Annotated in this window: 51 protein-coding genes, 2 tRNA genes and 1 pseudogene (1 of these 54 cut by a window edge); 24 read left to right on the top strand and 30 right to left on the bottom strand. The window is 71.5% G+C overall.

Annotated elements, in window-relative coordinates; genetic code table 11:
* Positions 1-757 carry the start of a nitrite/sulfite reductase gene (locus F4558_RS00270; RefSeq protein ID WP_053660594.1) on the bottom strand. It extends 956 nt beyond the left edge of the window, so only the first 757 of its 1,713 coding nucleotides appear in the window; it begins with the start codon at positions 755-757; the stop codon falls past the left edge of the window.
* Positions 758-1,219: 462 nt separating this feature from the next.
* Here F4558_RS00270 and F4558_RS00265 point away from each other — a divergent pair, with 462 nt between their 5' ends.
* The gene (locus F4558_RS00265) at positions 1,220-2,791 is read left to right on the top strand and encodes a glycosyltransferase family 39 protein (RefSeq protein ID WP_167947138.1); all 1,572 of its coding nucleotides are present in this window, start codon (positions 1,220-1,222) and stop codon (positions 2,789-2,791) included.
* A 39-nt stretch (positions 2,792-2,830) separates the two neighbouring features.
* Here the strand turns inward: F4558_RS00265 and F4558_RS00260 are convergent, their stop codons facing one another.
* A complete protein-coding gene (locus F4558_RS00260; RefSeq protein WP_053660288.1) occupies positions 2,831-4,408 on the bottom strand; it encodes a PAS domain-containing sensor histidine kinase in 1,578 nt (525 codons plus the stop codon).
* A gap of 25 nt (positions 4,409-4,433) precedes the next feature.
* A complete protein-coding gene (locus F4558_RS00255; protein ID WP_053660290.1) occupies positions 4,434-5,465 on the bottom strand; it encodes an SIS domain-containing protein in 1,032 nt (343 codons plus the stop codon).
* A gap of 181 nt (positions 5,466-5,646) precedes the next feature.
* On the opposite strand from F4558_RS00255, the gene F4558_RS00250 reads away from it, so the two are divergent.
* Complete coding sequence (locus F4558_RS00250; RefSeq protein WP_053660291.1) at positions 5,647-7,485, top strand: tetratricopeptide repeat protein; 1,839 nt, start codon at positions 5,647-5,649, stop codon at positions 7,483-7,485.
* 112 nt (positions 7,486-7,597) lie between these two features.
* Here F4558_RS00250 and F4558_RS00245 read toward each other — a convergent pair whose 3' ends face one another.
* The gene (locus tag F4558_RS00245; RefSeq protein ID WP_167942872.1) at positions 7,598-9,175 is read right to left on the bottom strand and encodes an MDR family MFS transporter; all 1,578 of its coding nucleotides are present in this window, start codon (positions 9,173-9,175) and stop codon (positions 7,598-7,600) included.
* 109 nt (positions 9,176-9,284) lie between these two features.
* Here F4558_RS00245 and F4558_RS00240 point away from each other — a divergent pair, with 109 nt between their 5' ends.
* Entirely contained in the window at positions 9,285-9,905 is a 621-nt protein-coding gene (locus tag F4558_RS00240; protein WP_197281650.1) for a TetR/AcrR family transcriptional regulator, read from the top strand.
* A 10-nt stretch (positions 9,906-9,915) separates the two neighbouring features.
* Here F4558_RS00240 and F4558_RS00235 read toward each other — a convergent pair whose 3' ends face one another.
* Positions 9,916-10,425: a GNAT family N-acetyltransferase gene (locus F4558_RS00235; protein ID WP_053660293.1), complete on the bottom strand. Its 510-nt coding sequence runs from the start codon at positions 10,423-10,425 to the stop codon at positions 9,916-9,918.
* Entirely contained in the window at positions 10,422-10,643 is a 222-nt protein-coding gene (locus F4558_RS00230; protein ID WP_197281651.1) for a biotin/lipoyl-binding carrier protein, read from the bottom strand. Before F4558_RS00230 ends, F4558_RS00235 begins: the two co-directional genes overlap by 4 nt.
* A gap of 221 nt (positions 10,644-10,864) precedes the next feature.
* Here F4558_RS00230 and F4558_RS32290 point away from each other — a divergent pair, with 221 nt between their 5' ends.
* Positions 10,865-10,939, top strand: a complete 75-nt coding sequence (locus tag F4558_RS32290) for a 50S ribosomal protein bL37 (protein ID WP_369814844.1) — start codon at positions 10,865-10,867, stop codon at positions 10,937-10,939.
* Positions 10,940-11,091: 152 nt separating this feature from the next.
* On the opposite strand, the gene rsrA is transcribed toward F4558_RS32290, so the two are convergent.
* From rsrA to F4558_RS00205, 5 genes are all read right to left on the bottom strand, one after another.
* On the bottom strand, positions 11,092-11,379 hold the full coding sequence (rsrA, locus tag F4558_RS00225; protein WP_053660297.1) for a mycothiol system anti-sigma-R factor: 288 nt from the start codon (positions 11,377-11,379) through the stop codon (positions 11,092-11,094).
* 1 nt (position 11,380) lies between these two features.
* A complete protein-coding gene (locus tag F4558_RS00220; RefSeq protein WP_167942871.1) occupies positions 11,381-12,238 on the bottom strand; it encodes a sigma-70 family RNA polymerase sigma factor in 858 nt (285 codons plus the stop codon).
* Positions 12,239-12,465: 227 nt separating this feature from the next.
* Positions 12,466-13,083: an alpha/beta hydrolase family protein gene (locus F4558_RS00215; protein WP_167942870.1), complete on the bottom strand. Its 618-nt coding sequence runs from the start codon at positions 13,081-13,083 to the stop codon at positions 12,466-12,468.
* Positions 13,084-13,136: 53 nt separating this feature from the next.
* The gene (locus F4558_RS00210; RefSeq protein ID WP_053660304.1) at positions 13,137-13,529 is read right to left on the bottom strand and encodes a WhiB family transcriptional regulator; all 393 of its coding nucleotides are present in this window, start codon (positions 13,527-13,529) and stop codon (positions 13,137-13,139) included.
* Between the two features lie 198 nt (positions 13,530-13,727).
* The gene (locus tag F4558_RS00205) at positions 13,728-14,438 is read right to left on the bottom strand and encodes an SOS response-associated peptidase (RefSeq protein WP_053660306.1); all 711 of its coding nucleotides are present in this window, start codon (positions 14,436-14,438) and stop codon (positions 13,728-13,730) included.
* A 101-nt stretch (positions 14,439-14,539) separates the two neighbouring features.
* On the opposite strand from F4558_RS00205, the gene aroA reads away from it, so the two are divergent.
* The 4 genes and pseudogenes from aroA to F4558_RS00185 all read left to right on the top strand — a co-directional run bounded on the left by aroA (position 14,540) and on the right by F4558_RS00185 (position 18,805).
* A complete protein-coding gene (aroA, locus tag F4558_RS00200; protein ID WP_053660308.1) occupies positions 14,540-15,841 on the top strand; it encodes a 3-phosphoshikimate 1-carboxyvinyltransferase in 1,302 nt (433 codons plus the stop codon).
* Between the two features lie 121 nt (positions 15,842-15,962).
* Positions 15,963-16,973 (top strand): ribosome small subunit-dependent GTPase A, encoded by a 1,011-nt coding sequence (gene rsgA / locus F4558_RS00195; RefSeq protein WP_053660310.1) that lies wholly within the window; start codon positions 15,963-15,965, stop codon positions 16,971-16,973.
* A gap of 28 nt (positions 16,974-17,001) precedes the next feature.
* Complete coding sequence (hisN, locus tag F4558_RS00190; protein WP_053660312.1) at positions 17,002-17,820, top strand: histidinol-phosphatase; 819 nt, start codon at positions 17,002-17,004, stop codon at positions 17,818-17,820.
* A gap of 59 nt (positions 17,821-17,879) precedes the next feature.
* Positions 17,880-18,805 (top strand): annotated as a pseudogene (locus F4558_RS00185) (DMT family transporter).
* Here F4558_RS00185 and F4558_RS00180 read toward each other — a convergent pair.
* Positions 18,763-19,962, bottom strand: a complete 1,200-nt coding sequence (locus tag F4558_RS00180) for a glycosyltransferase (protein WP_053660316.1) — start codon at positions 19,960-19,962, stop codon at positions 18,763-18,765. The pseudogene F4558_RS00185 and the gene F4558_RS00180 overlap by 43 nt on opposite strands.
* Positions 19,963-20,189: 227 nt before the next feature.
* On the opposite strand from F4558_RS00180, the gene F4558_RS00175 reads away from it, so the two are divergent.
* The 3 genes from F4558_RS00175 (at position 20,190) to F4558_RS00165 (ending at position 22,658) form a co-directional block, all read left to right on the top strand.
* Positions 20,190-21,188: an SDR family oxidoreductase gene (locus F4558_RS00175; protein WP_053660318.1), complete on the top strand. Its 999-nt coding sequence runs from the start codon at positions 20,190-20,192 to the stop codon at positions 21,186-21,188.
* Entirely contained in the window at positions 21,188-21,997 is an 810-nt protein-coding gene (locus F4558_RS00170; protein ID WP_053660321.1) for an ATP-binding protein, read from the top strand. The genes F4558_RS00175 and F4558_RS00170 overlap by 1 nt, the downstream gene beginning before the upstream one ends.
* 88 nt (positions 21,998-22,085) lie before the next feature.
* On the top strand, positions 22,086-22,658 hold the full coding sequence (locus F4558_RS00165) for a DUF5709 domain-containing protein (RefSeq protein ID WP_053660323.1): 573 nt from the start codon (positions 22,086-22,088) through the stop codon (positions 22,656-22,658).
* 6 nt (positions 22,659-22,664) lie between these two features.
* Here F4558_RS00165 and F4558_RS00160 read toward each other — a convergent pair whose 3' ends face one another.
* Entirely contained in the window at positions 22,665-23,318 is a 654-nt protein-coding gene (locus F4558_RS00160; RefSeq protein ID WP_053660600.1) for a response regulator, read from the bottom strand.
* Positions 23,319-23,332: 14 nt separating this feature from the next.
* The gene (gene macS / locus F4558_RS00155; protein WP_053660325.1) at positions 23,333-24,472 is read right to left on the bottom strand and encodes a MacS family sensor histidine kinase; all 1,140 of its coding nucleotides are present in this window, start codon (positions 24,470-24,472) and stop codon (positions 23,333-23,335) included.
* Positions 24,473-24,592: 120 nt separating this feature from the next.
* On the opposite strand from macS, the gene F4558_RS00150 reads away from it, so the two are divergent.
* Positions 24,593-25,048: an ATP-binding protein gene (locus tag F4558_RS00150; RefSeq protein ID WP_053660327.1), complete on the top strand. Its 456-nt coding sequence runs from the start codon at positions 24,593-24,595 to the stop codon at positions 25,046-25,048.
* A 53-nt stretch (positions 25,049-25,101) separates the two neighbouring features.
* On the opposite strand, the gene F4558_RS00145 is transcribed toward F4558_RS00150, so the two are convergent.
* The gene (locus F4558_RS00145; protein WP_167942868.1) at positions 25,102-26,040 is read right to left on the bottom strand and encodes a ribose-phosphate diphosphokinase; all 939 of its coding nucleotides are present in this window, start codon (positions 26,038-26,040) and stop codon (positions 25,102-25,104) included.
* 77 nt (positions 26,041-26,117) lie between these two features.
* Between F4558_RS00145 and glpK the strand changes: the two genes are divergently transcribed.
* Positions 26,118-27,602: a glycerol kinase GlpK gene (gene glpK / locus F4558_RS00140; RefSeq protein WP_167942867.1), complete on the top strand. Its 1,485-nt coding sequence runs from the start codon at positions 26,118-26,120 to the stop codon at positions 27,600-27,602.
* Positions 27,603-27,736: 134 nt separating this feature from the next.
* Here the strand turns inward: glpK and F4558_RS00135 are convergent, their stop codons facing one another.
* Positions 27,737-28,570 carry a phosphoribosylaminoimidazolesuccinocarboxamide synthase gene (locus tag F4558_RS00135; RefSeq protein ID WP_053660331.1) on the bottom strand — a complete coding sequence of 278 codons (834 nt, stop codon included), beginning with the start codon at positions 28,568-28,570 and terminating at the stop codon, positions 27,737-27,739.
* 148 nt (positions 28,571-28,718) lie between these two features.
* Here F4558_RS00135 and F4558_RS00130 point away from each other — a divergent pair, with 148 nt between their 5' ends.
* Positions 28,719-30,050: an ABC transporter substrate-binding protein gene (locus tag F4558_RS00130; RefSeq protein ID WP_306273486.1), complete on the top strand. Its 1,332-nt coding sequence runs from the start codon at positions 28,719-28,721 to the stop codon at positions 30,048-30,050.
* Positions 30,051-30,180: 130 nt separating this feature from the next.
* On the opposite strand, the gene F4558_RS00125 is transcribed toward F4558_RS00130, so the two are convergent.
* Positions 30,181-30,429, bottom strand: coding sequence for a hypothetical protein (locus F4558_RS00125; RefSeq protein ID WP_053660335.1), 249 nt, complete (start codon positions 30,427-30,429; stop codon positions 30,181-30,183).
* Positions 30,430-30,592: 163 nt separating this feature from the next.
* On the opposite strand from F4558_RS00125, the gene F4558_RS00120 reads away from it, so the two are divergent.
* Positions 30,593-34,363, top strand: a complete 3,771-nt coding sequence (locus F4558_RS00120; RefSeq protein ID WP_209273137.1) for a S8 family serine peptidase — start codon at positions 30,593-30,595, stop codon at positions 34,361-34,363.
* A 108-nt stretch (positions 34,364-34,471) separates the two neighbouring features.
* Here F4558_RS00120 and F4558_RS00115 read toward each other — a convergent pair.
* The 4 genes from F4558_RS00115 to F4558_RS00100 all read right to left on the bottom strand — a co-directional run bounded on the left by F4558_RS00115 (position 34,472) and on the right by F4558_RS00100 (position 39,040).
* A tRNA-Met gene (locus F4558_RS00115) sits at positions 34,472-34,545 on the bottom strand.
* A gap of 123 nt (positions 34,546-34,668) precedes the next feature.
* Positions 34,669-34,742, bottom strand: a tRNA-Met gene (locus F4558_RS00110).
* A gap of 188 nt (positions 34,743-34,930) precedes the next feature.
* A complete protein-coding gene (locus tag F4558_RS00105) occupies positions 34,931-37,930 on the bottom strand; it encodes a UPF0182 family membrane protein (RefSeq protein ID WP_082377697.1) in 3,000 nt (999 codons plus the stop codon).
* A gap of 96 nt (positions 37,931-38,026) precedes the next feature.
* Positions 38,027-39,040 carry a YlbL family protein gene (locus F4558_RS00100; protein ID WP_197281654.1) on the bottom strand — a complete coding sequence of 338 codons (1,014 nt, stop codon included), beginning with the start codon at positions 39,038-39,040 and terminating at the stop codon, positions 38,027-38,029.
* Between the two features lie 183 nt (positions 39,041-39,223).
* On the opposite strand from F4558_RS00100, the gene F4558_RS00095 reads away from it, so the two are divergent.
* Positions 39,224-40,453 carry a zinc-dependent metalloprotease gene (locus F4558_RS00095; RefSeq protein ID WP_167947134.1) on the top strand — a complete coding sequence of 410 codons (1,230 nt, stop codon included), beginning with the start codon at positions 39,224-39,226 and terminating at the stop codon, positions 40,451-40,453.
* 268 nt (positions 40,454-40,721) lie between these two features.
* Here the strand turns inward: F4558_RS00095 and F4558_RS00090 are convergent, their stop codons facing one another.
* Complete coding sequence (locus tag F4558_RS00090) at positions 40,722-41,330, bottom strand: glycosyltransferase family protein (RefSeq protein ID WP_167942865.1); 609 nt, start codon at positions 41,328-41,330, stop codon at positions 40,722-40,724.
* 423 nt (positions 41,331-41,753) lie between these two features.
* The gene (locus tag F4558_RS00080; protein WP_053660343.1) at positions 41,754-42,284 is read right to left on the bottom strand and encodes a M48 metallopeptidase family protein; all 531 of its coding nucleotides are present in this window, start codon (positions 42,282-42,284) and stop codon (positions 41,754-41,756) included.
* A gap of 494 nt (positions 42,285-42,778) precedes the next feature.
* On the opposite strand from F4558_RS00080, the gene F4558_RS00075 reads away from it, so the two are divergent.
* From F4558_RS00075 to F4558_RS00065, 3 genes are all read left to right on the top strand, one after another.
* Complete coding sequence (locus F4558_RS00075) at positions 42,779-42,946, top strand: DUF5679 domain-containing protein (RefSeq protein ID WP_167942864.1); 168 nt, start codon at positions 42,779-42,781, stop codon at positions 42,944-42,946.
* Between the two features lie 206 nt (positions 42,947-43,152).
* Positions 43,153-44,265 carry a TOMM precursor leader peptide-binding protein gene (locus F4558_RS00070; RefSeq protein ID WP_167942863.1) on the top strand — a complete coding sequence of 371 codons (1,113 nt, stop codon included), beginning with the start codon at positions 43,153-43,155 and terminating at the stop codon, positions 44,263-44,265.
* Positions 44,262-45,608, top strand: a complete 1,347-nt coding sequence (locus tag F4558_RS00065; protein WP_053660608.1) for an ABC1 kinase family protein — start codon at positions 44,262-44,264, stop codon at positions 45,606-45,608. Before F4558_RS00070 ends, F4558_RS00065 begins: the two co-directional genes overlap by 4 nt.
* Positions 45,609-45,900: 292 nt before the next feature.
* Here the strand turns inward: F4558_RS00065 and F4558_RS00060 are convergent, their stop codons facing one another.
* The 3 genes from F4558_RS00060 to F4558_RS00050 all read right to left on the bottom strand — a co-directional run bounded on the left by F4558_RS00060 (position 45,901) and on the right by F4558_RS00050 (position 48,934).
* A complete protein-coding gene (locus F4558_RS00060) occupies positions 45,901-46,266 on the bottom strand; it encodes a WhiB family transcriptional regulator (RefSeq protein ID WP_053660347.1) in 366 nt (121 codons plus the stop codon).
* Positions 46,267-46,395: 129 nt separating this feature from the next.
* Positions 46,396-46,647: a hypothetical protein gene (locus F4558_RS00055; RefSeq protein WP_053660610.1), complete on the bottom strand. Its 252-nt coding sequence runs from the start codon at positions 46,645-46,647 to the stop codon at positions 46,396-46,398.
* A gap of 121 nt (positions 46,648-46,768) precedes the next feature.
* Positions 46,769-48,934, bottom strand: a complete 2,166-nt coding sequence (locus F4558_RS00050; RefSeq protein ID WP_053660349.1) for an ATP-dependent DNA helicase UvrD2 — start codon at positions 48,932-48,934, stop codon at positions 46,769-46,771.
* Positions 48,935-49,026: 92 nt separating this feature from the next.
* Between F4558_RS00050 and F4558_RS00045 the strand changes: the two genes are divergently transcribed.
* Positions 49,027-49,269, top strand: a complete 243-nt coding sequence (locus F4558_RS00045) for a mycoredoxin (RefSeq protein ID WP_053660612.1) — start codon at positions 49,027-49,029, stop codon at positions 49,267-49,269.
* 67 nt (positions 49,270-49,336) lie between these two features.
* Here F4558_RS00045 and F4558_RS00040 read toward each other — a convergent pair whose 3' ends face one another.
* Entirely contained in the window at positions 49,337-50,644 is a 1,308-nt protein-coding gene (locus F4558_RS00040; protein WP_167942862.1) for an MFS transporter, read from the bottom strand.
* Positions 50,645-50,865: 221 nt separating this feature from the next.
* Between F4558_RS00040 and F4558_RS00035 the strand changes: the two genes are divergently transcribed.
* The 3 genes from F4558_RS00035 to F4558_RS00025 all read left to right on the top strand — a co-directional run bounded on the left by F4558_RS00035 (position 50,866) and on the right by F4558_RS00025 (position 52,639).
* Positions 50,866-51,846: a helix-turn-helix domain-containing protein gene (locus tag F4558_RS00035; protein WP_053660353.1), complete on the top strand. Its 981-nt coding sequence runs from the start codon at positions 50,866-50,868 to the stop codon at positions 51,844-51,846.
* A gap of 70 nt (positions 51,847-51,916) precedes the next feature.
* A complete protein-coding gene (locus tag F4558_RS00030) occupies positions 51,917-52,156 on the top strand; it encodes a DUF397 domain-containing protein (protein ID WP_053660355.1) in 240 nt (79 codons plus the stop codon).
* A 207-nt stretch (positions 52,157-52,363) separates the two neighbouring features.
* Positions 52,364-52,639 carry a hypothetical protein gene (locus F4558_RS00025; protein WP_167942861.1) on the top strand — a complete coding sequence of 92 codons (276 nt, stop codon included), beginning with the start codon at positions 52,364-52,366 and terminating at the stop codon, positions 52,637-52,639.
* Positions 52,640-52,762: 123 nt separating this feature from the next.
* Here F4558_RS00025 and nudC read toward each other — a convergent pair whose 3' ends face one another.
* The 3 genes from nudC to F4558_RS00010 are packed head-to-tail and all read right to left on the bottom strand — an operon-like array spanning position 52,763 to position 56,401.
* Positions 52,763-53,707, bottom strand: a complete 945-nt coding sequence (nudC, locus tag F4558_RS00020) for an NAD(+) diphosphatase (RefSeq protein ID WP_167947132.1) — start codon at positions 53,705-53,707, stop codon at positions 52,763-52,765.
* Positions 53,708-53,753: 46 nt separating this feature from the next.
* Entirely contained in the window at positions 53,754-55,097 is a 1,344-nt protein-coding gene (locus F4558_RS00015; protein ID WP_167942860.1) for a M16 family metallopeptidase, read from the bottom strand.
* The gene (locus F4558_RS00010; protein ID WP_082377700.1) at positions 55,094-56,401 is read right to left on the bottom strand and encodes a M16 family metallopeptidase; all 1,308 of its coding nucleotides are present in this window, start codon (positions 56,399-56,401) and stop codon (positions 55,094-55,096) included. Before F4558_RS00010 ends, F4558_RS00015 begins: the two co-directional genes overlap by 4 nt.
* Before the next feature lie 241 nt (positions 56,402-56,642).
* Here F4558_RS00010 and F4558_RS00005 point away from each other — a divergent pair.
* A partial coding sequence (locus F4558_RS00005) for an ABC transporter substrate-binding protein (protein WP_167942859.1) occupies positions 56,643-57,298 on the top strand: 656 nt, incomplete at its 3' end.

The raw sequence follows: 57,298 nt of genomic DNA, 5'->3' as shown, positions 1-57,298 counted from the left end.
CCGGGCCGTGCTCGGGGTGGTCGACGCCGAGGAAGGCGATGTCGTTCGACTCGTACGGGGTGTCGACAAGCCAGGAGATCGACGTCTTGAACTTGCGGGGCAGGTTGGAGAACTGCTTGTCACCGACGTACCGGGAGACGATCTCGTCGATCGCCGGGGTCGGGTCGAGCACCTCCTCGCGGGCCACACCGGCGACCGGGCTGCCCAGCACGATCCGGGGGCAGTCGCCGCACGCCTCGGTGGTCTGGAGACCGACCGACTCCAGCCGACGCCAGATCTCCGGCATGTCCTCGACCCGGATCCAGTGGTACTGGATGTTCTGCCTGTCGGTGATGTCGGCGGTGTCCCGGGCGAACTCCCGCGAGATGTCCGCGATCACCCGCAGTTGCGCCAGGCTGAGCTGCCCGCCGTCGATGCGGACCCGGAGCATGAAGAACTCGTCCTCCAGCTCGTGCGGCTCCAGCACTGCGGTGCGCCCACCGTCGATGCCGGCCTTGCGCTGCGTGTAGAGGCCCCACCAGCGGAACCGGCCACGCAGGTCCTGCGGGTCGATGGAGGCGAAGCCGCGGTGCGCGTAGATGGTCTCGATGCGGGCCCGGACGTTGAGCGGGTCGTCGTCCTTCTTGATGCGCTCGTTGGGGTTGAGCGGCTCGCGGTGGCCGAGCGCCCACTGACCCTCACCCCGGGGCTTGCGCGGCGCCCGGGCCGGGCGTGCCGTCGAATCTCCGGAACGGGCCGGGATGCTGCTGACCGCCATCGCGGCGTCCTCCGTTGTCTGCTGTGCCTCGGGGTACGCGGGCGCGACGGCCGGCCCGGCGAGCGGGCGGGACAACGGTGTCTGAGACAGCCGGCGCGGAGCGCGCCCGAGACAGATGGGTCGGGCGTCGTCAGTAGGCCGGACAGATCGCGCTGCGCACGCGGCCGTAATCGACGTGGCGGCGAGCCACGAAGCGGCGGACGACAGCGGCGGTCATGGGCTCATGCTGCCACACCCGATGGGGGCCGGCCAATGTCCGCGTGTGGGATCCCACATCACGGACCGAGACGCCTCCACTACCCCGCGATCTTGCACTTACTGACGCGACATAAGAGGCGCTCCACTCATATCGGCGACCGAAAGTGCAAGATCGACGCGGGTTGGTGGGGCGACATCGGCGTGGCTGTTGCGGGCTGAGCTCGTGGGGCGGTTGCGCGTGGCAGGCTCGAGGCTGTGGGCGGATTGTCCGAGGAGTCGACCAAGGGCCTACCGGTCTGGCTTCCTCCGGCGCTGCTGACCCTGGCGGTGACAGTGACGGGGCTGGGGTCGGCGCAGCTCTGGCGCGACGAGCTGGCCACCTGGAGCGCCGCCACCCGGTCCCCCGGCGAGCTGGCTCGGCTGGCGGGCACCATCGACGCCGCCACCGGCCCGTACTACCTGCTGATGCACGGCTGGGTCGCTGTCTTCGGTGACTCCACGGTCGCCCTGCGCGTGCCAGCCGTCCTGGCGATGACTGTCGCCGCCGGGCTGCTCGCCGTACTCGGGGAGCGGTTGGTCGACAGGCGCACAGGTCTCTTCGCCGGGCTGCTGTTCGCTGTGCTTCCCGGCACCTCCCGCTACGGTCAGGAAGCCCGCCCGTACGCCCTGGCCACCGCGCTCGCGGTGCTCGCGACCCTGCTGCTTGTGACAGCGCTGCGACGGCCGGGCTGGGCACGGTGGGCCGGGTACGCCGCAGCCGTGGCCGCCCTCGGGCTCACCCACCTGATAGCGCTCACCCTGCTGGCCGCGCACGCGTTGGTCGTGCTGATCACCTGGTGGAGAGGCCCCGCCGCAGCCGGCATCGCCGCACCGGTCGCCGGGCCCGCGCCGGACTGCAGGCCGGCACCGGTCGCCGCGCCCGCGCCGGGCGGCGAGCCGGTACCGGTCGGCAGGCCGCCCGGGGTGATCGGAGGACCCGGCGGTCGGGACCGACGGCTGTGGCGGTGGGTGGTGGCCCTGGTGCCGGCCGCGCTGGTGGTGACTCCCCTGCTGCTGCGCGCCCGCACGCAACGCTCCCGGCAGTTGAGCTGGGTCGCCCCGGCCCGGCTGGACGACCTGAGCGCGCTGCCCGGTGGTGTGGCCCAGAGCAGCGTGGTGGGTGGCCTGGTGGTCGGGGTCGCCGCGCTCGGGGCGGCCCGGCTCGGGCGGCGCGCCCTGCTGCCGGTGAGCGCGCTGCTCCTGCCCGTCGCGCTGCTCTTCGCCGCCGGTGCGGTCGTACCGCTGTGGGTGCCTCGGTACCTGGTCTTCGTGGTGCCCTTCGCCTGCCTGCTGGCCGGCGCGGCGCTGGCCGGCGTGTCCGCGCCGGCCGCGCTGGCCGTGGTGGTCGTGGCCGGCCTGCTCGGCCTGCCCGATCAGACCGCGCTGCGGCGCACCCACGAGTGGCCCCGCAGCGTCCCGGTGGACTACGCGGGGGCGGCACGGGTGATCGCCGACGGCCAGCGGCCTGGCGACGCGGTGGTCTACTCACCCCGGGACAGTTGGCTGTTCCTCGATCTGGGCATCGGGTACCACCTCGACGACCCACCACGGGACGTCCTGGTCACCGAGGACGAGGTCCGTCGCGGCGACCTCTGGGCGGCCGAGTGCGCGCAGCCGGCGCAGTGCCTCGACGGCACGTCACGGGTCTGGCTGGTCGTCGCCGGGCGGCGTGCCGAGCCCCTGGCCGGCATACAGGGCCCCAAGGGCGACGCGCTGCGCGCGGACTTCACAGTCGCGCAGGTCTGGCAACGCCCCGGCCTGACCGTCGCCCTCCTGACCCGCCGCACAGCCTCCTGACCCGCCGCACAGCCTCCTGACCGATGACGCCGCTCGGCGTCAGACCTGTGAGCGCCCGTCGGGGGCGCTGCGGGCCAGCGGGACGACAAGCAACGCCTCGGTGCCTCCGTTGGCGCCGGCCCGGAGCTCGATGGTGCCGCGCAGTTCCCCGGTGACCAGGGCCCGGACGATCTGGAGGCCGAGCCGGCTGGCGCGCTCCGCGTCGAAGTCCGGCGGCAGCCCGCGCCCGTTGTCGGTCACCGACACGTGCAGCATCTTGCGGAACCGGTGCGCCGAAACCACCACCTCCGGCCGCCCGGACACGTCGGCGGTCGACACCCCGGCGGGACCGGCGTCGGTCTCGTCGGCGGTCTCGTCGGCCGGCGGGAAGCCGTGCTCGACAGCGTTGAGCAGCAGTTCGTTGAGGACCATCACCAGTGAGGTGGCGATCTCCGCCGGCAGCACGCCGAAGCTGCCCTGGCGGCGCATGCCGACGCTCACCTCGGTGGCGGCGACCTCGGTGGCGGCGCTGGCCACGCGGTCGACGATGCCGTCGAACTCGACCGCCTCGTCGCTGGACATGGACAGCGTCTCGTGCACCAGAGCGATCGAGGCGACCCGGCGGACCGACTCCTCCAGGGCGACACGCGCCTCGGGCATGGCTACCCGGCGAGCCTGCAACCGCAACAGCGCGGCGACAGTCTGGAGGTTGTTCTTCACCCGGTGGTGGATCTCCCGGATGGTGGCGTCCTTGGTGATCAGCGCCCGGTCCCGGCGGCGTACCTCGGTGATGTCCCGGACCAGCACGAGCGCCCCGATCGGCACCCCGGCGGGCATCAGCGGCAGCGCGCGGGTCAGCATCGTGGCCCCACGGGCGTCGATCTCCCGCCGGGGCGGTGCCTCGCCGCGTAGTGCGGCCAGGATGCCGTTCGCGGCTTCGGTGCCGTCGAGCGGGTCGCCGGCCAGTCGCCGGTGCAGCACGGCCAGGTCCTCGCCCACCAGGTGGGAGGCGTAGCCCAACCGCCGGTACGCGGACTGGGCGTTCGGGCTGGCGTAGGTCACCTTCCCGCCGGCGTCCAGCCGGACGAGACCGTCACCGACGCGCGGCGCGGAGGTGGTCTCCCCCGGGTGCCGGGGCGGCGGGAAGGTGCCGTCCGCGATCATCTGGGCCAGGTCGTCGGCCGTTGTCAGGTAGTTGAGTTCCAACTGGCTGGGCGTACGCGCGGTGGAAAGGTTGGTGTCCCGGCCCACCACGGCGATCACGTCGCCGGCCTCACCCTCGGCGGTACGCAGCCGGACCGGGATCGCCTCGTGCCGAGCCGGTACGTCGCCGTACCAGACCGGGTCACCCTCCCGCCAGATCCGCCCCTGGGAGTACGCGACCCCCAGATGCGCCACCTCGGGCCCGCCGATGATCCGCCCCACCTGGTCGTCCTGGTACGCGGTGGGAGCGGTCGTCGGACGGACCTGGGCGACGCAGAGGAACGTGCCGTCGGCGTCGACCGGCACCCAGAGCAGCAGGTCAGCGAAGGACAGGTCGGACAGCAGCTGCCAGTCGCCGGCGATCCGGTGCAGGTGGTCGATGTCGGCCGGTCGGAGATGGGTGTGCTCCTCGGCGAGGTCGCGCAACGTGGACACGGTGACCAGCCTGCCACGCCGCGCCTCACATCGTCGCGGTGACCTTCTTCAACCCGCGCGGCGCGTCCGGATCCTCGCCCCGGGCCAGCGCCAACGACAACGCCAACCGCTGCAACGGCAGGATGTCCAGCAGCGGCGCGTACCGCTCGTCGACCTCGGGGACGGCGAGCCGGGTGGCGCCCGGCACGTCGGCGGAGCCGACCACCACGACATCCGCGCGGCGCTCACCGAGGCGGGGCAGCACCTCACCCATCGACCGGCCGCCAGGGCCGGACCCGACCACGGCGAGCACCGGGACCTCCGGGTCGGTCATCGCGAGCGGGCCGTGCAGCAGGTCGGCGCCGGAGAACGCGAGCGCCGGCAGGTACGAGGTCTCCATCAGCTTCAGCGCGGCCTCGCGGGCGGTCGGGTACGCGTACCCGCGGCCGGTGGTGACCAGTTGCTGCGCGAACCGGTAGCGCGGTGCGAGCTGGGCCGGGGTGTCGTCGGCGAGGGTCCGGGCGGCCAGTTCGGGCAGCGCGGCGAGCGCCTCCCGTTCGGCGGCCGGGAGCACGCCGTCGCCGGCCCGGATGCCCTCCACAAGCATGAGCAGGGCGAGCAGCTCGGCGGTGTACGTCTTGGTGGCGGCGACCGCCCGCTCGTGCCCGGCGGCGATGTCGATACTCAGCTCGGCCGTCTCGGTCAGCGGCGAACCGGGGGCGTTCGTCACAGCGAGGGTGAGCGCACCGGAGGCGCGTGCGGCGCGCAGCACCTCGCTCAGGTCGGGTGAGCCGCCGCTCTGGCTGACGCCGACGACGAGCGCGTCGGACAGGTCGGGGCGGGCGCCGAACAAGGTGACCGCGCTCGGCGACGCGAGCCCGGCGGGCAGTCCGAGCCGGATCTCGGTCAGGTACGCCCCGTAGAGGGCAGCGTGGTCGGAGGTGCCCCGGGCGGTGAAGACCACGTGTCGTGGACGCCGCTCGGCGACCACTGCCGCGACCCGGGCGATCGCCTCGGCGTTGACGGTGGAGAGCAGGCGCTCGTAGCCGTCCGGCTGCTCATCGATGTCGGCGGTCATCCCGGCCCCTGCACGTGTCACGAACACTCCCCTCATGCGCGGTTGCCGCGCGTTTCCTGCTCAGTCTTGCACGTTTGCTTCGGTCAGAGCAATTGATCGAGCATGAGTGCGCAGGTGATCACCTAAACTCCTCAATATCAACTACGCTGTGCGGGCTGTTTCGCTGCGACGAGAGGACGACGTGCCCGAGGGAAGGGACGACCCCGCGCTTTCCGCGACGGAGGAGCTGGCCCTGGCCCGGCTGGCACTTGACGAGGGCGACCTACGCCACGCCGCCGACCACCTCGCCAGCGCGCTGGCGCGGGCACCCACGCTGCCCGAAGTACACGAAACGCTGGCCCGGCTGGCCGCGGCCGACGGCGGCGGGCTCGACCTCTTTCCGATCACCCACCACACCTTCGTCGGCGCCGTCGTGGCCCGGGCACACCTGCTTGCCGCCGCCGGCCGCCCCGCGGAAGGGCTGGAACTGCTGGCCGCCGCCACCGGCCACGCACCCGGGGCACAGTGGGCCGGCGTGCCGTGGGTGACCGCGTCCGAACTGGTCGAGCGGCTGGACCCGGAGCACATCGCCCGGGTCCTCATGCAGGTCTGCGCCGCGCTGCCCGACCCGGTGCCCCGCGCCGGCCGGAACGCCCTCAGCCCCTACCTCACGCTGGCCCGCAACGCCGCCACCGTCCACCCGGAGCACGGCCTTCTGCTGGGCGCGGCGTCCGCGCTGGCCCGGCGGCTCGGCGAGGTCCCGCTGGCGATCCGCTGGGCCAGCCGAGGAGTACGGTTCCAGCCGTCGAAGATGGGCGAGGTCTGGCTCGGGTACGCGTACCGCAGCGCGGGCCGGACCCGCGACGCCCTCGCCGCGCTCTACCGGGCCGTCGAGTTGGACCCCGACGACCTGGCCATCTACGCCGACATCGCGGGCACCCTGGCCGACACCGGCCGGCTCGACGAGGCGCTGGAATGGACCGAGCGGGCGCTGGCCCGCGACCCGTCGTTCGACTGCGCTGTGCACACGGCGCACCGCCTGCGGCACCTGCGCGACGGCGACCTGTCCCACCTCGTCGCGCTCGCCGACTTCATCCGTGACCACCCGGACGACAGTCACGAGCACGGCGACCTCGCCCAGTGCTGCCGGGGCCGCCCCTGGCTCGGGCAGTTGACACCGGCCGGCGGTCCGCTCGTCGACGCGCTGCGCCAGGCGGTCGCCGACGACGACAACGGTCTCGGCAGCGCCGTACGCCTCACGGCGGTAGCCCCGCCGAGCGCCCTGCGGACGGCCACGTCGGTGGCGCCCGGGCTGCGGATCGAGGTGACGGGCACACCGGAGCCCGACCCGCGCGAGCCCCGGCGGGCGTCCGCCCAGCGGCTGTGGAACTTCGCGGAGAACGTACCGACGCCAGCCGTGCCGGCACCCTCGGCGGCGGCGGTCGAGCGCATCGGCCAGGTGGCCCATCCGGCCTGGCCCCATCCACCGGCCGCCTACGACGCGGCGGTGGGCCTGGCCGGGCTCGATGTCGGCGACCTGCTCGGGCTGCTTGTGCACCCGCCAGCGGCACCGGCCAACGCGCTGGGCCGGCTGCTGGCCGCCCAGGACCCGTCGATCTGGGTACGCGGTGTGCAGGTGTGGGCCTGCCTGGGCCTGCTGCACCACCGCACCGACGAGCCGTGGGAGGAGTCGACAAGGCGTCGGGTGCTGCTGGACCTCGTCTGGGGCGTGGAGGACTGGGTCACCGAGGCCGCGATGTTCGCCCTGGTCACCGCCGCGTGGGTGGATCCCGACGTACGGCCGGACGTGGCAGGGGTGGTCGCTGAGCGGCTGGCCGACGTGGCAGCCGTGACCCAGGCCCGGCCAGTGCCGATAGCGGTTTCACTTGCCCACCTGGCGCTGGCCGCCCCGGAGTTGGACGCCGAAACGGCGTCGCTGGCAACCAAGCTGATAGGCGACCTGGCCACCCCGCAGCTCCCGCGCCCCCGCAATCCGCTACGCCGCCTCTGGCAACGCCTGGTAACCCACCGCCGCCGCTAGCTCCCCCGCACCCGTCCCCCCTCGCGATCTTGCACTTGCTGTCGCCGACTTGCCGGGAGTGCGGTTTTTGTCGGGGCACAAAGTGCAAGATCGCGAGGGCATGAGGGCGCGGTTACGCGACTGGGGCTTTGCCGAGGGCTGCCTCGGCTTCTTCCTCGGGAGTGGCCTGCGGCGCCTCGTTGGCGGTACGCAGCGGGATCTCCTTGATGAACCAGGCGAGCACCGGGATCACGACGGTGAACAGCACCGCCCAGAGGAACACGTGTGAGATCGCGTCGGCGAGGCCGCCGAGCACCAACTCACGCGCCTGGGCGGGCAACTCCCTGAGCTTCGCGATGTCCATACCGCCGCCGGCCTCACCACCGAAGGCCGCGCCCGCGCCGGAGTCGGCGAGCCGACTGGCGAAGATCGCGCCGAACAGCGAGATGCCGAACGAGCCGCCGATCGACCGGAAGAAGGTGGCCGCGCCGCTGGCCGCGCCGAGGTCCTTCTGCTCCACGCTGTTCTGCGCGATAAGCATGGAAGTCTGCATGAGGAAGCCCATGCCGGCGCCCAGCACGACCATGTACAGCGAGGACTGCAACTTGCTGGTGTCGGTGTCGAGCATGGCCAACAGCCCCATGCCCGTGGCCATCACCACCCCACCGATGATCGGGTACGCCCGGTACCTGCCGGTCTTCGTGATCGCCCGCCCGACGACAAGCGAGACGACGAGCATGCCGAACATCAGCGGCAGCAGCAGCAGACCACTGTTCGTCGCCGAGGCGCCCTGCACGGTCTGCTGATAGAGCGGCAGGAAGTTCATCGCGCCGAACATCGCGAACCCCAGCAGGAAACCGATGAGCGAGATCAGTGCGAAGTTGCGGTTGGCGAAGAGCGCCAGCGGGAGGATCGGCTCCGGCACCCGGCGCTCGACCAGGCCGAACGCCACAAGCGCCACGAGCCCCAGCGCGGCCAGGCCGAGGATCTGCGGCGAGGTCCAGTCGTACTCGTTGCCGCCCCAGGTGGTGATCAGCACGATCGAGGTGATGCCGACCGAGAGCAGCCCGGCGCCGAACCAGTCGATCCGGTGCTCGGTGCGGTACTTCGGCAGGTGCATCGTGGTGATCAGCAGAACCAGTGCCACGCCGCCCAGCGGCAGGTTGACGTAGAACGCCCAGCGCCAGGAGAGGTGGTCGGTGATGAAGCCGCCGACAAGCGGACCGGCGACCATGGCGATGGCCATGATGCCCGCGATCATGCCCTGGTAGCGCCCACGCTCGCGGGGCGGAACCAGGTCACCGATGATCGCCATCACGCCGACCATGAGGCCGCCGGCGCCGAGGCCCTGCACGGCCCGGAAGGCGATGAGCTGCACCATGCCGTCCTGCGGGCCGCCCAGCATCGCGGAGCCGGCCATGCCGCAGAGGGCCGAGCCGAGCAGGAAGATGCCGACCGAGGTCAGGAAGACCGACTTGCGGCCGTACAGGTCACCGAGCTTTCCCCAGATCGGGGTCGAGACGGTGGTGCCCAGGACGTACGCGGTGACGACCCAGGTGAAGTGGTTGAGGCCGCCGAACTCACCGACGATCCTCGGGAGCGCGGTGCTGACGATCATGTTGTCGAGCATCGCGAGCATCATCGCGATCATCAGCCCGAATAAGACGACCCGGACGTTGGGTCGTGCGCTGGTCTCGGTCCTCTGGCTCATCGGTAAGCTCCCCCGAAGTGCTCGCCTAACTTACTTGCCGACCGGTCAGTCAGCTTACTAGCCGGACGGTGAGTTGGGTGCCAGCTAGGGTCAAGTGATTTGGAGAGTCATGGTGAGGGAGAGCACAGGCGGCACCCGGGAACGCATCAAGGCCGTCGCGTTGGAGCTCTTCACCGAGCAGGGGTACGAGAAGACGTCACTGCGCGAGATCGCCGAGCGCCTCAACGTCACAAAGGCCGCGCTCTACTACCACTTCAAGAGCAAGGACGACATCGTCGCCAGCTTCGTCGAGGAGCGGCTGGAGCGGATGGACGCGCTGATCGCCTGGGCCGATGAGCAGCCCGCGACCCTCGACACCCGGCGCGAGCTGATCTCCCGGTACGCCGACACGATGTTCGGCGGCGAGCAGCCGTCGGTGATGCGTTTCTTCGAGCAGAACCAGACAGTGCTGAAGAGCGTTGCCGCCGGCCAGCAGCTGCGGAGCCGGATGATGCGTCTGGCCTACGCGCTCTGCCGGGGCGACGACTCCCCCACCGCTCAACTGCGCGCGGCGCTGTCGCTGTTCGCGGTGCACAGCAGTTGGTTCGCGGTCCGTACGCCGGACATCACCAACGACGAGCGCCGACGGATCGCCCTGGAAGTCGCCGACGAACTGCTGGCCAGCATCAGCGAACAACCCGACCCGGGCGCGGCCCAGCAAGCGACCCGCAGCACTGAACCGCCCGGTTAGAGCGGGTGAATCAGCTGCGGCGGAGATCGAGGCGCAGGCCGAGAAGGTCGACGCCCGGCAGCGGCGACCAGTCCTTCTCGGGCACCCGGACGAAGCCCAGCCGCTCGTAGAGCCGATGCGCCGGTGCGGCCATCCCGGCGCGTACGCAGATCAGGACCGCCGTGCAGCCCAACTCGGTCGCACGGTCGACGCACGCCTGAGCCAGCACCGCGCCGACACCACGGCCCTGGGCCGCCGGGTCGACAGCCAGCATGCGGAATTCCGCCTCGCCCGGCCCGGCCAACTCGGCGAAGCGGGTCCCCGGAAGCACGAACGTCACCGAGCCGAGCACCGCACCCGTCGCCTCGTCCACGGCGACCAGCACCTCGCCGCTGTCCGCCCGGGTCGACACGTCGGCAAGCACATCGCCGTACCCGTGCTCGCCCTTGAGCTGCCCGTCCGCCTCGTACGCGGCCACTGTCAGTCGGGCCACCGCCGGGAAGTCGGACGCCTCGGCGGGCCGGACCCGCAGGCCGGTCAACCGATCACCGCGATGAGATCGCCGTCCTGCACGACGTCGCCCTCGTTGACGGCGAGCTGCTGGACCACACCGTCGGACTCGGCGATGACGGGGATCTCCATCTTCATCGACTCGAGGATCACCAAGGTGTCGCCCTCGGCGACCGTGTCGCCCGTCGACGCGACGACCTTCCAGACGTTCGCCACCATCTCGGCGCGGATCTCCTCGGCCATGTCCACGGCCCTCCCTTTTCGCGATGTGCCTGCCGACGTATCCAATCACGGGAGGGTCTGGCGTGGGTGTCGAGCGGCGCTGCCCGCATGCCGGACAGCCCCGGGGGAAGGCCCCGGAGGTCGACCGCACTACCATCAGCGGGTCGGACCCTACGCCGGGCGGCCGGTGGGTGCACCGGCGCGAGGCCGCGCGCGACACGGATCCGACCCATCACGAGGAGGTCAGCATGGCGAAGAAGTCCCGCAAGAAGAAGGCCCGCAAGAAGAGCGCCGCGAACCACGGCAAGCGTCCCAACTCCTGAACGTGCCGACGGGTCGACGGCCCGTCGTCGGTCAGACCAACCCGGCGGACGCCGGGTATGCCGGTGGCCCGGGTCGATATCGACCCGGGCCACCGCTTTACGTTCGATCCGGTACGCCGACCACTGGTCGGCCGGTCCGGTAGGGCCGACGGTCAGTCGGCCAGCTCGCGGGAGTCGGTGGTCTCGAAGACCACCAGCTCGGTGAGCTTCACGCGCAGCCGCTCCCGCAACTGGTCCGGGGCGGTCTCGTTGCCGCAGCACCGAGCCACCAGCGCCCGCACCTCCTGCTCCAGGCCGTACTCGCGCAGGCATGGCCCGCACTCGTCGAGGTGGTGCCGGATCAGCAGGCGCCGCTCGTCGGCGCACTCCAGATCCAGGTAGAGGTAGACCTCCGCGAGCACCTCACGGCAGTCCGTCTCGTGTGGCTTCCCACAGCTCACGTCACACCTCCCGGCCGGCAGCGGCGGCGGTCGAGCCCTTCGCGGACCGGGCCGAGCTGAAGCCCCGCTCCGCGGCGTACTGCTCGAGCAGCTTGCGCAGATTACGACGGCCCCGGTGCAGACGCGACATCACGGTGCCGATCGGCGTGCCCATGATGTCGGCGACCTCCTTGTACGAGAAGCCCTCGACGTCGGTCAGGTAGACAGCCAGGCGGAACTCCTCCGGCAACTGCTGGAGGGCCTCCTTGACGTCGCTGTCCGGCAGCCGGTCCAGTGCCTCGGTCTCGGCTGAGCGCAGACCGCTGGACGTGTGCGACTCGGCCTCGGCGAGCTGCCAGTCGGTGATCTCCTCCGTGGGCGCCTGGATCGGTTGGCGCTGCCGCTTGCGGTAGGAGTTGATGTAGGTGTTGGTCAGGATCCGGTAGAGCCAGGCCTTCAGGTTGGTGCCCTGCTCGAACTGGTGGAAGGCCGCGTACGCCTTCAGGTATGTCTCCTGGACCAGGTCTTCGGCATCCGCCGGGTTGCGCGTCATGCGCAGCCCAGCAGCGTAGAGCTGATCGACGAAAGGCATCGCGTCCCGTTCGAACCGGGCCCTGCGCTCGTCCGTCTTCTCGGTGGTCAACCGCACATCCCCTCGCGTCGGATGCTTTCCCGCCGAGGATACGCGCACGGACGTGCCCGCAGATTCACTTCCGGCTGGTGTGCCCGTGCTCACCGCCCTCACACCGCCCGGCCCCACACCGCCCGGCCCCACACCGCCCGGCCTCGCGGTCGCGGGCCAGGCCGGAGCATCCAGCAGCCGCTTGAGCTGCTTGGCGTCCCGCTCGTCCCGTTCCAGGCTTCGTGTCTCGGTCGGCACCGGTCACCCCCCTCGCAAAAGTCGTCCGGGGGTAGTAACGCGATAGGGAAGCTGTCGCATTCCATCGTGCTCTCCCGTTCCTGGTCCCGGCCCCGGCGACGGCCGGCGCTGGGACCAGGAAGGGCCTGGGAGGACTGGCGTCGCCCGCTCGAACCGGGCCGGCGGCACCATCGAGAGCAACGAACCGCGCCGGGCACCGGAAACGGCCGACCCCCACGAGCCACAGCTCAGTCGGCTGTCCAGCCGTGGGCACGCAGCCAGTCCCGCACGGCGGCAGCGGTGCCGGCAGGGTCCCGCCGCAGGTCGTGCGTCTCACCTGGCCGGGTCACCACCTGCACGGCCGGCCCCGACTCGGGCACCCCGAACGGATCCCGGTCGCCGTTGACCACAAGCGTCGGCAGCCCGGTGTCGAGTTCGGCAGCCCGGGAGCGTTCCGGCCGGCCCGGCGGGTGCAGCGGAAAGGCAAGCGCCAGCACTCCGGCCGCACCCACGGCATGAGCCGTGCGACAGGCCACCCGGGCACCGCTGGACCGACCGCCCACCAGCAGCGTCGGCACGTCGGCGTGGCGGTGACGCACCGCGGCGAGAACGACCGTCCACGCCTCGTCGAGGTGCCCGGCGGGGGCCGGCGCACGCCGGCCGGCGACCCGGTAGGGCTGGGTCACCCGGACCACCGCGAGGCCGGCCGAGACCGCGGCGTCGCGCACCGCGAGCAGGTCAGGTGCGTCGACGCTGCCGCCCGCGCCGTGCCCGAGCACCAGCAGGCTGGTGATCGGGCGGTCCGGCACGTCCGTGTCGATCCGCGCCGGACCGCGTGGGGTGTCGATCTCTTCGCTGGGCAGCACCGACCCATTCTGCGCCGTTCCGACCCGTCACTGGGATCGGAACGCGCCGGTGGTCAGCTCAGCGGCACCAGCGTGAGCAGGCGGTCCCGCACCGGCGGACCGGCGTCGTCGAGGGCGTCCGGATCCGGCTCGACCTCGCCCCGCCAGGCGACAAGCATCGCCCGCCGTTCGCGGGGCGTGGTGGCACCCCACACCCCGTGGCAGTCACCCACCTCCAGCGCCCACGCCAGACAGGACCCCTGCACATCGCAGCTGCGACAGAGTGCGACGGCGGCGTCCGCCGGCTCGTTGGGCGCCGGAAAGAACGTCTCCGGATCCACACTCTGGCATGTCCCTCTGGTGCGCCACGCGTCGTCTTGTCGCCGTTCCCGCAAGGCCCGCAGCAGTCGCGGATCCTGCCGCGCCGCGGCCACCTCGTGCGGGCGTGGCATACGCGCCCGTGTCATTCCACCCACCTCCCCCGTGGGACCGGCAAGATCGGTGGATGCCATCCGCCCCGTGCGAATACGACAGCCACTACCGGCGCTGTGTTGTATCGCACTTCTGGTGATCGGGACAAGTGGCTGCCGGGAACCTGACTGAACTGATGGGCGACGAATCGATCGGAAACCTGGCAAATCGGCGCTTGGCGATGTGTGCCGGCTTCAGAACAGAGTCAGCTCCTGCGGTGCCAGCGCCGACCCGACGGCCACCCGGGCGGTCAAACCGGGCCCGTCGTTGCGAACGTCACCCACCGCCGGCCCAACCGGACGGACCTCCAGCGCGCCCAACTGCCCTGCCGACGGAGGGGCCAGCAGTTGCTCCGGCTCGTCGCTCGACGACAGCCACGACGACCAACGCTCCGGCGGCAGAAGCAGCGGCATCCGGTCATGCACCTCGGCCAACTCGCCGAGCGCCGCGGTGGTCAGCACGCTGAAGGTGAGCCGGGAATCAGCCCCGGACTCCCACACCGACCAGATGCCAGCCAGGGCGAGCACCGAGCCGTCGGCGGGTGTCATGTAGTACGCCTGCCGCCCGCCCTCCGGCAGGCGTACCCACTCGTACCAGCCGTCGGCCGGGACGAGGCAGCGGCGGCGGGCGAACGCAGGGGCGTACGCCCGGCTGCTGGCCACCGTCTCGGACCGCGCGTTGATCATGCGGGCCGCGCCGGCCGCGGACCGGGACCAGTGCGGCAGAAAACCCCAACGCCCCACGCAGAGACTGCGGTGCCCTTCCGGGGTCATCCGGACCAACGGCACCGGGTCGGTGGGGGCGACATTGTGATCCGGCTGGACCCGGCCCTCGGTGTCGTCGGACGACTCGAACAGCGCGCTCAGCTCACCGGCGCCACGGGTCGTCGCGTACCTGCCGCACATGCGCCAACGCTAGCCTGTCGATGGCCCGCCGGCTGTCCCGCCAACCGGGAGTACGACCGCTGGTCGGTGCCGACGGCCGGTTGACACGGCAGAATGTAACCGTGGGGAATCTGACCGCCACCCGGCCACCGCAGCCGTGGAGCGCACCGACCGCATCCGACCCGGTGGCGGCCACGCTGCGCCTGCCCGGTTCCAAGTCGCTCACCGCACGGGCCCTGGTGCTCAGCGCGCTGGCCGCCGGCCCGTCGACGCTGGCCGGGCCGTTGCGTGCCCGGGACACCGAGTTGATGGCGGCCGGTCTGCGCGCCATGGGCACGTACGTGTCGATGAGCGACGACGAGCGCTGGCTGGTCCGTCCGCACCCGCTGAGCGGGCCGGCGCACGTCGACGTGGGGCTGGCCGGCACTGTGATGCGGTTCGTGCCGCCGGTGGCGGGGCTGGCCGACGGACAGGTCACCTTCGACGGCGACCCACACGCCCGGACCCGGCCGCTCGGTCCACTGATCGAGGCGCTGCGCTCGCTGGGAGTCCGGATCGACGTCACCGGCACGGGCAGCCTGCCGCTCACCGTGCAGGGCTCCGGTGGGGTCACCGGCGGCGAGGTGGTGATCGACGCGTCCGCGTCCAGCCAGTTGGTCTCCGGTCTGCTGCTGGCCGCCCCCCGCTTCGACAGTGGTCTCGTGGTGCGCCACGTCGGCCCGCCGGTGCCCTCCGCGCCGCACCTGCGGATGACGGTGCAGATGCTGCGGGCCGCCGGCGCGGCCGTCGACGACACCACACCCGACGTGTGGACCGTCGAGCCCGGCCCCCTCACCGGGCGCGGCTGGGAGATCGAGCCGGACCTCTCCGGCGCGGTGCCGTTCTTCGCCGCAGCCCTCGTCACCGGCGGTGAGGTCACCCTCCAGGGCTGGCCGCACAACAGCGCGCAGCCGATCGAGCAGCTCCGTTCGCTGCTGCACCAGATGGGTGGCGAGGTCAGCCTCTCCACCAACGGGCTGACCGTCCGGGGCACCGGCGTGGTGCACGGCCTGACCGCCGACCTGTCCGACGTCAGCGAGCTGACCCCCGTGCTCACCGCGCTGGCCATGCTCGCCGACTCGCCGTCGGTCTTCACAGGGGTCGGGCACATCCGCGGCCACGAGACCGACCGCCTCGCCGCCCTGGCGCAGGAGTTCGCCGCGCTCGGGGCAGACATCACCGAGGCGCCGGACGGGTTGTCGATCCGGCCCCGGCCGCTGCGCGGTGGCACCTTCCGCACCTACCACGACCACCGCATGGCGCACGCCGCCGCGGTGGCCGGTCTCGCCGTGCCGGGCATCGAGGTCGACGACGTCGGGTGTACCTCAAAGACCATGCCGGAGTTCCCGGCACTATGGTCAGCGATGGTGACCGGCAAGAACTGAGGCGAGAAGAGGACAGGTCCTGGCGACCAGACGGCGGGAGTACGACGAGGACGACGTACGGGTCCGGCCCGGAAAGTCGTCGCGCCCGCGTACGCGCACCCGTCCCCAACACGCCGACGCTGTGGACGGCTTCGTCATCGCCGTCGACAGGGGTCGCTACACCTGCGTGCTTGCCGGTGCCGAGCGCGGCGTGGCCGGTGCCGAGCTGCCCACGATCACCGCGATGAGAGCCCGTGAGCTGGGCCGTAAGTCGGTGGTGGTGGGCGACCGGGTCAGCCTTGTCGGGGACACTTCCGGCGCCGAGGGCGCTCTCGCCCGCATCGTCCGGATCGCCGACCGCCGGTCGGTGCTGCGCCGCACCGCCGACGACGACGAGAGCACCGCCGAGGGTCGGCTGGAACGGGTGGTGGTCGCCAACGCCGACCAGTTGGTGATCGTCAGCGCGTTGGCCGACCCGCCGCCGCGTACCGGGTTCATCGACCGCTGCCTGGTGGCCGCCTATGACGCGGACGTCGAGCCGCTGCTCTGCCTCACCAAGGCCGATCTGGCCGGGCCGGAGGAGGTGCTGGGCTACTACGCCGAACTGGAGCTGCCGTACGTGCTCAACCGCCCCGACGCCGACCTGGCCGCGCTGCGCGCGCTGCTCGGCGGCCGGGTGTCGGTGCTGGTCGGGCACTCCGGGGTGGGCAAGTCGACACTTGTCAACCGGCTCGTCCCGGACGCCGATCGCGCCGTCGGCGTGGTCAGCGCGATCGGCCGCGGCCGACACACCTCGACGAGCGCTGTGGCGCTGCGGCTGCCCCCGGTGCCCGGCGTGGACACCGACCCGGGCTGGATCATCGACACCCCCGGCATCCGCAGCTTCGGGCTGGCGCACGTCTCCGCCGACAGCCTGCTGCACGGCTTCCCCGACCTGGTCGAGGGCACCGTCGACTGCCCGCCGAACTGCCCCCACAGCACAGACGAGGCCGAGTGCGGGCTGGACGCCTGGGTGGCCGCCGGCAAGGCCGACGCGCGCCGGCTGGCGTCGTACCGCCGGTTGCTCGCCTCCCGCGCCGGTGAGGGCGACTCGCGGGGCGACGCCGACCAGCGCGGGCCCGGCGAGGGCGACCGGCGCGGGCCGGACGAGTGAGCCGCCGGGCATCGGCTAGGTTGCCGGCATGACCGGGTACGCCGACGACCTCACCCTCGCCCACCTGCTCGCCGACCGGGCCGACGCCGTCGCCACGGCCCGCTTCCGGGCGCTCGACCTCCGTGTGGAGTCCAAGCCGGACCTCACACCGGTGTCCGACGCGGACACCGCGGTGGAGCGGGAGATCCGCGCGCTACTGGCGGAGCACCGGCCTGGTGACGGGCTGCTCGGCGAGGAGTACGGCGCCAAGCCGGACACCGACCCCGGCGGCCGCCGGTGGATCGTCGACCCGATCGACGGCACCAAGAACTTCGTCCGCGGCGTGCCCGTGTGGGCCACCCTGATCGCGCTCTACGACGGCGACCGGCCGGCGGTCGGCGTGGTGTCCGCACCGGCGCTGGGGCGGCGCTGGTGGGCCAGCGCGGGCGCGGGCGCGTACGCCGGACCGGGCCCTGCCGCCGGCGAGCGGATCAGCGTCTCGGCGGTCGGCCGGATCGACGACGCCAGCTTCTGCTACTCGTCGCTTACCGGGTGGGAACGCGCCGGCCGGCTCGACGCGATGCTCGACGTGATGCGGGCCAGCTGGCGCAGCCGGGCGTACGGCGACTTCTACGGCTACATGCTGCTGGCCGAGGGTGCGCTTGACGTGATGGTCGAGCCGGAGTTGTCACTGTGGGACGTGGCGGCATTGGTGCCGATCATCACCGAGGCGGGTGGCACGGTCACAGATCTGGCGGGTCGACCGGCTCCGGCGGGCGCGCCGGGCACCGAGAGCAGCGTGGTGGCGACCAATGGGTTGCTGCACACCGACATCCTCACTCGACTGGATCGGCCAGCCGAGCGCTGACCCCCGGCAACCTCTATCCTCGCCAGGTGGTCTCCTCCGGCTGGTGTTTTCTCGCGGCGATGATCGTCGCGTACGGCTTCGCCAACCTTCTCCAGTCGGTGGCTGCGGCCCGCACAACGGTCCACCACACCTTCGACCCGGGTCTGCTGTTGCGCCTCGCCGGGCACCGGACGTACCTCGTCGGGTTGGGCTGCCAGATCGGCGGTTTCGTGCTCGCGTTCCTGGCCCGGCGGGACCTGCCGCTGTTCCTGGTGCAGGCGAGTGTGGCCGCCGGGCTCGGGGTGACCGCCATCCTCGGGGTACTGGTGCTGAAGTGGCGCCTGCCGCTGGCGGAGGTGGTCCTGCTGGCTCTGCTCTTCGCGGGGATCACCGCGCTGGTGCTGGCCGCCCGGCCGGCGCCGTCACGGCAGCTCGGCACCGCCGGCTCGGTCGTGCTGCTGGCGGCGCTCGGGCTCATCGGGGTGCTCGGCGTCTTCGCCGTCCGGCTGCACGGCGCCCCCGGGTCGGTGGCGCTGGGTTCGCTTGCCGGCCTGGCGTTCTCCTCGGCCGCGGTCGCGGCCCGGCCGCTGGCTTCGGTGCCGTCGGCCGAGGCGTTCCTGTCCAACCCGCTGCTCTACCTGCTGATCGCGCACTCGATCGTCGGCCAACTGCTGCTCGGCCTGGCCATGCAGCGCGGCTCGACGACCGCCGCGGTCGCCGCAATGGACGCCGCCGGTGCGGTACCGGCGGCGATCGTCGGGCTGCTGCTGCTCAACGACAAGATCTGGCCGGGCCGGGAGTGGTTGGCGGCGGTCGGATTCCTGGTCACACTGGCCTCGGTGATCGGCCTGACCCGGTACGCCAAACCGCAGCAGGAACGGTCCGTGCCGCAGCGGGGTGGGCGGGCCATGGTCGGCATCGGCCGGCCTGTCTGAGCCGACACCGACCACGACCCGCCTGGGTTCACGCCTCCACGGGCTTGCGGCGGCTCACCACCCGCTCGTAGAGGCGCTCAAGCGCTCCGGCGGTGCGTTCCCAGGTGTAGCTGCTGCGGACCCGGTCCACCGCGGCGTGCCCGTACGCGAACCGGCCGGCGTTGTCGGTGAGCAGCCGGCGCAGGGACACGCCGAGCGTGCGCACGTCACCGGGCGGCACCAGACGGCCGGTGACCTCGTCCACCACTGCGTCGGCAAGGCCGCCCATCGCGTAGCCGACAACCGGCACGCCGCAGGCCATGGCCTCCAGCGAGACGCGCCCGGCCGAGGAGTACCGCGGTGTGCAGGCCACCACGTCCGCCGACCGGTACCAGGTGGCCATCTGGTCGTGCGGCACCGCCCCGACCAGACGTACCTGGTCGGCCAGCCCGGCCCGTTCGGCCAGCTCGCGCAGTCGGCGTGCCTCTGCGTGGTTGGCCAGTTGACTGGCCGGCGGTCCACCGGCGATCACCAGCTCGGCGTCGCCGACCAGGCGCATGGCCCGGATCAGGTCGTCCTGGCCGTGGCCCGCGGTGAGCCCGCCGACGGAGAGGATCCGGGGCCGCTGCTCGCGCGGCGCCGCCTCACCGTCGGGGTGGAACAGCTCGGTGTCCACCCCGGCCGGCACCATCGCCACCGAGCTGCGTTGCAGACCCATCCGGGTCAGCTCATCCACCTCGTCGTTGCTCTGGGCGACAGCGATGTCCACCGCGCGGGTCAACGCCCGTTCCAGCGGGATCCGCTGCCCCGGCCCGTCGTAGTGGCCGCCCAGGTGTCGCAGTTGCTCGATGCCCAGTGAGTGGAAGGTCTGCACCACCGGTATGTCGGTTTCACGGACGGCGTGCGCGGCGGCCAGGCCACCGATCCAGTAGTGCCCGTGCACCACCTCGGGCCGCCAGGCGCCGCCCCACTCGTCGGCCAGCCAGCGCCCGAACTCCGTCACGTGCGGAATCAGCTCGGCGGTGGCCAGCCGGGTGGGCGGGCCGCTGGGCACCCGGTGCACACGGTAGCCGTTGACGTCCGCCGTCACCGGCAGCTCCGGGTCGTCGCGGCGTTCGTAGATCCGGACATCATGGCCGCGAGCGGCCAGCTCTTCGGCGACCCGCGCGATGTGCTGCTGGGTACCGACCGGCGGGCCGTCGGCGTGCCGGTACGAACTGCTGTGCGCGCAGACGAGGCCGACGCGCATGGGTCACCTCCCTGCGATCTTCTCCTCGGCGGTCCGGTCAGAGCGTCCCATTAACCTGAGGGCCTGGAGCCGAAACCTGGCAGATCGGGAAACACCCCACCTCAGCTGCGTCGGCACCTGCGCCACGGCAGTCCCAACAGCCCGCCGCGACGCACCAGATCACGCTTCCCGATGATCGTCCGGCGGCCGGTGGTATGACCTGGTCCGCCCGGGGGTACCGCTCAGGAATGCCGCTGACCCGCAGTCTCGACGATTCGACCGTGGTGATCACCGGCGCGTCCAGCGGGATCGGCGCCGCCACCGCGTACGCGCTGGCCCGCCGGGGTGCCGCCGTCGTGGTGGCCGCCCGCAGCGAGCCGGCACTACGACAGGTGGCACAGCGCTGTCGGGAGCTGGGCGGTCGGGCGTTGGCGGTGCCTACCGACGTGACCGACCTGGAGTCGGTGCTGATGCTCGCCGATCGGGCCGTGGACGAGTTCGGCCACCTGGACGCCTGGGTGAACAACGCCGCCGTGAGCGCTGTGGGCCTGTTCGACGAGATCCCGGTCGCCGAGTTCCGCCGGGTGCTGGAGGTCGACCTGCTCGGCGCTGTGCACGGCATCAAGGCCGCCCTGCCGTATCTCAGCGCTGCCGGCGGCGGGGTGCTTGTCAACAACGCGTCGGTACTCGCCGAGGTGGCGATGCCGTACCAGTCGGCGTACAACACCGCCAAGCACGGCATCCGTGGGCTGGCCGACACCATCCGGCAGGAGCTGCGGGTCACCGGCCGGAGTCAGATATCCGTCTGCACGGTGCTGCCAGCCACCATCGACACCCCGTTCTTCCGGCACGCGGCAAACCACAGCGGCCGCGAGTTGCTGCCACCCCCGCCCGTTTATCCGCCGGAGGTGGTGGCCGAGACCATCGTCCGGTTGCTGCGCCGGCCGCGCCGCGAGGCGTACGCCGGCGGTGCCGCCCGGTTGGTGGGCCTCCAGTGGCGGCTCGCGCCGGCGCTTGTGGAGCGCACCCTCGGCTGGTACGCCCAGCGGACCCAGTTCGGCCCGGGTGCCCGGCTGGACACCAGCGGCAACGTGTTCCGGCCCGACGGGCAGGCAAGCCACGACGGTGGTTGGAACGGTCGTCGCCGGCACCTGGTGCGGATGACCGCCGCCTTCGGCCTAGCGGCGGCCGGCACCGCGGTCGGCACGATCGCGGCGAAGAGCCGCCGATCCCGGTCAGGTCGCTGATGACGGGCATCGACCGGCCGAACACGCCGTACCTCGGCGTGCCGAGCGGCGGCGCGGCGGCGCCCGCCGGCACGCGCTGCCGCGTGGAGGTGGACGACTCGTCCGCGGTGGTGCGGTTGAGCGGCGTGCTCGACCCGGCCGCCGCCGACACGGTCCGCGACGCGCTGCTCGCGCGGCTCTGCGACCGGCCCGGCCCGATCGTCGCCGACGTGACCCGGCTCCGGGTCGACGAACCTCCGGGGCGGAGTGTCTTCGCCCAGGTCCGCCAGGAGGTCGCCGACTGGCCCGCAGCGGATCTGCTGCTCTGCGACCCGGCGGTCTCCGGGGCCGGTAGCGCCGACACCGCGTTCGCCGGTGTCCCGGCCTGGCCCACCCTGGACGGCGCGCTGGCAGCGCTCGCCGCGACGCCACTCGCGGCGGTGCTGACCGTCGATCTGCCTCCCACCGTGGAGGCCGCTCGGCAGGCCCGCGAGTTGGTTGCCACCGGCTGCCGAAACTGGGGCATGCCGGCGTTGACCGAACCGGCCCAGATCGCGGTCACCGAAATGGTCAACAACGTGGTGGTGCACGCCCGGACGGTGATGAACGTCCGGCTGGCGCCGTACGACAACACACTGCAACTGTCGGTCCGTGACCACTCCCCGCGCTGGCCGACGTTCGCCGGGGTGTCCCCGCCGACGCGTGCCGGCGGCCGGGGCCTCCTGTTGATCGACACGATGGCCCGTCGCTGGGGTACCAGCGTGGTGCCGGACGGCAAGGTCATCTGGTGCGTGCTGCACCCGGACGACGAGGCCAGGGCGTTCGGCTGACGGCGGTTCCGCCCCCGCTGGCCGGTTCACTCCCGCATGACCGGCAGTGCTCCGGTTACGGCGGGAGGGCAGCGGGTAGTGATCAGACATGCGCGACAACGAGTACCCGACCCCCGTGTCCGACACCGAGGCGGAGGGGCTGCCCGACACCGCCGACGACGACTCGACCGCCAACGACGACGTCCTCACCGGGCGCGAGGCGGACGGCCCGGAGCCGGCCCAGCTTCCCGGCGACCGGACCCCGGTGGCGGTGGACCGCTTCGGCACCACTGCCGACGAGCAGCTCGACGGCGAGTCGCTGGACTACAAGCTCCAGCGGGAGAGCTTCGAGCGCCCGGTGGACGACCCGCTGGCCGGCCCGGTCGACCCGAAGATCGCCCTTGAGGCGGACAACGAGGCGGCCGCCGCGGAAGCCCAACTGGACGCCGACGTGATGGATCCGGGCCCCACCTCGGACCCGAACTCGCCGGTCTCCCTCTACGACCACGGCCAGCTCGGCACTGTCGCCGACGCCACGGTGGGTCGTCTGGTGCAACCGGACGAGGGGGCGCACACCGGCCAGGAGACCGACTCCGTGGCGTACGACGCCGGGTCGGCCGGTGGTGGGGCGACAGCCGAGGAGCTGGCCATCCACGAGACCGAACCGCCGCGTTCGGTCTGAGCGGGCTCAACCGTCCAGGCCCCGCTCGATGGCGTAGCGGGTCAGCTCGACCCGGTTGTGCAGTTGCAGCTTGCCCAGCGTGTTCTGCACGTGGTTCTGCACAGTGCGGTGGGACAGGCCGAGCCGCTGCGCGATCTGCTTGTACGACATCCCCTTTGCCACCAGGCGCAGCACCTCCGTCTCCCGGTCGGTGAGCCGGGGTGTGCCGGGTTCCGCGCTTCCGGCCGGCCCGGCCCCCGGCCCCGGCCCGGTGGCCAGCCGGCGGTACTCCCCCAGGACCAGCCCGGCCAGGCCGGGCGTGAACACCGGATCACCGACGGCGGTACGGCGCACCGCGTCGAGGAACTCGGCGGGCGCCGTCGACTTCACCAGGTAGCCGGTGGCGCCCGCCTTCACCGCGTCGAGCACCGACTGCTCCTCACCGCTGGCGCTGAGCATCAGCACCCGCACCTGAGGGAGCGCGGCACGCAGCCCGAGGACCACCTCGACACCGGAGATGTCCGGTAGTTGCAGGTCGAGGACGACGACGTCGGGCCGGGCGGCGGCGGCCACCCGGATCGCCTGCCGTCCCTCACCGCTGGTGGCCACCACGAGGAAACCGGCCTCGGTGAGATCGCGGGCCACGCCTTCCCGCCACATCGGATGGTCGTCGACGACCATCACCCGCAGGGCGGTCACCGTCCGGCCCTCGGCACTGTCAGCTCGATCTCGGTGCCGGCCTCGGGGGCCGAGATGATCCGTACCGTCCCGCCGAGGTCGGCCACCCGGCCCTGGATCGACTGGCTCACTCCGAGCCGCCCCTGCGCGGCGGCCTCGTCCAGTCGGCCGTCCGGGATGCCCGGCCCCTCATCACGGATCGACACGGTCACCGTCTCCCCCTCGTCCTCGACCAGCACCCAGGCCCGCCCACCGGCGTGGCGTCCCACGTTGTCCAGGGCCGCGCCCGTCGCGGCAGCGACCTCCCGGGCCACCTGCCGGGGCAGGGGCACCGGGGTCGCGGGCGCGGACAGCGACACCGCCGTCGAGGCGTACCGGCCGAGCAGAGCACGAAGGTCGACCGCGTCCGTGTCGGGCAGGTCCGGCCCGACGGCACCGGCCGGGGCGCTGCCTGCGATGAGCGCCCGCAGGGCGGCTTCCTGCTCGCCGGCCAGCCGGGCCAGCTCACCGGCCTCGCCGGGCAGGTCCGCGCCACGCCGCTGCACCAGCGCCAGCACCTGGAGCACCGAGTCGTGGATGCCCCGGGCCAGCCGTTCCCGCTCCCGGGTGGCCGCCTCCAGCTCCACGGCGCGTTGCAGGCGCTCCTCGGCGTCGGCGGCAAGGCGCGCCACGTGCCCGACCACCACACCGGCGAGCAGCATGAGGATCACCCCGGTGAACGAGGACTGGCCGATCCGCTCACGGGTGGCCAGGTCCGCGCCGGCCACGAGCAGCGCGGCCACAGTGCCCCGCCGCCGGCCACCGGAGACGGCCCAGGCCAGCACCGGGCCGGCCATCCAGGCAACCCCAAGAGTGGGTACGCCGCTGGCGAGCGCCTCCCGCCCGACCACCCACGGGGTGGACAGCACGACGGCCATGACGACGCCGAGGTCGGTCAGCAGCAGCGGCCAGCGGCGCCAGCTCGGTCGGGCGTACGCGACGCTTGTCGCCGCGGTCCAGGCGACCATCACCAGGATCAGGGCACCGACCGCTACCGGGTGGGCGTACCGGTCGGCGTCGCGCACCGCGAGCGCGCAGACGTACGCCAGGGAGGCCAGCCGGAACACCGTGAGCGCCCGCCAGAGCGGCACCTCGAATCCACGCGGCGGCGACGGCATGGCGGTCAGGATGCCACAGCCGCGCCAACGCCGCGAAAGGCAGAGAGTGCGGGCCGAGAAACCCTGACGTACGGTTGAAAAGCCGCGAAACACGCCGGGATCCGCCGTCGGAACGGGGGCATGATGAACGCAGATCCGCACGCACCGCGTACGGTTGTGCCCATCGACCCTGCCCTCCTGATCGCCGAGGCCTTCGACCAGGCCCAGGTGACCGAGATTCGACACTCGGTCGCCTCCTGCGCGCATGCCTCCGGTCTCGCCGGCCAACGGCTTGACGACTTCGTGCTGGCGGTCAACGAGCTGATCACCAACGCGGTGCGGCACGGCGGCGGGCGCGGGTGGCTACGACTCTGGCAGGAGCCGGGCGTGCTGGTCTGCGAGGTCGCCGACCACGGCCGCGGCATCAGCCCGCAACGGCTGGGCGACCGACGCCGGCCGGCCCCGGACACCGCCGGCGGCTGGGGTCTGTGGCTGGCCCGGGAGCTGACCGACGCCATGGAGATCGCCACCAGCGGCGCCGGGACCACCGTACGCATCACCGCCGTCCTCACCGCCTCCGACCACACCCCGCGCTGACCTCGGGCCTCGACGGCCAGCGCGGGCAGTGGCAGCCGCTGGCAGCGGCCGGATCAGGCGAAGAGGGCGGAGACCGACTCCCCGTTGTGGATCCGGCGCATCGCCTCGGCCAGGGCGGGAGCCACCGACAGGACCTGGAGTTCGGGTACCTGTTTGGCGGCCGGGATGGGAACGGTGTTGGTGCAGACGATCTCCAGGACGCCTTCCTGGTCGCTGAGCCGCCGCAGCGCGTCAGCGGAGAAGAGACCGTGCGTGCAGGCCAGCCGGATCGAACGCACCTTCAGGCCGCGCAGGTGCTCCATCAACTCGATGACAGTGCTGCCCTTGGCGATCTCGTCGTCGAGCACGATGACGTCACGGTCGGCCACCTCGCCGATCACCGCGCTGATCTTCACAAGGTCGTCGCTGAACCGCTGCTTCGCTCCGGCAGCTACCGGTGTGCCGAGCATCCGGGCGAAAGCCGCCGCCTCCTTGGCGTTGCCGAGGTCCGGCGAGACCACCACCGTGTTGCTGAGGTCGTAGCGCCGGAAGTGGGTGGCCAGTTCGCGCAGCGCGTGGAGATGGTCCACGGGGACGCTGAAGAAGCCGTGCACCTGCGGCGAGTGCAGGGTCATCGCGAGCACCCGGTCCGCGCCGGCCGAGGTGAGCAGGTCGGCGACGAGCCGGGCACCGATGGAGATCCGTGGCGCGTCCTTCTTGTCCGAGCGGGCGTACGCGTAGTGCGGCAGCACCACAGTGATCCGGCCGGCGGACGCGCCCCGGGCGGCGTCGATCATCAGCAGCAGTTCGACCAGGTTCTCCTGCACCGGGGGCACAAGCGGTTGGATCAGGAAGACGTCACGCTCGCGGCAGTTGGCCTGCAACTGCACTTCGAGGCAGTCGTTGGCGAACCGGGAGACGCGCACCGGATGCAGCGGCACCCCCAGGTGAGCGCAGATCTCGGCGGCGAGGTCGGGATGGGCGGTTCCACTGAAAACGGCGATGTCGCGCACGTTCGCACATCGTAGGCGACGCGTAGGCCGACGTGACGCCGGTCGCACCGTGACACCGCTTTGGGTACGGTGCTGCGGTGACCCCCGAGTACGTCGCCGCCATCGACCAGGGCACCACCTCCTCGCGGTGCATCGTCTTCGACTCCGCCGGGGAGATCGTCGCCGTGGCCCAGCGCGAGCACCGGCAGATCTTCCCCCGGCCGGGCTGGGTGGAGCACGACGCCGAGGAGATCTGGGACAACGTCCAGCAGGTGATCTCCGAGGCGTTGCGGTCCGCCGGGACGGACGCGGCTGGTCTGGCCGCCGTGGGCATCACCAACCAGCGGGAGACGACACTGGTCTGGGACCGGGCCACCGGCCGCCCGGTGGCCAACGCAATCGTCTGGCAGGACACCCGCACCGGGCCGCTGCTGCGCGAGCTGGCCTCGGCGTACGGCGAGGAGCGGTTCCGGGTCCGCACGGGCCTGCCGCTTGCGACCTACTTCGCCGGCCCCAAGTTGCGCTGGCTGCTGGACGAGGTCGACGGCCTGCGTGAGCGCGCCGAGCGCGGCGAGGTGCTGTTCGGCACCATGGACAGCTGGCTGATCTGGAAACTGACCGGCGAGCACGTCACCGACGTGACGAACGCCAGCCGGACCATGCTCATGGACCTCACGACGCTCGACTGGCACCCGGAACTGCTGGACGCCATGGGCGTGCCTGCGGCGATGCTCCCGGAGATCCGCTGCTCCGCCGAGGTGTACGGCACGGCCACCGGCGTCCTCGACGGGGTGCCGGTGGCGAGCGCGCTGGGCGACCAGCAGGCCGCGCTGTTCGGTCAGACGTGCTTCCAGCCGGGCGAGGCGAAGTGCACCTACGGCACCGGCAGCTTCCTGCTGCTCAACACCGGCGCCACACCTGTCCCGTCGACGCACGGCCTGCTCACCACCGTCGCCTACCAGATCAAGGGCCAACCGCCGGCGTACGCCCTCGAAGGCGCCATCGCCGTCACCGGGTCGCTCGTGCAGTGGCTGCGCGACAACCTCGGCCTGATCTCCACGGCCGCCGAGGTGGAGGAGTTGGCCCGCACCGTGGACGACAACGGCGGCTGCTACGTGGTGCCGGCGTTCTCCGGGCTCTTCGCACCGCACTGGCGCAGCGACGCCCGCGGGGTGATCGCCGGCCTTACCGGCTACATCACGAAGGGGCACCTGGCGCGGGCGGTGCTTGAGGCGTCGGCGTGGCAGACCCGCGAGGTGGTCGACGCGATGGACGCCGACTCCGACGTGGCCCTGCGCCGACTCCGGGTGGACGGCGGGATGACCGCAAACGCCCTGCTCATGCAGTTCCTCGCCGACGTGCTCGACGTGCCGGTGATCCGCTCCCGGATCACCGAGACCACCTGCCTGGGCGCGGCGTACGCGGCTGGCCTGGCTGTCGGCTTCTGGCCCGACCTGGCCACGTTGCGCGCGCAGTGGCGCTCCGACGCGCAGTGGGAGTCGACCATGGCACCGGAGCTACGCGACAGGGAGCTGCACAGCTGGCGCAAGGCGGTGCGGCGCACCCTCGACTGGGTGGAGTGACAAGCGCCAGCGACCGGGTGGAGTGACGCTGGCGACCGGGTGAACTGACGCAGGCCCGGTGCCGACGCCCACCCGTCCCGGCCAAGCACGCGCGCGCAGCGCGGTGCGGACCCGGCGGATCGCCGGCGGCCCGCTCAGCTCCAGCGGTTGCCGGTGAGCTTCTCGTACACCTCGACGTAGCGGGCGCGGGTCGCCTCGACGACCTCGACGGGCACGTCCGGTGCCGGCTCCTGCTTGTCCCATCCGCTGCCGGTGGCCCAGTCCCGCACGTACTGCTTGTCGTAGGAGAACTGCACCCGGCCCGGCTGGTACGACTCGGCGGGCCAGAAGCGCGACGAGTCGGAGGTGAGCAACTCGTCGGCGAGGACCAGGGTGCCGTCCGGCGCCCAGCCCAGCTCGATCTTGGTGTCGGCGATCAGGATGCCCCGGTCGGCGGCCAGCTCCGCGCCGCGCCGGTAGACGTCGATGGTGATCTGCCGCAGCCGCTCGGCGGTGGCCTGACCCACCTTGTCCACCACGTCGTCGAACGTGATCGGCTCGTCGTGCTCGCCCATCGGCGCCTTGGTCGACGGCGTGAAGATCGGCTCGGGCAGGATCGACGCCTCACCGAGCCCCCGGGGCAGCGGCACGCCGGAGACCGCGCCGGTGCGCTCGTACTCCCGCAGGCCGCCGCCGGTGAGGTAACCCCGGGCGACGCACTCGACCGGGACCATGTCCAGCCGCTGGCAGCGGATGGCCCGGCCGGCGAACTCGGCCGGCACGTCGGTGGCGGAGATGACGTGGTTCGGCACGAGGTCGGCGAGCTGCTCGAACCACCAGAGCGAGAGCGCGGTGAGCAGTCGACCCTTGTCCGGGATCGGCGTCGGCAACGCCACGTCGTAGATCGAGATACGGTCCGAGGCGACCAGGATCAGGTCGTCGCCGTCGGCGTAGACGTCCCGGACCTTGCCCGAGTGCAGAAGTTCCACGCGCCCTAGTACACCACGCGGCAGCGGCGGTCCGGCTTCGGCTACCCGCGCGGGGGCCGGCCACCAGGGATGACCGGATGGACGTTGACACCCTTGTGCGCCGCCTGCGTGAATGGTCCGACCCCGCCCGCAGGTACCAGGAGACCCCGTGCCCGTTGTTCGACAGCCGATCGACCGCCTCGGCGCGGACCCGGGCCGGCGCCGTCTGCTCAGCGCGCTGCTCGGCGCTCCCCTGCTGGTCACCGGCGGGCTGGCCGGGTGTACCGACGAATCCACCACGTCGGCCGAGGACGGGCCTGTCGAGCTGTCGGTCTTCTGGTGGGGCGGGCAGAAGCGGGCCGAGTTGACCGAGAAGGCTCTGCGGCTCTACTCGGAGCGCAACCCCCGGGTCACCTTCCGCGTCACCTGGCAGGGCGCCGACGGCTACTACGACCGGCTGGCCACGCAGGCTGCCGGCGGCAACATTCCGGATCTGATCCAGGTCGACGACGCCGTGCTTGCCGAGTACGCCGAGCGCGAGATCGTTCTCGACCTCACCGACAGTGTCGCCGACCGCCGGTTGGACCTGGGCGGTCTGCCGGACGGTCTCGTCCGCTCCGGCACCGTGGACGGCCGGACGATGGGGGTGGCCGCCGGGCAGACCCTCGGGGCCGTGGTCTTCAACCGTGACCTGCTGCGCGAACTGCGGGTGCCCGAGCCGCGCGGCGGAATGTCCTGGGCGGACTACATCGCCTGGGCCACAGAGGTCACCGAGGCCAGTGACGGCCAGGTGGCCGGTACGGTCGACGCGTCCGGCGACTACCGCGCCTTCTGGTTGTGGTTGCGTTCGCAGGGCGGCGAGTTCTATCGGGGACGACAGATGGGCTTCGGCGCCGACGAACTGATCGCCTGGTTCGAGCTGTGGCAGCGGGCACGGGCAGGGCGGGCCACTCCTGGCGCGGCCCTCGTGGAGCAGTCCGACAGCGGAGAGCCGGCCCGGCAACTGGTGGTCACCGGGTTGACCGCCGCGTCCTTCGCCTGGTCCCACCAGCTACCGGACCTGCAACGGCTCACCGATGCGGAGCTGGGCGTGGTGGGCATCCCCGGCCCTCCGGGCTCGCAGTGGGCGAGGGCGTCGATGTACTGGTCCGCGTTCCGCGGCACCCGCCACCCGGACACCGTCATCGACGTGATCAATTTCCTGACCACGAACGGCGAGGCCGGCACGGTTCTCGGCCACGAACGCGGCCTCAACGCCAGCATCCCCGTACGCCGTTACACCGAGGGCAGCATCACCGACCCGGCTCAGCAGCGCGCCGCCGCGTTCGGCGCCAGCATCGCAGACCAGCTCGGGCCCGCACCCGCGCCGCCGCCGATGGGCCACGCGAAGGTACGTTCGCTGCTTGTCACCGCCGCGGAGAGCATCCGCGGCGGGCGGGCCGGCACGCGCGCGGCCACCTCACGATTCCTCTCCCTGGCCAACGCCGCGCTGGCGGCGTGACCGCCGGGCGGTCCCGCAGCGCCGCCCGGCGTCGAGCTGACATCCGCACCCGGTCAGGCGGCATCGGCCTGCGCCGCTGAGTGCGCCAGCGGGGCTCGGCGACCGCAGGCCGTCGCCCGGGTGAACGGGGTCAGCGCGGCGGGCCTCCACGGCGACCACGCATCAGGCGCAGCAGCAGGAACACGATGATCGCCACCACCACGAGGCAGCAGAGCAGGCCGATGAAGCCGAAGCCGCCTCGGGACCGCCGCCGAGCGGCCTCCACCACGATCTCGCCGGTGCCTGTGGACGCCCAGGCCGCGACGGGCACGAACACCGTCAGCACGACCGTACCGAGGACCGCGCCGAGCCGGCCCCACCACCTACCAAAGGAAGACATGCGCCCATCCTCCCCGAAGGGTGCAACCTCGGCACGCAGGCCCCCGAAAGCCGGACCGGGCCGGCCGTACGCGACGATCCGGCAACCTCCCGGCAAAGAAGGTGATCTTTATATGAATCACGGAGGTGATCGAATCTGATCAACGTTCAACTCTGGAGGATCTGTGCGGCTCTCTCTCCCCCGAAGATCTGCGGCAGCAGCGGTAGGCGTCACAGTCGTCGCCGCTCTGGTCACCCCCACTGCGGCCCACAGCGCCCCCGCGCCCCCGCCGACGGCTCCACCGGCCACGACCGGCACCGCACACGGTGCTCCCGTCACGGTCACGCTGATCACCGGCGACAAGGTGACGATGACGCCGGGACGCGACGGGACGCCGCCCACAGTGGACGTGGCACGCGCGCCGGGTGCCACCGGCTCGGTACGCGTCGCCACCGAGGACGGGGACACCTACGTGTACCCCGACGAGGCGCTGCCCTACCTCGCCACCGGGCAGCTCGACAAGCAACTCTTCGACGTCACCGACCTCGTCGCCCAGGGCTTCGACGACGCACGGAGCAGCACGCTGCCTCTGATCGTCACCCGCGAGTCGGGTGCGGCCAACCGCCGGGCCAGCACCGCCCTGCCGGGCGCGGAGACCACACTGGAGCTGCCCTCCGTCCGTGGCGAGGCGATCCGCACCCGCCGGGCGCAGTCCGCCGACTTCTGGTCGGCCCTCACCGGCGACGCGCCATCCGCAGGTACGTCGTCGACAGGCCGGTCCGCCGGCACCGCGACCCCCTCGTTCGCGGCCGGCGTGGAAAAGGTGTGGCTCGACGGCAGGGCGACGGCGGCTCTCGCCGACACGACAGCGCAGGTCGGTGCCCCGGCAGCGTGGGCGGCAGGAGGTACCGGCAAGGGCGTCCGGGTCGCTGTCCTGGACACCGGAGTCGATACGACCCACCCGGATCTCGCCAACCGCGTGGTGGCGTCCCGCAGCTTCATCCCGGGCGAGGACATCGTCGACCGCAACGGGCACGGCACCCACACCGCCTCCACCGTCGCCGGAACGGGCGCCGCCTCCGGCGGCAGGGAACAGGGAGTCGCCCCCGGTGCCGACCTGGTGATCGGCAAGGTCCTCGACAGCAACGGAGGCGGGTCGATCTCCGGGATCATCGCGGGGATGGAATGGGCGGCGCGTACCGAACGCGCCAAGGTGATCAACATGAGTCTGGGGGTCAGCGCCTGGCACACCCAGGACGACCCGCTGAGCCAGTCCCTCACCCAACTGACCGCCGAGACCGGCGCGCTCTTCGTCGTCTCCGCGGGTAACAGCGGACCCGACCCGTACACCATCGGGGCGCCGGGGACCGCGGACGCCGCGCTCACCATCGGCGCTGTCGACGGCTCGGACCGGTTGGCCGACTTCTCCAGCGCCGGCCCCCGCATGATCGACGGAGCCCTGAAGCCCGACATGACCGCACCCGGCGTGGACGTGCTGGCGGCGCGCTCGCAGCACCTCCCCTGGGGTGAAGGCTTCTACCGGGCGGACAGCGGCACCTCGATGGCCGCGCCCCACGTCGCCGGGGCTGCCGTCCTGCTGGCCCAGAAACACCCCACGTGGAGCCCGCAGCAGATCAAGGACGCCCTGATGGGCACCAGCGTGCGTACGCCCGGCTACGACGCCTACCGGGCCGGCAGCGGCAGGCTGAACGTGGCCGCCGCCTACCACCAGGACCAGATCATCGCGTCCGGGTCGGTGGACGCCGGCCTCGTCGCGTCACCGACCGACGCACCGCCGCAACGCACCAGCCGGAAGATCACCTACACCAACACCACTGACAGTCCCATCACGTTGGACCTGTCGGTTGATCGTGGCGACTCTCCGGCGACGACGTTCACGGCGGGCACCGGCCGGGTCACCGTCGCGGCCCGGGCGACCTCGACTGTCGACGTCGTGGTGGACCCGGCAGGACTCACCGCCGGCAGGTACTCCGCCCAGGTCGTGGCCCGCCACGCCGGCGGTGAGGTGCACACGGCCATCGGTGTCGCAGTGGAATCCGAGAAGTACGACCTCACCATCCACCTGAAGGACCGCGCCGGCCGACCCATGAGCGGCGAGGTCGAGATCGTCAGCGCCGACGGTGGTTCCACGTTCATGTGGGTACGGGACGGCACGCTCACCAGCCGCTGGACGCCCGGCTCCTACGCGGTCGTCGCCGCCGCCGACGTGGAGGGTCTGCACGGCGCCCACTCCCTCGGGCTCGCGATGCTCACCGCCCCCGAGGTGGACCTGACGACCAACCGGGTCGTCGTGCTCGACGCCGCCAAGGCCCGGCAGGTCAAGGTGGCGACCCCCCAGCCGACAGCCGTCACCAACAGCCGCATCGACGTCTACCGCTCGTTCACGTCCGAGGAGCCGACGCCCAGCGACACGAGCGCGCTGCGGGAGACGTTCTGGCCCGGCACCGTCTACGACAGCCTGTGGGCTCTGCCGACAAAGGGCAAGGTCAGGAAGGGCAGCTTCGTCCTCACCACCCGGATCCGGGCCGAGCAGACGCCACTGGAGATCGTCCACAACGGCCGCCGCGTCGGTGACCCCCTCGTGCAGCCCGGGTCCCGACCGATGCCCGACGGCACGTCGCGCCTGGACGCCGTCTTCGCCGGCACCGGCACGAAGGCCGACTACGCAGGCCTGTCCGCCCGTGGCAAGGCGGTGGTCGTACGCGACAGCGACGCCGTGACCCCCACCGACCAGGTGGCGGCGGCGCTGGCCGCCGGCGCCGCGCTGCTCCTGGTGGTCAACGACGGTGAGGGCCGCAGCAGCGGATGGTACGGAAACCCCGACGGTACGCCGACCGGTGCGCTCCCGGTCGCCACGCTGGTCCGGGGCGAGGGCGAAGCCCTGATCCAGAAGATCACCGACTCCGGCCGGAAGGGCGTACGGCTCAGCGTCACCGCCCACCCCTCGCCGGCATACCTGTACGACCTGGTCGACTACCACAGGGGCGGGGTGCCGAACGACCCGTCGGCCAAGACGGGTCGCGGCGACCTCGCGCGGATCGACACCGAGTTCGCCCCGCCGCCGGGTCAACTCTCCGCCGAGATGCGCGTCGACTTCCCGCCGTACGAGTGGGCTGCGGCCCGCCCGTTCCCGTTCCGGCAGGTAGCCCCGGGTCCGCGTACCGACTGGGTCTCCGCTGGCGCGGGCATCAGGTGGAAGCAGTACGTCGACGTGCTCAACTGGGCGCGGTCGAACACTGACGAGATCGCCTACCGGCCGGGCAGTGTCCAGAAGGACAGGTGGTTCGGCCCCATCACGCGGCCACGCCTGCTCACCTACGACATCCCGTTCCGCGGTGAGGGCGGGATCAGCGCCTACATCCAGGCGTTCGGCGACGCGGGTGCCGCGCACAGCGGCGGTGCCAGCATGCGGCAACGGGTCTCGCTCTACCAGGGCGACAGGCAGGTCAGTCAGCTCGAAGGCTGGCCGGAGTTCTACGCCGGTGACCTGTCACCGCAGAAGCTGCCGTACCGGCTTGTCGTCGAGACGGAGGGCAACCCCGCCTACAGCCCGTACTCCACCACCACGCGCACCGACTGGACCTTCCTCTCGGGCGCCACCGACGGCGTACAGGCGATCCCGCTCGTGCAGTTGGACTACGGGACGGACCTGGACCTGGCGGGCCGCGCGACGCGCAGGACCGACCTCGCCATCACGCCGGTCGTGGTGGGCAGCACCGCCGCGAAGGACGGGGTGTCCTCGCTCGGCCTGGAGGTCTCCTACGACGACGGCCGCACCTGGCAGCGGCAGGCCCTGAAGGAGCACAAGGGCACCTGGAAGGCGACGCTGAACGCGCCGCACCGTTCGGCCTTCGTTTCCATCCGCGTCACCGCCACACAGCGCAACGGCGGCGGCGTCACCCAGACCGTCATGCGGGCCTTCGGCCTCAGGTGACATCCGTGGAGGGGCCGGTGGGCACCGGCCCCTCCACGGGCTGACGGAAGACCACGCGGGAACGAGAAAGCCCGCCTCCGGCGAACCGGAAACGGGCTTTCTCTTTCGTAGCGGGGACAGGATTTGAACCTGCGACCTCTGGGTTATGAGCCCAGCGAGCTACCGAGCTGCTCCACCCCGCGTCGACTGGTTAACCCTAACCCATCCCTTTTGACGATGATCGGCGGGGTCCTCCGACCGGACGCCAGATCTCCGGAATGTCGAAAGCCCGCCTCCGGCGAACCGGAAACGGGCTTTCTTTCTCGTAGCGGGGACAGGATTTGAACCTGCGACCTCTGGGTTATGAGCCCAGCGAGCTACCGAGCTGCTCCACCCCGCGTCGGTTCACTAACCGTAGCGCACCGACCCGGGGCACCGCAAAGCGACTCCGATACCGCCGCCGTCGACCCCTCTGACCTGCGGCTTCGTCAGCCATCGACGCCCTACGCATCGGGTACCGACACGGCGGAGCCCCCGCCATCAAAAGGATGGCGGGGGCTCCGTGAGGTGCTTTCCGGGTGGCTGCGGTCAGCCGCCCGTACCCGGGCTGCCGGTCGGCGACGGCGGCGCTGCGCTGCCGCTCGGCGCCGGCGTACCGGCAGGGTTGGCGGCCTGCTGCGCCTGCTGGAAGGCGGTGAGCGCCTCGTCCAGCGCCTTGAGCGCGCGACCGTACCGCTCGAAGTCGCCGGACGTCTGCGCGGCCCGGACCTCGGTGATGGCGGTCTGCACCCGCTCCGCGGCGGTTGCCAAATCACCGGTCAGCGGCGGCGCGTCACCACTGGTCGGAGGCGGCGTCGTGGGCGTGGGCGTCGTCGGGTTGCCTCCGGTGGTCGGCGGCGGTGTCGCCTGCCCAGCCCGCTTGCCCTGCTCGACCAACTGCTTGATGCCGTCGTTGATGTTGTCGGCCAGCGCCACGAAGGACCCGCCGTCACCGTAGGAGAGCAGCACCTTCTGCAACAGCGGGTACGCGTCCTGCTGGTTGCTCTTCACGTAGACCGGCTCGACGTAGAGCATGCCGTCGGCGAAGGGCAGCGAGAGCAGGTTGCCGTAATGCACCTGCGCCTGGTTGCTGGAGAGCAGGTTGAGCTGCTGACGGATGTTCGCGTTGTTTGTCATCTGCTGGTGCACCTGCACCGGACCGGAGATCCGGGTCTGGTCCGGCAGCTCCAGCACCTCCAGCCGGGGCTTCCCGTCGACGTACGACCCGGAGATCAGCGCGGCCAGGTTCTGCCTGCCGTTCGGGGTGACCGCGGAGGTGAGCTGGAACCGAGGGCTCTCCTGCCCGGGGAACTGGGTGAACAGGTAGTACGGCGGCTGCTTCTGGCCGCTGTCCGGAGCGTCCGGCACGTTCGGCACCTGCCAGAAGTCCTGCGCGGAGTAGAAGTCGCCCGGGTTGGTCACGTGGAACTTGGTGAGCAGGTTGCGCTGCACCTTGAACATGTCCGCCGGGTAGCGCAGGTGCTCGCTCAGCTCGACCGGGATGTCCGCCTTCGGCAGCACCAGGTCACCGCCGAACGCCTTGTTCCACGCCTTGAGCACCGGGTCGGTGTCGTCGTACTCGTAGAGCTTCACCGTGCCGTCGTACGCGTCGACGGTGGCCTTCACCGAGTTGCGCATGTAGTTGACGTTCTCCCGGGCCAGCTGGAAGGTGCCCCGGTTGGTCAGCTCGTCGGTGGTCTCGGTCTGCAGGTTGACGCGCTCGGCGTACGGGTAGGTGGCCGCCGTGGTGTAGCCGTCGACGATCCACTGCACCCGACCGTCCACCACCGCCGGGTACGGGTCGCCGTCCAGGGTGAGGAACGGCGCGACCTTCTCCACCCGGTCCCGCGGGTTACGCACGTAGAGCAGCTTGGAGTCCTCGTTGACCGCCTCGGAGAGCAGGAAGTTCGTCTCCTGCTCCTTGATGGCGTAGAGCAGCCGCCGGGCGAAGGAGCCGATCTCGACGCCGCCCTCACCGGTGTAGGTGTAGGACTCGCCGCCACCCTCACCGACCGGCCGGTCGAACTCGGCCTTCTTGTTCGGGTCGGACTGGCCGACGATCGCGTAGTCGTCGGCCGTCATCCGCTCGCCGTAATAGATGCGCGGCTGCTTGGCCGGGATCTGCTCGGTCTGCGAGGAGCACGCCTCCTGGGTCCGCTCGCCCAGGAAGCCCGAGACGAAGAACGGCTGCCCGCCGCAGACCACCTGGTTGGCCGGGGCGGCCACCAGGCCGTACCCGTGGGTGTAGACGGTGTGCCTGTTGATCCAGGTGTTCTGCTGGTCGGTCAGTTCGCCGTAGTTGATCTCCCGGACGCCGACCACGTAGTCGGAGACCTTCCCGTTCACGCCGTAGCGGTCGATGTCCAGCTTGGGGCCGAAGTCGTAGAAGCCACGCACCTGCTGCAACTGGGTGTACGTCTCGCTGACCAACTGCGGGTCGAGCAGCCGCACGTTCGACACGACGGAGGTGTCGGTGGCCAGGTTCGCCGGTGGGGTGAGGTTGTTCGCCGCGTACGGGGTCGTCTCGGTGACCCCCAGCCCGAACGCCGCCCGGGTCGCGTCGATGCTGCGCTGGATGTACGGCGCTTCCTTGTCCTTGAGGCTCGGCTTGACCTCGAAGGTCTGCACCGCCCAGGGGTAGATGCCGCCGATCGCCACGGCGGAGACACCGAGCAGGGCGAGCGAGATGCCCGGCCACACCAGGTTCCGCATCCAGGCGTTGGAGAACACGATGATCGCGATGGCCACCACGATCGAGATGTACGCCAGGATCTCCTTCGCCGGCAGCAGCGCGTTGACGTCGGCGTAGCCGGCGCCGTACAGCTTGGCGCCCTCGTTGTACTCCAGCAGCATCGCCCGCCGGTCCAGCACGTACGCGACGGCCTTGAGCAGCACGAAGGCCGCGACCAGGCTGCTCAGGTGAGCCCGGGCCGCGTTCGTCATCCGGTCCCCGACACCCTGGAGGCGGACCCCGCCGAAGAGGTAGTGCACCGCCAGCGCACCGATCAGGGCCAACACCACAGCGGTGAAGGCGACGCCGAGCAGGTAACGCCAGAACGGCAGCTGGAAGACGTAGAAGCCGATGTCCACCCCGAACTCCGGGTCCTTGATCCCGAAGTCACCACCGTTGCGGAAGAGCAGCCACTGGTTCCACCGGCTCTGCGCCGACAGGCCGGCGAAGAGGCCGATCACCACGGCGGTCAGGGCGATCCAGGTGCCGAGGCGCGGGCTGAGCACCATGCGATAGCGTTCCAGCGCGGCCTGCTCGACCGAGTGCGGACGCAGCCGAGGGCGCAGACGGTGGGCCAGCCAGAGGTTGCCACCGACGATGACGGCCATACCGAGACCGATGGCGAGGAAGAGCAGCAGCCGGGTGAACAGCACACCTGTGAAGACCTCGGTGTAGCGCACCTCGTCGAACCAGAGCCAGTCCGTCCAGGCCTGGACGCCCCAGCCCAGCAGGGTGAAGAGCACGAACACCCCCACCAGGACGGCGATGGTGACGCGTCCGCGCCTACTCATCTTCGGTAGGGGGCTGCTGCTACGCATTACCACTGTTGGCTCCGCACGCTCGATGTGATCGGCTCCGACCAGGCACCCAGAGTACGGGGTGTTCCTGAACGTGTCGGGACACGGTCACGAGCGTCAGCAGCGGGTCGGCTGGCCTCCGGCACGCAGTGTCTCCAGCGCGGTCATCGCCTCGGTGAGGGAACCCACCCGCAGAAGCGGCAGATCAGGCTGCGGATTGCGGACCGCCTCGGCGCAGTTGTCCGCCGGAACGAGGAACGCCTTGGCCCCGGCACGCTTCGCGCCGACGAGCTTCTGGGCGATCCCGCCGATCGGGCCGACGGTGCCCTCGTCGTCGATGGTGCCGGTGCCGGCGATGACTTTGCCGCCGGTCAGGTCCGCCGGCGTCAGCTTGTCCACGATGCCCAGGGCGAACATCAGGCCGGCACTCGGACCGCCGATGTCACCCAGGTCGATGCTGAGCGTGAACGGGTGCGGTTGCTGCTGGTCTATCTCGATACCGATCCGCGGCCGACCGTCCTGCTCACGACTTGTCACCTTCGCGGTGGCCGGTACGCCGTCACGGGTGTAGCCGATCGTCAGGGCCGTACCGGCCGGCTTGGCCCGGACCAGCTCGGTGAGCTTCGCGGCCACCGGCACCGGCTGACCGTCGACGGACGTGACGATGTCGCCGACCTTCAGCAGACCGGCGGACGGTCCGTCCGCGGCCACCGTCTTGACCACCACCTGCACCGGGAAACCCAACTCGCGCAGCGCGGCGGTCTCGGCGCTGGTCTGCGACACCTTGAAGTCCTCGGCGTTGCGCTGCTCGACCTGCTCCGTCGACTCCCCCGGTGGATACACCAGCTCGCGCGGCACCACCGCCTCGTCGTCGGAGAACCAGCCGGCGATCGCCGATCGCAGCCGCACAGTGGGCTGCACCCCCACAGTCGTCAGCCGAAGCTGCCCGGCCGACGTCGAGGTCTCCCGCCCGGTGATCTGGATGACCTCCTTGCCGTCGGCCGTACCCAGGGTGTTGACCGTCGGGCCGGGGCCGAGCACCACGTACGGGATCGGCACCCGGAGCACCCCGATGCTCAGCAGAGCGGTGAACAGGGCACCGAGCAGGACCGTCAGGCCACGACGTCTCATGCGCCAGAGCGTACCGATCTCCCGGAGCCGGGCTGCCCGATGCGCGCGCGACTTCGCCCTCAGCGCAACCCCAGCGGCGGCTACCTGGGGCTCGGCCCGCGTACCGTAGACGTCGTGCCTGATATTCCGTTCGGTTTCGCGCTCCCGGGTGGGCAACCACCAGACCCCAACGATCCCGCGCAGATGCAGCAGTTCATGTCGCAGTTGCAGCACCTGCTCTCCGCGCCGGGCAGCGGGCCGGTCAACTGGGACCTGGCTCGGCAGGTAGCAGCCAGCCAGCTCGCCGCCGCCGGTGACCCGGCAGTGTCGCCGTACGAGCGCAACGCTGTCGAGGAGGCGTTGCGCCTGGCCGACCTGTGGTTGGAGCCGGCGTCGTCGTGGCCGTCGGGCATCCAGACCCCGGTGGCCTGGAACCGCAATGAGTGGATCTTCAAGACGCTCGACGTGTGGCGCAAGCTCTGCGACCCGGTGGCCAGCCGGATGGTAGGCGCGATGGGCGACCTGGTGCCGCCGGAGGCGCGCGCCCAGCTCGGCCCCATGCAGTCGATGGTGGCGACCCTCGGTGGCGCCCTCTTCGGCGGCCAGTTGGGGCAGGCCCTCGGCTCGCTCGCCGCGGAGGTGCTCTCCGCCGGCGACATCGGGCTGCCGCTCGGCCCGGCGGGCACGGCCGCGCTGATCCCGGCCAACATCCGGGCGTACGGCGAGGGCCTGGAGCTGCCCGAAGACGAGGTACGCCTCTACGTGGCGCTGCGCGAAGCCGCCCACCAGCGGCTGTTCCAGCACGTCCCGTGGCTGCGCGGCCATGTGCTCAGCGCCGTCGAGATGTACGCCTCGGGCATCCGGGTCAACCGGGAGGCGATCGAGGAGGCGATGGGCCGGGTCGACCCGACCGACCCGGAGTCGATGCAGGCGATCGCCCTGGAGGGCATCTTCACCCCGGAGGACAGCCCGGCGCAGAAGGCCTCGCTGGCCCGGTTGGAAACCGCGCTTGCCCTGGTCGAGGGCTGGGTGTGCCACGTGGTGGACAGCGCCGCCAGCGAGCGGCTGCCCAACGTCGTACGGCTGGGTGAGGCGTTCCGGCGTCGCCGCGCCGCGGGTGGCCCCGCCGAGCAGACCTTCGCCGCGCTCGTCGGTCTGGAGCTGCGCCCCCGCCGGCTGCGCGAGGCGGCGGCCCTCTGGGCCGCGCTCACCGAACACCGCGGCATCGAAGGCCGGGACGCCGTCTGGGGCCACCCGGACCTGCTCCCGTCCGACGACGACTTCGCCGACCCGGTGGCCTTCGCGATGAACGACATGGACCTGAGCGAGCTGGACAACTTCGACTTCACCGCACCCGGTGGCGCGAAGGAGCAGGCCCCGGGCCAGCCCGCCGACGGCGACGACACCGACGACGGCGACGACACCAAGCACTGACAGTCAGAGCCCAGAAGTCCGGGCGCCCGCGCCGCTCAACGGCGGGCGCCCGGCTCATTGGTCGACAGGTGACCGCGATGGCCTCGGAAATCGCCGGCCGGAGTCACCGTTGATCAGGCTTGCCGCCCGCGAGCCCGTCAGGCGTGCCCGCCGCCTCCCGAAAGCAGAACGCCCGGGCTCGTCAGGTTGGCCGCCGCGCCCGGGAGGGAGCAGGCGCGCGGGCCCCTCATGCGGGCCAGCCGACTCCGGGGCAGAACGCCCGGGCTCGTCAGGTTGGCCGGCCGGCGCCCGAGAGCAGGGCGCGGGTGGCTTCCCAGCCTTCGAAGGCCGGGTCCAACGTGGCCAGGTCGGCCGGGCCGCGCAGTCGTCGCCAGCCGGCGGTGACGGCGACGTCCCCCGGTCGGGGCGCGCCGGCCCGGGCGTCGGTAGGGGTCGCTGTGTCCAGGTCAAGCGGGCGTAGCCAACCCGGCGCCGGCAGCCGCGCGGCGACCCCGAGCAGACCCGGGCCGCCGCCCTCGACCGGAGCCACCGCCACCGGCCGGGTGGTGAGCGGGCGCAGCAACTTGCCGACCGTCAACGCCGGTAGGTCGGGCACGTCGCCGGCGAGCACGGCCGCCTGGTCGTAGCCGTCCACGGCGGCGAACACCGCGTTCGGCGTCGGCTCGGCCACCTCGTACACGGTGGTGCCGGGCCAGACCAGTGCATCCGCCAAGGCACGGTCGGCAGGGGTGACCGCGACGGCGACGTCCACCTCGTTGAGGGTGGCGATCAGGTCGATGACGTCCTCGGCGAGCGCCGCTCGCCAGTCTTGCCGGTCGATGCCGGGCGGCGACCAGCGGACCGGACCGAGCAACGCCACCACAACCCGCCGCGCCATGCCCAGACCATATCCCTCCGCCCCGGCCCCGTCGCCCCACCCCAGCCCCGCTTCCGTCCTGGTGGTGGGTGAGCCTCCGTCCTGGTGGTGGGTGAGCCTCCGTGCTGGTGGTGGAGGAACGGCCTCGATCAGGGCGTTCCCACGGCTCCCGCCCCGCCTTCACCTGTGCCGACCCGACCAAGCCCGATCCGACCTCGATCTGCGGGGTGATCGAAGCTCACCGGGCGGAACCACACCCAGAAGGTGCCGGCACCCTGCGCGGCGGGACGTCGACAGAGGCGCGGCGGCCAAAGGACCGAAGCTCACCGGCGGAACCACGGCCGGAGAGGTGACGACTCCCCGCGCGGCGGCGCCGGTAGAGGCGCGACAGCCCGAGGGGCGACCGCCCAAGGCGCCACAGCCCGAGGGGCGACGGCGGACCGGTCAGGTGGGGACCGGGGCGCAGGAGGCGGCGGCTACGCCTTCGAGGTAGCCGCGGGCTCGTTCGGCCTTGGGGTAGCGGCCGACAAGCGCCCAGAAGCGGGCGTTGTGGCTGGGCACGATGAGGTGGGCAAGCTCGTGCAGCAGCACGTAGTCGATCACCCATTCGGGCATGTCCTGCACGCGGTGGGAGATCCGGATGCTGCGATCGGCGGGTGTGCAGGAGCCCCAGCGGCCGTTCTGGTTGGTGACCCACCGGACGCTGAGGGGCACCGCCTTGTCGCCGTACCCGCTGAGGTAGAGACCGATCAGACGGTTGGCCCGGGCCACCAGTTCGGCGTCGGAGCGGGCAAGTCGACCCTCGCGTGCCGCGAGCCGGGCGAGCATCCGGTCGACCCACTCGCTCTCCTCGGCCCGGGAGAACTGGTCCGGGATGAGGACGACGACCCGCTCACCGTCCCGGTACGCGGACACCGTGCGTCGCCGGCGCTGGCTGCGCCGCACCTCGACGACCGGCTTACGCGTCCCCGCCATCACTGGCCCGCGCAGCCTCGGCTACGTGTCACGAAGGAAAGCTAATGCGTACTGACCAGGGGTCCGCAAGGGTCAACCACCCGACACGCGCCCAGAAAGTGATGATTGGTCGCTCGGCGTCCCGAAAATTTCTTGGCTGGGCCGCCGCCAGCCGCCTCGTCACCCATGGTGAACACCGCTGGCGGCCGCATGCCCCGCACCACCGTAGATGATCACCTTCGGGGTACTCGCACGGGTGTCTGCGACGGTTCGTCGGCGTGTCCCCGCCAAACTGACTTATCCGACCTAATTCGCCATGCACACTCTCGACGTCGACTTGCTCACAGGTCGATGCACAGCTGACATGGAACCGCCCAGACCTGGGTAGGGTCCGCGGACCAGCGGTCACGAGGGTGGCTGCGGAATGAGACCCAGCGCCGGCCGCCCCGCGTGGCCCGCCGCCGGGGCACCCGCCGGGACGGCATCGACCGGCGGACGAGACGAGGAGGGGCACCGTGGCCGACCAGGCCCAGAATTACAACGGTTACTGCGTGAAGTGCAAGGAGAAGCGGGACTTCGAGGGGCACGTGGAGGTCTCGAAGACCGGCATGAACATGGCCAAGGGCAAATGTCCGGTATGCGGCACAACAGTGAACCGCATCCTGGGCAAGGCGAAGGTCTGACCGTACGGGTCAATGGGGGGCGGGGTGGCCGAGCGGTCACCCCGCCCCCCGTTGCCGGTCCGGCGGGTCTCCCTGTCGGGTGACTGACACGGTTACCGGCGAGTTGTGGATAACCCGGCAAATCCTGTGGACAGCGCTGGATACAGCTCCGGTCATCTGTGGATAACGATCGACCCTGCGCAGGGGCTCGGTCACGATTCGTCATCATGAGTCGTACCGCACTGCCCCGCCCGATGCTGCTCCCCGGCCTCAGCCGCCTCTGGCGGGACAGGCACACGCTGCAACTCGGCATCGGCCCCGGCCTCGCCGTGCTGCTGGAGCTTGCCAACCCACGCGCCGCCCACCTGCTCGATCTCCTTGACGGCACCCGCAGCGAACGCGCCGTGCTCACCCAGGCGAGCGCGGCCCGGGTCACCGCCGACGACGCCCGTACCCTGCTCGACGCCCTGCGCGCGGCGGGCCTCCTGGTGCCCGCGCACAGCCTGCTCCCCCGCGACCTCGCCGGGCCGGCCCGTGCCCGGCTCGCCGCCGAAGCCGGGGCGTTGGCCCTGGTCGCGGCCCGACTGCCCGGAACTCCCGCGCAGATCCTGCGGCGACGGCGAGCGGCCCGGGTGCTGCTCACCGGGGCAGGGGCGCTCGGCGGGCCGCTCGCGATCGCGCTGGCCCAGTCCGGCGTCGGGCAGGTGATCCCGGACCTCACCGGCCCGGTCCGCCCGATCGACCTGGTCGGCACCGGCATCCCGGCGACCGACATGGGTGCCCCGCTGGCCCGGGCGGTGCGGGCCGCCATCGACCGCGTCGCCCCGGGCACCGGCACCCATCCGCTCCGGAGCCCGCGGGCGGACCTGGTGATCCAGCTCGGCACGGACCGTCCGCCAGCGCTCCTCGCCGCCGGCCTCGCCCAGCGCCGTCAGCCGCATCTGCTTGTCACCGTCCGCGAGGGCGTACCGGTCATCGGTCCCCTGGTCCGCCCGCCCGCCGGGCCCTGCCTGCACTGCATCGAGCTGCACCGGACCGATCGTGACCCGGCGTGGCCGCGACTCGCCGCCCAGCTCGCCGCGGCCGAGCCGGTCGCCGCCGGCACGACCGGCACCCTGCTCACGGCCATCGGGTACGCGTTGACCGAGGCTCTGGCGCATCTCGACGGCGGCAGCCCGGAGACGTTGGGCGGCGCCATGGAGATCACCGACTCGTGTCGCTTTCGCCGCCGCAGCTGGCCGCCACACCCGGCGTGCGGGTGCTCGCGGAGCCGGGTGTCGGCACCAGCCCGGCCGCAGAGCAGCAGCGGAGCCCTCCGGTCGGTAACAATGACCGGGTGACCGACATCCCGCGCCGGGCCGTGTCCCGGACCGCCAAGCTCGCCGCCCTGCCGCTCGGCTTCGCCGGCCGGACCGTCCTCGGCATGGGAAAGCGCGTCACCGGGATCGCCTCCGACGTGATCTCCGCAGAGATCCAGCAGCGCACCGCCGAGCAGCTGTTCAGCGTGTTGGGCCAGCTCAAGGGCGGTGCGATGAAGTTCGGCCAGGCGCTCTCGGTCTTCGAGGCGGCGCTGCCCGAAGAGATCGCCGCGCCCTACCGGCAGGCGCTCACCAAGCTCCAGGAGGCGGCGCCGCCGCTGCCGGCCGCGAGCGTGCACAAGGTGCTTGCCGAGCAGCTCGGCCCGGACTGGCGCGATCGGTTCGTCGAGTTCAACGACACTCCGGCCGCGGCGGCAAGCATCGGCCAGGTGCACCGGGCGCGGTGGCGCGAGCCGGGGCTCGACCCGTCGGGCGAGCCGAACAGCCGCGACGTGGCCGTCAAGATCCAATATCCGGGGGCGGGTGACGCGCTGCTCGCCGACCTCAAGCAGCTCTCCCGTCTGGGCGGCATGTTCCGGGCCATCCAGCCCGGCCTCGACATCAAGCCGCTCCTTGTCGAGTTGCGCGAACGGATCACCGAGGAGCTGGACTACGAGCTGGAGGCCGAGTCGCAGCGCGCCTTCGCCGCCGCGTACGCCGACGACCCGGAGATCTTCATCCCGGAGGTGATCTCCGGGGCGCCCCGGGTGCTTGTCACCGAATGGGTTACCGGCACCCCGCTTGCCGACATCATCCGGGAGGGCTCCGAGGAGCAGCGGGACGAGGCCGGCCGGCTGATGGCCACGCTGCACCTCTCCGCGCCGCAGCGGGCGGGTCTGCTGCATGCCGACCCGCACCCGGGCAACTTCCGACTGCTACCCGACGGCCGCCTCGGCGTGATCGACTTCGGTGCGGTGGCCCGGATGCCGGAGGGAACACCGGAGCCGATCGGTCGCATCGCCGGGCGGGCGCTACGCGGCGACGCCGACGGGGTGGTCGAAGGGCTCCGGTCCGAGGGGTTCATCGGGGCCGACGACGAGATCGACGCCGAGGGGGTCCTCGACTTCCTCCGTCCGATGCTGGAGCCCATCGCGGCCGACGGGTTCCGGTTCACCAGGGCCTGGCTGCGGGCCGAGGCGGCGCGACTGGCCAGCCCCCGCTCCCCCACGTACCAGTTGAGTCGCCAGCTCAACCTGCCGCCGTCGTACCTGCTCATCCACCGGGTGACGCTCGGGTCGATCGGCGTGCTGTGCCAGTTGGAGGCGAAGGCCCCGTACCGGGGCATCCTGGAGCGCTGGCTGCCCGGCTTCGCCCCCGTGGCCTGAACGTCACGAAGGGCGGGTGCCGGCCGGCACCCGCCCTTCCGCATGGGGTGGTACTAGAGAACGCCCAGGTCGCGTGCCGAACGGTTGCGGCTGTTCATGGCGACGGTACGGGCGGAACGGGTTGCCTCAGTGCTCGTGGTGGTACGACCGGCCTGAGGCCGGCGCATTCGAGCCCGGGACAACGCTTCGTGGAGTAGTTGCATCTCAAAGGCTCCATTCGGAACGTTCAACATCGTCGTCTCTCTAACTGCCGGTGTGGCACCGGCGTAGTTGGTACGGATTCGGGAAGTTGTCAGGCTGCCAGCCGGACCGCGCCACGCGCCTCGGACAGCCCACTGGCCTCCAAGCGCGCCTCGGCCTCGACCCGCAGTGCGGCGTCACGAGCGACGTCCTCCTTACGCGGACGGCCACGGGGCCGCTTGCGCGGGACGACCGCGCCACGCTCGAAGATCTCGCCGCCCCAGACGCCCCACGGCTCCGCTCGCTCGACCGCCCCGGCGAGGCACTCGACGCGCAGCGGGCAGTCCCCGCAGAGCGACTTGGCCAGCTCGAGCTCGGCGGGCGAGTCGGAGAACCACAGGTCGGGGTCGAACTTCCGGCAGGGCAGGTTCGCCTCCATGTCGACGCTCATGTCGACGGGGGCCAACGCCAGACTCATCGCCCGGTCACCTCTCTCTCACTTCGATCTCGTGGATCGCATTCCGACGTACTTCGGCGGGGCAAAAAACTAGGCCGCGGATCCCGGTAAGCGGGTTCCGCGGCCTCGAGGTGAGCCGGTGTCTGATGGTCAGACCGGTCTGCCTCGAGGTGGAACGCCGCGGAGATCCGTGCGCTTCTTGGCGCCCTGGATGCCCATGCCCGTGATGCCACTGGTCCCCTCGATTCCGGTGGCCGGTGCAACGGTCAGGTTCAGTTCGACCTGAACCTGGTGCACCTGCGGAACCGACGGTCGCGTGGCCGGGAGGGCCACCCAGACAGCCGACAGCGGAGCGTGGACAGACGGCATCGCCGTCGGACGCTCATAGGTGAAGATCTCCACGGTGGCCACCTCCCTCACGTTCCTCGATCGACTGGACCAACCCCGGTGAGCAGCCGGAATGGCGCCGCTCGCGTGGTGTGTCCTGAGGCTATTCCTCGCCACAGGGCGAGGGCAAACGAATTTACGACGAGATTTCGAAAGTTTTCTCCGGGCAGACATCGTCCACACTCGCGCCCCCCACCAGCGCCAGCACCGACTCGCCGTACAGGCCCAATTTGCGAGGGCCGATGCCCGCGATGGCGATCAGCTCCTCGGCACGGCCGGGGCGTCGCTCGGCCAGCGCGGTGAGGGTGGCGTCGGTGAAGACCACGTACGCCGGGACCTTCTGCGTGCCGGCCACCCGCTGCCGCCACTCGCGTAGCCGTTCGTGCAGCTCGTCGTCGATGTCGGACGGGCAGGTGGGGCAGCGACCCAGCTTGCGGTCCGGGCCGGCGAGCAGAGTGGCGCCGCAGATCCGGCAGGACATGATCTGCGTCCGGCGGCGCTCGGTGCGGCGGGCCGGGCCGGTGCCGGGAGCTGCCCGCTCGGTGCCGCCGGAGCGGTCGAGTTGGGGCAGGAAACGCGACGGCCGCCGGGCCCGGCCTCCGGGCGAACGGGCGGCGGCGTACGACAGCCAGAGCCACTCCCGCGCCCGGGTGATCCCGACGTAGAGCAGTCGCCGTTCCTCCTCGACCTGCTCGACGGTCTTGGCGTACATGGTGGGAAGCGTGCCCTCGGCGAGGCCGACAAGGAAGACGGCGTCCCACTCCAGGCCCTTGGCCGAGTGCAGGGAGGCGAGGGTGACCCCGTCCACGGTCGGTACGTGCTGCTGGGCGGCCCGGCGGGCCAGTTCCTCGGTGAAGTCGGTGAGTGTGACAGGGCGTTCCACCGACGCCGCCTCGCCGATCGGCACGAGTTCGGGCGTGGCCGCGTACTCCTCGGCGAGCTGGACCAGCGCGGCCAGGGCCTCCCAGCGCTCACGGGCGGCGCCGCCGGCCGGGGGTGCGTCCGGAGCCCAGCCGACAGCGGTGAGCGCCTCGACGACGGCTGCCGGCAGTGGGGTCTCCCCCGGGATCGAGCGGGTGGCGGCACGCAGCGCGACCATCGCCTGGCGGACCTCGGTCCGCTCGAAGAACCGCTCGGCGCCCTGCACCACGTACGGCACCGCGGCCTCGGTGAGCGCCTTCTCGTACGCCTCGGACTGCGCGTTGATCCGGAACAGCACGGCGATCTCCTTCGCCGGCGTGCCCGCGTCGATCAGGGCTCGGCAGCGGGCTGCCACCGCGTTGGCCTCGGCCGGCTCGTCGGTGAAGATCCGCAGGTCCGGCTCGGGGCCGGGTGGGCGCTGCCCGCTCAGCTCCAGCCGCAACCGCGCCTCGGTGCCCCGGGCCTGGGAGATCACCGCGTTGGCCAGCCCGACCACCTGCGGGGTGGAGCGGTAGTCGCGGACCAGCCGGACCACCGTGGCGTTGCGGTGCCGGCGGGGGAAGTCGACCAGGTACGCCGAGGTGGCCCCGGTGAACGAGTAGATCGTCTGGCTGGCGTCGCCGACCACGGTCAGGTCGTTGCGGCCGGCCAGCCAGGCGTCCAGCAACCGCTGCTGGAGTGGGTTGACGTCCTGGTACTCGTCGACCACGAAGTGCCGGTACTGGGTGCGGATCTGCTCGCCGACGTCCGGGTGCTCCTCGATGCCCCACACCGCGGCACGCAGCATGTCCTCGAAGTCGATCACGCCGTTCGAGCGTTTGAGCTGCTCGTACGCGGTGAACACGTCGGCGACCTTCGCCGGCTCGTGCGGTGTGTCGCGCAACGCCCGGGCGGCGGCCACCACGTAGTCCGTCGGCTCGACAAGCGACGACTTGGCCCACTCGATCTCGCCGGCCAGGTCGCGCGCGGCGGCCCGGTCGGTGCGCAGGCCGACCCGGGCCGCGGCGAGGGTGACCAGCCGCACCTTGCTGTCCAGCAGCTCGGGCATGGCCCGGCCGGACAGCAGGCGGGGCGCGAAGTACCGCACCTGCCGCAACGCGGCCGCGTGGAAGGTCCGCGCCTGGACACCGTGCGCCCCGAGCAGAGTGAGACGGTGTCGCATCTCGGCGGCGGCACGGGCGGTGAAGGTGACCGCGAGCACGTGCCGGGGGGATATCTCACCGGAGAGTGCCCGGTGGGCGATCCGGGAGGTGATCGCCCGGGTCTTGCCGGTGCCGGCGCCGGCAAGGATGCAGACCGGGCCGGCGGGCGCGGTCACCGCGGAGCGCTGCTCAGGGTCCAGCCCGGCGAGTACGCGTTCCGACGCTGAGTGAACCACCACAACCAGGAATCATCTCAGCTCCTCCGAACGTTGTAGCGGACAGCCTCGGCTTGATCCGCAAGCCGCGGCCGGAGGAGTTGGAGGATCCGACCATGCTGACGATGTATTCAACCCCCTGGTGCGGCTACTGCCACCGGCTGAAGTCGCAGCTCGACCGGGAGGGCATCGGGTACGAGGTGGTCGACATCGAGCAGGACCCGAAGGCCGCGGAGTTCGTGATGGGTGTCAACGGCGGCAACCAGACGGTGCCGACGCTGCGGTTCGCCGACGGCAGCGCCCTCACCAACCCCTCGATCACCCAGGTCAAGCAGCACCTGGCGGCTCTCACCGCCTGACGGGCGAGTCACCCCTCGACGAACGGCCGTCCGCATCCGGGCGGCCGTTCGTCGCGTCCGGCGTCGGTCACCGCCGGGGCACGCGCGGGGTTCCCGTCGTCGTCGGCTTGTCGATCTCCACCTCGGCCGGGCGGCGCTGCGCCGGAATGGACGGGCTCGTCGGCACTGTGGGCGGCAGGAGCGGGCGGCCCCCGGCCGGCGGGCTCAGGTGTCGGCCCCGCCAGAGATAGGCGCCGGCCGCGAAGGTGGCCACCCCGACAAGCGCGAACAGCGCCCGGTAGTCGAGGACACCGACGAGCAGCGCGCCAGCGCCGATGGAGAGCGCCTGCGGGCCGCTGACCACCGCCTGGGTGGCCGCGGCGACCCGACCGACGAGCACCGGCGGGGTACGCCGTTGGATGAGTGTGTGCAGCCCCACCATCGTCAGCGGAAGCGAGACGCCGGCCAGCAGCACCGCCACGAAGGCGAGCCGCAGATCGGGGTACGCGAGCGCGAGCGCGGCCGGGGAGAAGAAGGCCACGCCTGCGGCCAGCGTGCCGACCTCGCCGAGCCGGCGGACCAGCGCCGGTGAGCAGAGCCCGCCGAGCAGCCCGCCCACGCCCTGCACTGTGACCAGCACGCCCACGAAGGCGGCGTTGCGGCCCAACCCCTGGTCGACGTAGGCGAAGATCAGCGACTCGCTGAAGCCCATCACCAGCGATCCCAGCCCGTAGCCGAGCAGGGCCCGACGCAGAGCCGGCACACCGGCCAGGTGCCGCAGGCCGGCACCCAGCTCGGCGGGCCAGCGCAGCCGCACGGTCGGCGTGCTCGGCTGCGGGTTGGGCACCGCGGTCACCACCACGGCGGCCGTGACGAAGCCGATCATGCCGATCCCGGCCAGCGCCCACCCGCCGAACGCGGCGTAGAGCGCCGCGCCGACAAGCGGGCCGACAAGACGAAGCCCTTGGCGTACGGTCTGCAGCGCGCCGTTCGCCTCGGCCAGCAGCTCCACAGGCACCAGTTGCCGGATGAGCCCGCTGAGCGCCGCGCCGAGCGTGATCGAGGAGAGGCCGTACAGGGCCGCGACCAGGTAGACGAGCCAGATGTCGCCGGCGTCCCGGACCGTGAACAACGGGGTGAGCAGCGCCGCGGTGACCAGGTTGGCGGCCACGAAGAAGGGGCGGCGCGGGTACCTGTCGACGAACCAGCCGACAAGTGGCGCCAACGTCATGGGGGCGATGACGGCGAAGATGGTGCCGCCGGCCAGCCCGCTGGAGCCAGTCAGATCCTTGACCCAGATCGCGAGTGCGAGCAACAGGATCGATTCGGCGGTCATGCTGGCAAGCAGACCAGCGAAGAGCAGGCGAAAGTCGGGTCGGCGCAGGACGGTGCGCATGGGATCCCTCCGGCGGGGATGGCGTGCCCTGGGGTGGGCGGGGTCGACGGGGCCGCGACCGCGGGGTTCGCCGTCGTCACGGCGTACCCAGGGTCCATTTTTCGCAAGACACGCCCCCGCCGGAACCTCCGGCGCCGGTCGCGCCGTCCATACTGACCGTGGGGGCCGAATTTCATACAGTTACCGTCGCGTCTGCGGCGGTCGACGGGAAAGAGGACACTGTGCCTCCTGCCGCACCCAGCCCGATCATGCGTCGCCGCAGGTTGGGCCTAGAGCTGCGCCGCCTGCGCGAGGTCGCGGGCTTCACCGGTGACCAGGTCATCGAGAGGATCGGTTGGGCGTCCGCGTCCAAACTGTCCCGGTTGGAGAACGGTCGCAGCCGACCGGACCCGCAGGACGTAGCCGTGCTGCTCGACCTCTACGGTGCCGACGCGGCACTGCACGACGAGCTGCTCGGGATCGCCGGTGAGGCCGGCGACATGCGGGGCTGGCTCAAGAACTTCCCGGTGATGACTCAGCAGCAGCGCAGTTGGGCCGAACTGGAGGCGGGCTGCGCGGAGATCTCCGAGTACAGCCCGGTGCTGGTGCCCGGCCTGTTGCAGACCGCCGGGTACGCGCGGGTCCGGATCGTCTCGGCCCGCCAGGTGGCCGAGAGCGCCGGTGAGCCGAAGCCCGGCGACGAGCCGGAGACCGAGGTGCAGGCGCGGTTGGCCCGCCAGTCGCTGCTGACCCGGGAGCCGCACGCGCCGCGCTACACAGCCGTGCTGGAGGAGGCTGCCCTCGGCCGGCGGGCCGGCCCACCGGAGGTGTTGCACGAGCAACTGGTCCAGTTGTGCGAGCTGGCCCTTCTGCCGAACGTGACGCTGCACGTGCTCCTTCGGGACACCCAGATCGGCGATTGGTACCTTCCGCCGACCGCGTTCTCCCTCTATCGGTTCGCCGATCCACTCGATCCGGAGACATTGGCCATCGAAGGGGGGTTCACCGACGTCATGTCGACCGAGGCAAACACGCTAAATCGCTATAAAGTGGCGTTCGAGTGGCTATGCACGGCGGCACTTAACGCCTCGGACACCCTCTCCTGGCTGATCGAGGCGACAGGACGGGTGACCGAGGCGACGCCCCCATCCACAGTGGCGTTCGGCCCGGCAACGGCGCCGGTCCAACGTCGCCGCGGCTCGGGGCGGCTGACGGAACTGTGAACCAGGGACCTCCGTCGGGGCGTGCGGCACCACTCGTCCCATCGGATCGGTTCACATCAGGAGCAGAACCATGAACAACATCCACAACACGCCGTCCATCTCCGCCGACTCGTTGGCGGACGCGCCCTGGCGTACCAGCACGCGCAGCCAGACCTCCAACTGCGTCGAGGTCGCCCCGCTGGGCACCGGACCGTCAGCGGTCGCGCTGCGCGACAGCAAGGACCGAGGTGGCCCGGTGCTGCTGTTCAACCGGGCCGGATGGCTCGGCTTCATCGCTGGAACCAAGACGGGCCAGTTCGATCTGAACTGAGCCGTCAGCCAGAAGCGGGGCCGTCGGCAGTTCGCCGGCGGCCCCGTCGCTGCATCCGCGTCGACCCGCTGACCAGGCATCCACCGATCGGATGACTCGAAATCAATAGGCGCGTTTCACTTGCTGGGATGACTACGCGGCGTAGCATGACCGGTGAAGGTGGAACTTCCACACCGCTCATTTGTCGCGGTTCATCCGGAGACCCACATGCGTTTCCTGATCGTTCGCACCGACATCCGCACCGTCGCCGACGGGGACATCGCCGCGGCCTGGGCAGACGGCCACCGACTCCGCGACGAGACGACCACGCCCGAGCCGCGCCGACAAATCGTGCACGCCGAGGACCGCGACGCCGCGCTGCTGCTGGCCCGGGCCCTGTCCACTGTCGGCGCGGTCCGCGCCGGAAAGCAACGGGTCAAGGTCCTGCCGCTCAGCGAGCCACGGCCCGTGTTCCGACGCCGATCAGGCCTTACCGGCACCTGACCCAGACGTCCGCCGTGGTCGGACCGGCTCCCCCGCCGCGTTACCCGCCCAGATCGACCACGGCGGCCCGTGTTCCCGGCCCGTGACCGCCGCGGCAACGGCGGCCACGGGCCGGGACCGCACTCACCCGCCGGTGTCCACCCAGCCATCCAGCCAGCGGTGGATGAGGAACAGCGCGATCGACGACGGCGGCGGCAGCATCAGCCGCGCCCCGTCACCCACGTCCACTGTCCGACCGGCCAACGCCGCCCCGATCTCGGCACGGGTGAACCACCTGGCGTACGCGATCTCGGACGGGTCGACCCGCACCGGTTCCGCCGGGTCCGCGACGGCCAGGAAGCCCAGCATCAGCGAGCCGGGGAACGGCCACGCCTGGCTGCCGACGTACCCGATCCGGTCGACAGTGATGCCCACCTCCTCGCGGACCTCGCGCAGCACGGCGGCCTCCGCGGACTCCCCCGGCTCGACGTAACCGGCCAGACAGGAGTAACGCCGACCGCCCGGGGTGCCCGCCCAACCGGCGTTGTTACCGAGCAGGCAACGTCCGTCCGGCCCGGCCACGCCGTCGTGCACCAGCACGATCATCGCCGGATCGGTACGCGGCCAGATCCGCCCTCCGTTGCGGTCAACCCGGGACCAACCGGCCTCGTCCATCGCGGTCGGCGCCCCGGTCGCCGACGAATAGCCGTGCCGGCTGTGCCAGTTGACCAAGGCGAGCGCCGTGGTGAAGATGCCCGCCTCCCGGTCGGCCAGCAGGTGACCCACCTCCCGCAGGTTGACCGCCCGGGTCCCCGGCAGCGCCGGCAAGGGCGTGTCCACCGCGAAGACCGGCACCCCGTCCGGCTCGACACCGAGGAACATGGCGATCGCCTCGGAGCCGGCCGGCACGTCGTCCGCGGCGAACAGCACAAGCGCCGGAGGTGACACGTCGGTACGGGCCAGCGTCTGCCCTTCGGTCGAGTCGAGCAGCAGCACCCGGCCGCGCAGCCACGCCTCGGTGAGCCACAGCGAGTCGCCCCGCCGGTGCGCCACCCGATCCAGGGTGGACCGGGCCAGCGGCGGCACCATCTCCCCGCTCACGACGCGCCCGCCCCGGCCGGCGAGACCGGTCGGATCACGGCTGCACCGGCTCGACCCGCACCGTGGTCAACGCTGCCAGCCCGTCGGCCACCCGCTCCGCGTCGCCGAGCACCACGACCGCCGCCCGGGACGGCGCGAGGTGGTGGGCCGCGACCCGCGCCACGTCGTCGACGGTCGCCGCCGCCAGTCGGGCCGCGTACTCGGCGAGGAAGTCCAGACGCAGGCCGTTACCGGCGTACGCACTTGTCAACGCCGCCAACCCGGCCTGGGTGGACATGCCGAGCTGAAGGGTGCCCAGGGCGTACTGCCGAGCCTGCTCCAACTCCTCCGGCTTCGGCGGAAGCGACGCCATCCGACCCAACTCGTACGTCGTCTCCAACAGCGCCGGGCCGGTGACCTCGGTGGCCACCTCGGCCGCTGCGACCAGGATCGATCCGGCCACCGAATGCTCGATCACCGAGTGCGGGCCGTACGTGTAGCCCTTGTCCTCGCGGATGTTCTCCACCCAACGGGAGGAGAAGTAACCACCGAAGACCAGGTTGGCCAGTTGCAGAGCAGCGTGGTCCGGGTCGGTACGCGGCACCGCCGGCAGCGCCACCCGCAACGAGGACTGCACCGAGCCAGGCCTGTCGACAAGCAGCAGCGGCCCCGTCTCCAGCGGCGGGATGGCCGGCAGGGTCGCCGTACGCCCGGCACCGCCCCAACCGCCGAGCGCCCGCTCGACGGCGTCCAGAGCCTTCTCCGGCTGCACGTCACCGACCACCACCAACTGCGCGCCGGCCGGATGTACCCGCTCGGCGTGCAGGGTACGCAGCGCCGCCGGCCGCACAGCGCGGATCTGACCCGGCTCCGGGGTCTGCGCCGCGTACGGGTGCCGCCCGTAGATCCGCTTCAGCAGCGCCTCCCGAACCAGGTGCGTCGGCTGGCTCTGCGCGACCTGGATCCGGTCGATCAGCCGATCCCGCTCGGTCGACACCTCGTCGCCGGGATAGCTGGCACCGGTCAACACCTCGGCCATCAGCTCAAGCATCCGGTCGAGCCCGGTGACCAGGCCGGCACCCGAGAGCATCAGCCGGTCCGCGTCGACGCCAGCGGACAGCCCGGCGCCCACCTTCTGCAACTCGGCGGCGATCTGCACGCTTGTCATCGACTCGGTGCCCGAGAGCATGGTCTGCGAGAGCATCGCGCCACGCGCCACGTTGACCCGGCCGAACGGCACCCAGAGCCGCAGCTCGACCAGCGGCACCGCCGGCCGGCGTACCGCGATCACGGTAAGCCCGTTGCCCAGCGTGCGCTCGGACTGCTTCGGCACCTTGAGCTTGCGCGTGGGCCCGAGCGCCGGCAGCGCACGCGGCCCAGCAGACACGGTGACGCTCATCGGGCACCTCCGGGAATGACCTCGATCGTGGCGCGGCGCTCCGGACGCAGGGTCGCCGCGGCGGCCCGGACCTGCTCCTCGGTCACGTCACCGACAAGGCGGGGCAGGTCGTTGAGCAGACCCGGCTCGCCGCGTTGCTGTTCGAGGACTGCCATCTGCAACGCCCGGCCGAGCACCGCGTCGGTGTCGCGCAGCAGGTGGGTCGCCATCCGGGCCTGGGTCCGGGCCAGTTCCCCGTCGGTCAGCCCGTCGGTGGCCAGCCGGTCCAGTTCCTCGTCGACGGTGCGCAGCATCTTGTCCACGTCACCTCCGGGCGGCAGGTGCGCCTGAAGCAGCAGCGCTGTCGGGTCCCGCACGTCGAACGGGTCACCCATGAAGCCGAGGTACCCGCTGAGGCCGGTCACCGAGCGGTCCCGCTGGACCAGCCGCTCGACCAGCCGTGAGGCGTCACCGTCGGTGAGGACCTCGGCCAGCACCACGTACGGCAGGTAGCCGGCGAAGTCGGTGATCGGGTCGGGCACCCGCCATGCGCCAGCGACCGCCGGCAGGGGTGCCAGGGCATCGGTGTACGAGGTGCGCCGCTCGGCGGTCAGGTCGGGCTCGGTGAAGTCGGGCCGGACCGGTGCGGGGCGAGCCGGTACGTCGCCGAAGTGCCGGGTGATCAGCTCGGTCGCCTCGGTGACGTCGATGTCGCCGCTGACAGCCAACACCGCGTTACCGCAGGCGTAGTAGCGGCGGAAGAAATCCTCCGCGTCGGCGACGGTGGCCGACTCCAGGTCGTCGAAGGAGCCGTAACCGTCGTGCGCGTTGGGGAACGTGTCGAACATGACAGGCGGCAGGGTCAGCCAGGGAAAACCACCGTACGGGCGGCTGAGCACGTTGACCCGGATCTCCTCCTTGACCACGTCGACCTGGTTGCGCAGGTTCTCCTCGGTCAGCCGGGGGCCGCGCATCCGGTCCGCCTCCAGGAACAGCGCGCGTTCCAGCGCGTTGCTCGGCAGCGTCTCGAAGTAGTCGGTGTAGTCCAGGTGGGTGGAGCCGTTGAAGGTGCCCCCAGCGCCCTGTACGTGCCGGAAGTGGGCAAGCTTCTCGAGGTTTTCCGAGCCCTGGAACATCAGGTGTTCGAAGAGGTGAGCGAAGCCGGTGCGCCCCTCCGGTTCGGATCTGATGCCGACGTCGTAGACCACCGCCACCCCGATCACCGGGGCACTGCGATCGGGCGTGAGGACCACCCGCAGGCCGTTGTCGAGGGTGAACCGCTCGACGGGATATTTCGTCGCTGGAATTCTGGATCTCCGCGCCACGTGGTCGACCCTAGCGCGCCGGCACTGCCACCACGGGCGACCTGCGGGGAGCGCCACCGGTCGGCGACACGGGCAGCATCTGCGCGGCAGCCGTGCGGGGCGGCCAGTCCCATCAAGCTGGTAGGAAATGCCGACATAACTGAGACGCCCCTTCCCGACATGTGGATGGGCCTTGACGCTGGCCCGACCCTGGCCCACTCTTCCTACCAACTAAGTAGGAATACTGCGGATTGGATGGACGATGAGACGCCTCCCCCTGCGCCGGATGGTCACCCTGGCCACCCTCGCCGCCGTCGGCGCGGCCGCCCTGGGCAGCACCGCCGCGTGCGGCGACGACAGCGAGGGCGCGGGCGGCAGCTCTGGCCCGGTGACCCTCCGGCTCGGCTACTTCCCCAACATCACGCACGCACCGGCGGTGGTCGGTGTCGAGAAAGGCATCTTCGCCGAGAAGCTCGGCGCCGACGTGAAGCTGGAGTCGAAGACCTTCAACGCCGGCCCGGCCGCCATCGAGGCCATCTTCTCCGGCGCGCTCGACGCGACCTACATCGGCCCGAACCCCACAGTGAACGCGTTCTCCAAGTCCAAGGGCGAGGCGGTCCGGGTCATCTCCGGCGCGGCCTCCGGAGGCGTGGCACTGGTGGTCAAGCCGGGCATCAACGGCCCGCAGGATCTCAAGGGCAAGAAGATCTCCACCCCGCAGCTGGGCAACACCCAGGACGTGGCGGTCCGCTACTGGCTCAAGCAGCAGGGGCTGACGACCACCAAGGAGGGCGGCGGCGATGTCAAGATCGTCCCGCAGGAGAACGCCCAGACGGTGGAGACTTTCAACAGCGGTGCCATCGACGGCGCCTGGGTGCCCGAGCCGTTCGTCTCCCGCCTGATCAACGCCGGCGGCAA

The organism is Micromonospora profundi, from assembly GCF_011927785.1.
Lineage (GTDB): Bacteria > Actinomycetota > Actinomycetes > Mycobacteriales > Micromonosporaceae > Micromonospora > Micromonospora profundi.
The sequence above is the reverse complement of the archived record's forward strand: the minus strand, read 5'-3'. Positions and strand labels throughout refer to the sequence as shown.

What these genes read in the sequence shown, in the direction of transcription:
- F4558_RS00070 (WP_167942863.1), top strand. Translation starts at nt 43,153, where the DNA reads ATGAGTCGTACCGCACTGCCCCGCCCGATGCTGCTCCCCGGCCTCAGC.
- hisN (WP_053660312.1), top strand. Translation starts at nt 17,002, where the DNA reads ATGACCGGGTACGCCGACGACCTCACCCTCGCCCACCTGCTCGCCGAC.
- F4558_RS00015 (WP_167942860.1), bottom strand. Translation starts at nt 55,097, where the DNA reads ATGAGCGTCACCGTGTCTGCTGGGCCGCGTGCGCTGCCGGCGCTCGGG.
- F4558_RS00180 (WP_053660316.1), bottom strand. Translation starts at nt 19,962, where the DNA reads ATGCGCGTCGGCCTCGTCTGCGCGCACAGCAGTTCGTACCGGCACGCC.
- F4558_RS00165 (WP_053660323.1), top strand. Translation starts at nt 22,086, where the DNA reads ATGCGCGACAACGAGTACCCGACCCCCGTGTCCGACACCGAGGCGGAG.
- F4558_RS00040 (WP_167942862.1), bottom strand. Translation starts at nt 50,644, where the DNA reads ATGCGCACCGTCCTGCGCCGACCCGACTTTCGCCTGCTCTTCGCTGGT.
- macS (WP_053660325.1), bottom strand. Translation starts at nt 24,472, where the DNA reads ATGCCGTCGCCGCCGCGTGGATTCGAGGTGCCGCTCTGGCGGGCGCTC.
- F4558_RS00150 (WP_053660327.1), top strand. Translation starts at nt 24,593, where the DNA reads ATGATGAACGCAGATCCGCACGCACCGCGTACGGTTGTGCCCATCGAC.
- F4558_RS00205 (WP_053660306.1), bottom strand. Translation starts at nt 14,438, where the DNA reads ATGTGCGGCAGGTACGCGACGACCCGTGGCGCCGGTGAGCTGAGCGCG.
- F4558_RS00160 (WP_053660600.1), bottom strand. Translation starts at nt 23,318, where the DNA reads ATGGTCGTCGACGACCATCCGATGTGGCGGGAAGGCGTGGCCCGCGAT.
- F4558_RS00210 (WP_053660304.1), bottom strand. Translation starts at nt 13,529, where the DNA reads ATGACACGGGCGCGTATGCCACGCCCGCACGAGGTGGCCGCGGCGCGG.
- F4558_RS00045 (WP_053660612.1), top strand. Translation starts at nt 49,027, where the DNA reads ATGCTGACGATGTATTCAACCCCCTGGTGCGGCTACTGCCACCGGCTG.
- F4558_RS00175 (WP_053660318.1), top strand. Translation starts at nt 20,190, where the DNA reads ATGCCGCTGACCCGCAGTCTCGACGATTCGACCGTGGTGATCACCGGC.
- F4558_RS00090 (WP_167942865.1), bottom strand. Translation starts at nt 41,330, where the DNA reads ATGGCGCGGCGGGTTGTGGTGGCGTTGCTCGGTCCGGTCCGCTGGTCG.
- F4558_RS00170 (WP_053660321.1), top strand. Translation starts at nt 21,188, where the DNA reads ATGACGGGCATCGACCGGCCGAACACGCCGTACCTCGGCGTGCCGAGC.
- F4558_RS00095 (WP_167947134.1), top strand. Translation starts at nt 39,224, where the DNA reads ATGCAGCAGTTCATGTCGCAGTTGCAGCACCTGCTCTCCGCGCCGGGC.
- nudC (WP_167947132.1), bottom strand. Translation starts at nt 53,707, where the DNA reads ATGGTGCCGCCGCTGGCCCGGTCCACCCTGGATCGGGTGGCGCACCGG.
- F4558_RS00025 (WP_167942861.1), top strand. Translation starts at nt 52,364, where the DNA reads ATGCGTTTCCTGATCGTTCGCACCGACATCCGCACCGTCGCCGACGGG.
- F4558_RS00240 (WP_197281650.1), top strand. Translation starts at nt 9,285, where the DNA reads ATGGTGAGGGAGAGCACAGGCGGCACCCGGGAACGCATCAAGGCCGTC.
- F4558_RS00080 (WP_053660343.1), bottom strand. Translation starts at nt 42,284, where the DNA reads ATGGCGGGGACGCGTAAGCCGGTCGTCGAGGTGCGGCGCAGCCAGCGC.
- F4558_RS00245 (WP_167942872.1), bottom strand. Translation starts at nt 9,175, where the DNA reads ATGAGCCAGAGGACCGAGACCAGCGCACGACCCAACGTCCGGGTCGTC.
- F4558_RS00100 (WP_197281654.1), bottom strand. Translation starts at nt 39,040, where the DNA reads ATGAGACGTCGTGGCCTGACGGTCCTGCTCGGTGCCCTGTTCACCGCT.
- F4558_RS00030 (WP_053660355.1), top strand. Translation starts at nt 51,917, where the DNA reads ATGAACAACATCCACAACACGCCGTCCATCTCCGCCGACTCGTTGGCG.
- F4558_RS00255 (WP_053660290.1), bottom strand. Translation starts at nt 5,465, where the DNA reads ATGACCGCCGACATCGATGAGCAGCCGGACGGCTACGAGCGCCTGCTC.
- F4558_RS00125 (WP_053660335.1), bottom strand. Translation starts at nt 30,429, where the DNA reads ATGTCTTCCTTTGGTAGGTGGTGGGGCCGGCTCGGCGCGGTCCTCGGT.
- F4558_RS00060 (WP_053660347.1), bottom strand. Translation starts at nt 46,266, where the DNA reads ATGAGTCTGGCGTTGGCCCCCGTCGACATGAGCGTCGACATGGAGGCG.
- F4558_RS00105 (WP_082377697.1), bottom strand. Translation starts at nt 37,930, where the DNA reads ATGCGTAGCAGCAGCCCCCTACCGAAGATGAGTAGGCGCGGACGCGTC.